Below are 57,671 nucleotides of genomic sequence, written 5' to 3' on the forward strand. Positions count from 1 at the left end.
ATCCTCGCCTGCTCAAAGTGCCGGCTCGTCCTCGACCTTCGCCGGCCTTGAACCACTGTCACCCACACCTTATCGGCGTCCGGATTTTGATCTGAATGCGCTCACGCCCGGGCAACTGGCTGAGGAGAGTAGCGGCTCGGGCCACTGGACCGCAGTTGACGGCTCGGCAATTGCCCAGCCCGGCTCGTCACGCAGATCATCGCAGATCTATGCCGGTCTTGATGACATCGTCGACTTGCAGGACGATGCCGGCTCCGCGCCGCGGTCGGACGCTGCCAGGTCGAGATCGATTGCCGGGCCATCGTCGTCATCGAGCGGCAGGCACCCGGAGCTCGGGCCACAGCTTGGCTCGCGGGAGCAGGCCGATTGGGGAGTAAGGCCCGCCGCCTCGCAGGAAAGTTACGATCAGTCGCAGCTTTGGCAGGAGGTGGACCAAGCCGCAAGGCAAAGACCTGCCCGTCGGGACCGCCCCTGGTCAGAGTGGTCGCCGCAGTCGGATCAAGACATGGGGCCAGCTGGGAGGTCCGCGTCAGCTCGCTCGTCTGATATCTACCGCAGTCTTGACTCCCTGGTCGATTTGCCGTCCACACCGGCCGAGCTGCGTGATGATGCCCATTATGCCCCGCCTTCAGGTACAGCCTCCAACGCTCAGGTTAAGGCGCTCAATCCGCGAGCCTCGTCCCACGACCGCAGCGGGCTGGCACTAGGCGCCACGGAATGGCTGAACGATGAGCATATCCAGAGAGATTACGAACTTCTGGCGCAGGAGCTGCAGAGGGAAAATCCAGATCTCGCCGCCCGAACGCGGCTCGTCGACCCGCTGATAGCCCACTACCATCTGCGCCTGGGCTCCGACAATGCCGCGCTCAGGGCTTTCCAGCGCATCGTCTATGATCGCAATGGCAACGACATTGCCGACTTCATGTTCCTGCCTGTCAACGATGCCAGCGCTACCGATCCCGAACGCCGCGGCAGCCACTGGTCGCTGCTTATGGTTGATCGACGCGAGCGGGAAAGGCCGGTTGCCTATCATTACGACTCCGCCGGGCGGCTCAACGACCAGCCCGCGGCACAGCTCGCACGACGGCTGGGAGCCCACCTGGTGCCCACCCGTATCACCCAGCAGCAGAACGGCTACGATTGCGGCGTCTTTGTGCTTGACGGCACCAGGGCGCTGGTCGGACGACTGGGGCAAAGGCGGCAGCCAGCCAGGCTGCACCTCGACTATCTTGCCGTTGATCGGCGGGCACTGCAAAACCGACTGCGGGGCTGATGTGCCAGTTGAGATCGGTGTTACGCCGGATTGTTTCTACGGCGCAGATTACCCGCAGATCTACCACAAGGCCGGCGCATGGCGGGGTAGGTCGAAAGCCCCTCAGGGCGACTGGAGACGTGCCTCGCGCCTATCGCCTTCTCAACCTCAGATGATCAGCACCGCGCCGCAAAGGCGGTCCCCGCTACAGCGCTAGTTGAAGAGCGCGCGGGCGACCGCCTTTGCTCTCTCCAGCGCTTCAGCTCGCGTCGGTTTTCGACCGTCGTCGACAACAGATGACAAACCGCTCAGCGGCAGTCAGCTGGCACCTCGAACTGTGTCCACGCCGAGGTGAAGTGGTTCAAAGCCAGCAAAGGTTTCGGCTTCGTTGCACTCGCCGACGGCGCGGACGCATATCTTCATATGCGGGTGGTGGAGGCGGCCGGATGCCGCAGTGGCGCGCATCTCAAGGTTATCCTTGAGGAAAGGCCAAAGGGCCGTCAGGTGGCGCAAAGGTAGAGGTCGTGAAAGCGTCAACTCCTCAGCGTGTAGCGGACCGATCCAGTGTTGGGGTTGTGTCCCATCAGGTGGTGTAGCTGAGGGTTATGAAGCCGCTCGCGAGCGCGCCGTTAGCAGCGCTGTAGAGTGAGCGGCGTGTCGGTGGTCATCGGCGCTTTCCGGTAGGGTTTGGTTGTTGACGCCAACCCATTTCGGAAGGACCACCGATGACCGACGACATGATGAACCTGCGCACGCTCGTGGAGAAGACCCCGGATGCCGATCTGCTGCGCGAGATGATCGGCTTTGCCGCCGAGCGGCTGATGGAACTGGAGGTGGGCGCGGCCACCGGTGCCGGCTATGGCGAGAAGAGCGCGCTGCGGCTCGCTCAACGCAACGGCTACCGCGAGCGGGATTGGGAGACGCGAGCGGGAAGCGTCGAGCTGCGCATTCCCAAGCTCAGGAAGGGCTCCTACTTCCCGAGCTTCCTCGAACCGCGCCGCATGGCCGAGAAGGCGCTCACCGCCGTCATCCAGGAAGCCTATGTGCAGGGCATCTCGACGCGCTCGGTCGACGACCTGGTCAAGGCGATGGGGATGAGCGGCATCTCCAAGAGCCAGGTCTCGCGGCTGTGCGAGGAGATCGACGGCAAGGTGAAGGCCTTCCTCGAGCGGCCGATCGAGGGCGATTGGCCCTACATCTGGATCGATGCCACCTACCTGAAGGTCCGCCGCGGCGGCCGCATTGTCTCGGTCGCCGTCATCATCGCCGTCGGCGTCAACACCGACGGCCGCCGCGAGGTTCTGGGCATGGAGGTCGGCACCTCGGAGGCCGAGCCGATCTGGACCGAGTTCCTGCGCAAGCTGACCCGTCGCGGCCTGCGCGGCGTCAAGCTGGTCGTCTCCGACGCGCATGAAGGCCTCAAGGCGGCCGTCACCAAGGTGCTCAGCGCGACATGGCAACGCTGTCGCGTCCACTTCATGAGGAACGTGCTGGCGCACGCCGGCAAGAGCGGCCGCAGGGTCGTCTCGGCCTTCATCGCCACCGCCTTCGCCCAGGAAACGCCCGAGGCCGCGAGCACCCAATGGCGCGCCGTGGCTGATCAGATCCGGCCCAAGGTGCCGAAGCTGGCGACAATCATGGATGACGCCGAGCCCGACGTGCTGGCCTACATGACCTTCCCGAAGGAACATCGCGCCAAGCTCCACTCGACGGATCCGATCGAGCGGCTCAACGGCGAGATTAAGCGGCGCACCGAGGTCGTCGGAATCTTCCCGAACGACGATGCGATCGTGCGCCTCGTCGGCGCAATCCTGCTCGAACAGAACGATGAATGGGCAGTGCAGCGGGCCAGATATATGACCCTGGAAACGATCAGCCAGATGAGCGATGATCCCCTGATCAGCCTGCCAGCCGTGGCGCGCTGATCAGCCCGGCCCATGCCGGAGAGCGCGGCGACCAATGCCGCCAGCTACACCACCCCGCGGGACATGATCCAGTGTTGGACTGGGCCCCCAGTCGGAGATCTCAGGCACCGTTAAGTTTTACAATCCTGAAAGGGGCTGCGGCTTCATTGCACTAAAAGCGGCGAGAAGGATATTTCGTTCATGCCTCTGCGCTGACCCGGTCTGGGCTCGCTGCGCTGGTTGAAGGGCAAAAAGTATTCGCCGAATGCGCGGCAGGCAAAAGAGGTCTGGAACGCATTCGGCTCGCATAGCTCATCGCTCGGGCAGCCGATTCTGGGTAAGGAGCCCGCTGCCGGAAGGCGACAGCGGGCTCGCATCGAAAACAGCGCACGAAGGGACAGCGCTGAATTCACGCCGGCATGCACTTCAGGGACGTGCAATGCCGACACCGGGACCTTACAGGCCGAAGAGCTCATCGCAATGCACAAAATCTTTTCGCATGTGCGAAATTGTCAACACCACAGTTGCGCCAGGAATAATTATTCGCTGAACAATTGAGGCTGTCGCGTAGCCATCACGGTGCCCAGTATATTGTTGTTGGTCCGATAATTGCGTCCTCAGAGGAACTGGCTTGGGAGGGGGAGAAATGGGTCCAAGATGCGGTTGCCCTATCGGCGCCCGCCACCTGTTGAGGAAATGGCTACCAACTAGGATACTGTTCAGCGCCTAAACTGCCGATGGCAAAAGCGGCGACTTTGAACATTGCGCAGGGCCCGGGCGTTCTTGGTCTGAGTTCGGTTGGGCAGGCAAATTACATGACGCGCAGATTGCTCCGCATGGCGCAGCTGCGAGGAACTTACCCCCATTCACCGAGACACAGCAGTATCGCTGGCCGGCTATCTGGAAGCACCGCCACAGCAGCTCCGGTTCGGAGGGAGCACCCGCTTGGTGGTGCTCTCGCCTTCGAGGCTTACACGCTGATTTAGTCTAGCCAGCCGATGCTGCGGAAAGGGTAGGGGGACCTATCCGCCACCGCCGGCCAGACAATGAGCGATACCGCACCAGCCATGCTGGCCCCTGGTTCGGGAGCGTGAACGGCAACGTGCCGAACCACCGCTCCCTTGCGATCGCATTGGCCAAGGCTGGGGAGTGAAACCCGACAATGTCCGACAACCGACATGGTCGGTTTGGGTGCGAACGCGTTGCCCGCAAGTCATTTCTGCCTGGCACGTTCCATGCTTACCCGATCTGTCGAACGCGTAGCGCACCAAGGAGCAAAACAGAGTCATGACGATGTTCGCTGCAAACCCCGGCGGCTGGGTTTCCAAGACCCTGCTGGTAACCATCTTAGCCTTCACCGGGATCAGGTCGCCAATGGCCGGCGAAAAGTCTCCATCCGATTTCCTGCTCCGCAATGGCATGGAAGTGGTGGTCATTCCTGACCATCGCGCTCCGATCGTCACCCACATGGTCTGGTACAAGGTCGGCAGTGCCGACGAGCCGCCCGGCAAATCCGGCATCGCGCATTTCTTCGAGCATCTGATGTTCAAGGCCACCGCCAACCACGCCGCCGGCGAGCTCGATCGTGCGGTGTCCGAGATCGGCGGCTCCAAGAATGCCTTTACCTACTACGACTTCACCGCTTTCCACGAGACCGTGCCGCCCTCGGCGCTGGGCCAGATGATGAGCTATGAGGCCGACCGCATGCGCAACCTCGTCCTCACCGACGACGTCATCAAGACTGAACGCGACGTGATTCTCGAGGAGCGCCGCTCGCGCATCGAAAATAATCCGCAGGCGGTGCTCACAGAGGAGCTTGATGCTACGCTCTGGCAAAATCAGCCTTATCGCATCTCGGTCGTCGGCTGGATGCAGGAAATCCAACAGCTCAACCGAGAGGACGCGAAGGCGTTTTACGACGCCCACTACCACCCAAATAGCGCGGTGCTGGTGGTGGTGGGCGATGTCGATCCCGACGCCGTGAAGGCAATGGCCGAAAGGACCTACGGCAAGATCGCGCGTGGACCGGATCTGCCGCCGCGCATCCGCCCCGTGGAGCCGGAGCAGAACACCAGACGCACGGTGACGCTCACCGATGCGCGCGTCTCGGTGCCGAGCTTTTCCACGCAATGGGTGGTGCCATCCTATCATACGGCCAAACCCGGCGAGGCGGAGGCGCTCGACCTGCTGGCCGAGATCCTCGGCGGCGGCAACCGCAGCCGGCTGTATCAGGAGCTCGTCGTCAAGCAGGGAATCGCCTCCTCGGCGGCCGCCTATTTCCAGGGCACGATGCTCGATGCCACCAACTTCACCGTCTATGGCGCCCCGCGCGGCGACGCCAAGCTCAGCGATGTCGAGGCGGCGGTCGATGCCCAGATCGCCCGCATCGTCAAGGACGGCGTGTGCGACGATGAGCTGGAGCGGGCCAAGACCCGCTACGTTCGTTCGATGATTTTCACCCGCGACAAACAGGACGAAATGGCCAATCTGTACGGCTGGACGCTCGCTACCGGCGGCAATGTGAAGGACGTTCAGGAATGGCCGGACCGCATCCGCAAGGTCACGGCGGAAGAGGTCAAGGCGGCCGCCGCCCGCTACCTCGTGCTCGACCACTCGACCACCGGCTATCTCTTGCCCCAGCAACAGGCGGGGAATTGATGATGAGCCTGGTCCTTGAACGGATGAGCGGCGTTCCTTCCCCCGCGAGGGGAGAAGGAACGGTGGTGCGCGCCATCGCCACTCTGTGCTTTGCCCTGTTCTTCCTGTCGCTGCCGGCGCTTGACGCGCGCGCCGCGATGAACATCCAGGAGGTCAGGTCGAAGAAGGGCGTCACCGCCTGGCTGGTGGAAGACCATTCCATACCGCTGATTGCCATCCGCTTCGTCTTCGATGGCGGCACCGCCCAGGATCCCGTCGGCAAGGAAGGGCTGGTCAATCTGATGACCGGCCTGTTCGACGAAGGCGCAGGCGACCTCGATAGCGAGGCCTTCCAGCAGAAGCTCGACGATGCCGGCGCCGAGATAAGTTTCCAGGCGGCGCGCGACGGGACCTACGGCTGGATGCGCATGCTGTCCGATCACAAGGACGAAGCTTTCGGCCTGCTGAAGCTGACGGTCAACAGCCCGCGCTTCGACCAGGCGCCGATCGACCGCATCCGCAGCCAGATCCTCTCCGGCATCCTTGCCAACGAGCGCGATCCCAATACGGTGGCGCAGCAGCGCTGGCTGCGCGCCATCTACGGCCAGCATCCCTATTCGCGGCCGGACGAAGGGACCAAGCAGAGCTTGGCCACCATCACGGCCGCAGACATCAGGGCTTTTCACAAAGCGAATTTTGCCCGCGGCGGCCTGCATGTGGCGGTGGTGGGCGATATCGACGCCGCCACGTTGAGCGGCAAGCTGGACGAGGTGTTCGGCGATCTGCCGCAGAAGCAGACGCTGGCTCCCGTGGAAGACGTCAAACTCAAGCTCGGCCAGCAGCTCGAAGTCAATTACGACCTGCCGCAGACCTCGCTGCAGCTTGCCTGGCCCGGCGTGAAACCGAACGCGCGAGATTTCTTCGCTGCCGCGCTAATGAATGAGATCCTCGGCGGTTCGACCTTCACCTCGCGCCTCTTCGAGGAGGTGCGCGAGAAGCGCGGCCTTGCCTATGGCGTCAGCTCGAAGCTAGTCGATCACGAGCATTCCAACGCGCTATTGGTGACGACTGCGACGCGCTCCGATCGGGCCGCCGAGACGCTTTCGATCGTGCGCAAGGTGGTGAAGGACATGGCCGAGAAGGGGCCGACCGAGGAGGAGCTCGCGGCGACCAAGAAATACCTGATCGGCTCGTTTGCGATTAACCACCTCAAGTCTTCGGATTCGATTGCGGCGACACTGGTCGGGCTACAGCGCGACAATTTCGCCATGGACTATATCAAAAACCGCGCTGCGCTGATCGACGCCGTATCTCTGGAGGATGTCAGGACGGAGGCTAGGAAGCTTCTGTCGGCCGATCCGACCGTCATGATCGTCGGGCCGCCGCTCAACCGATATTAAAGGATGAGCGGCAGCTTCCTTGCTGGTTAGCAAGGCAGCCAATCGCTTAAGCTTGCATCACCTGTCTCCTGGCGCTAATGCCGCCCTCTTTCTGCGGCGTATGCCTACGACAAAAAATGCGAGCGCACGCGATCCGCGCGGCCCGCAATGATAAGTCGAGCTGTGGCGTCTAAGCTGACGCCTCAACATCGTAGATCGGCCACCTCCGATTGCTAGGTACCGAGGCACAGCCGTCCCGGCGCCGGCTTGCCGCGCCAGCATTGACTGACTTTGAGGTTCTGAGCGCGCTGATTCCTCCCGGGTCAGCCGCGCCAGCTTCTACGATCCCGAGATCAATCGCAGCTACGGCATGATGGCATCCCATTATGGCGTCGGCGTTCTTCCAGCACGGCCGGATCAACGCGACCCAGGATCAGACCGAAACTGGCCGCTTTCAAATCGGAACGGCGGCCGGAATGAAATCGGAATGACTGGCCGGCTTCAAATCGGAATCGATGGCCGGCTTCGTCGGAATACGCATCCAGGCCTGCCTTCGGCCCCATTTGGTCGATGAGCTTCAGCGCCGAATTGATTGTCAATTCCGGCAGGGACGACTCCTAGGCCGCTTTTTTTGATACCCACGATCGCGCGACGCCGCAGTGAGCCGCGCGACGTCGCGGTGTGCAAGGAGAGTTGGTCGGCGGGAGTGTATGCGTTGCTCTGGAATCACCCGCTCTCGATTGTTGTGCTCTTATGAATCTCAGACATAGACGCGTGGAACGTGGTCCCGGAGCTGAGCATACAGCCCGACGATGTCAGTGCCCCACCAGGTGGCGACCTCATGCTGTGTGATGGTCTGATCTCCCTGCTGCCCGAGCAAGAGCACCTGATCGCCGAAACAAGCATCGGGGATGTCCGTGAGGTCGATACGGAGATGTTCTAAATGAACCGGCGGCAGCAGAGGCGCACGCCGGCCTCTCACCAGTGCCTCAGCGCCGGGCGGGAGCTGACGCGGCAGCCCGTCTCCCCAACCGATACCGAGCACTCCGACGACCATTCCTTGCTGGTAGCCAGGCAGGTCCGGCGCCGTCCCGAGCGAGGAGTCGGTCCGCTTGATTGAAACCAGAGAGCTCGAAATGGCTTTAAGAGCCGGCCGCAGGGTGACAGGCCGGGTGGAATGATCCGTGTCGGAGACACCAATGAACAAGGCGCCGGGATCGACGGCATCGAAATCCATCTCAGGGTATCGAAGTACACCCACCGTGCTCGCCACCATCGCAATGGGAGGTCGTGTCCCAGAAGCATTGGCCGATTGAAGAATCTGCTGCAAACGGGAGCGCTGTTCGCTTACATGGAAGGGCGTCTCCGAAGGCAGTTCGCTGAGATGCGCATAAAGCCCTTCGACATCGACATCGTCATAAGCATGGCCGGCCGCGAGCAATGCGCTGACAGCCGACGGCGCTGCCCCCGACCTGTAAAAGCCAAGATCAACCTTTACAAAGACCCGCGTGCTGTCCATTGCGGCACGCCAGCGTTCCAGTTCCTCGAGGCTGGAGATTGTGACTGTAAGCCCGAGCCGTTCGATGATGTCGGCCGATGACGGCAGAGGTCCGGGATAGAGCAGGATTGGAAGCTCGACTCCCATATGCCTTATCGCGACCGCATCTGGCAGCGCAGCGACGCCGAAGCCGTCAACCCCCTCTGCAGCCAGAGCTGAAGCCACCGGTCCGGCGCCGCACCCATAACCGTTGCGCTTCAGGCACGCGAAAATCCGTACTGCCGCGGGCAGGTGTGCGCGAAGCTGGCGATAATTGTGCCTGATCGCGTCTAGGTCGATCTCGTACCAGCTGCCGCGCAGCGGCGTGCGGTGGGGGTCAGAGGCGGCGGGTGGACCGCAATGTATCAGTGTCTGATAGTCAAGCTGCAAAGTTTTTCCGATACCGTCTAAGTGTTGGTGATAGGTGGGTTCCTAACCGCGTTCGGGAGCATTCCACCCTCAAGGAGGCAATTTAACCATCAGAGGCAAGGCCATCAGTGTTGGCAAGCGCATGCCCTCAGGGAGCTTGCGGGCCTCTCTTAGCGTGCGCCGCTTTTGCTTGTCAGGTAGCCTTGCGGCCAAGTCCCATTGACTTGGCAAGCGAAGAACGGGCGGCGGCGTAATTCGGGGCCACCATCGGATAGTCAGCCGGCAGGCCCCATTTGGCGCGGTATTCGTCCGGCGTCAGGCCATAGTGAACGGAAAGATGCCGCTTCAGCGACTTGAACTTCTTCCCGTCCTCCAAGCTGATGATGTAGTCCGGCGTGACGGACTTCCTAATGGGCACCGCTGGCGTGAGAGCTTCCGGCTTTTCCGCCGCGCCGCCGCCGGCACTCTTCAACGCTCCGTGCACTCGATCGATCAGGGCCGGGAGATCGCCGACCGGGACTGGATTGTTCGAGACATAGGCTGAGACCACCTCGGCGGTCAGCTCGATAAGGGCGCTGGTGTTGTCGTCGGTTTCTTCCATCGCGGTGCACTCCTTGCCTGAAGCAATGTCGCCGAAGCTCTCGTTTTTTAACGGTGGCGCGGCATGAACGCAACGAAGTCCGCGGGTAACGGGGTCGGGTTGAAAGTCCACGGAGGCTTTTTCCCACCGACGGCCCCGGAAGCGCGCGATTATCGCCGCCCTCCCGGGCTCTACAAGGTCATGAAGTTTATCGGACCCCTCTAGGTCCGCTTTACCATGGTGTCGGGTTGCGCGATTGTCGGCGCTATGGATACAGGCGAGCGATGCGCCAGACGAAGAAGGCATTGCCTTTCGTGCCGAGCGAATTTCACGCTTCGACAGTCGAGGATTCCAAAGGCGTGATTGGCATTCTCTCGATTCACACCACGGAAGGCCTTTTTGGATATCGCGCTCGACGCCGCACGCTGCCGATGCAATCCTGAAGGCCCATCTGTTCGATCCGGTCGAAACTGCCTGTATAAAAAAGAGCCCGGTCGTAAGCCGGGCACAGGAGTTACACGGGAACGCGGGCCAACCGGCGGGATCAGCCGTGCCTTAGCCTGCAGCCACATCATGACGGCTGAATTAAGTCTCGCTAGGCAACACTTGGCGGCCGAGCGCAAACGCCTCGAATCCTGCGGCGTGGGTGAACTGGACAGCAGCCGATCAGCTGTGACCAAATCGGGAACCGCGGGTCCCAGCGAGTCAGATAGCGTTTAGCGAGTCTGCCGATTTTCCTGGTCCGAAGGGGCCCTCCTTCCTGGTGCGGGCAGAGGTTCCCAGTGGGCTGTGCAAATGTATGGACACATCGCCGGACAGGCTCTGGATGCGGTCTCAAAGGTCTGCGAATGTGCACCAGATGGCGGGCCGACCTAGCTTGGCGGTCTCCGGCAATCGCGCAGGCGCGACAGCTGCCGCCGGGCTGAGTAGCTTCGCTTCCGCAACGCACGGGCAGGGGCGGCTCGAGCCGTCCATCCGGCGGGAGGAGATAGAGTTGGTCCGATTCGGATGGCGACGCGAGCCGCAAGCGAGCCCTATCGTGAATTGTCCGGCGATGACAAATTACGAAATGTATAGGCCTTCGTCCGAACGTGATCTGAGGGAACCGACCCCCCGGTCCTGCCCGGTGAAATTGGCCGAGCCGACCGACTTGGAATCTTCCGGCTTTGCCGCCCAATGCCCGGACTAATCCAAGATCAGTGGCAATAACAGCCGTCCATCCCCGCCGCCTCGACGGTTCAGATGGGGATTTTTGTGCTGGAATAGATCGGACTGTCGGTCGCTACGCGATAGTCGTGAAGCCGCGTTTCGCCCTGCTCGCGTCTTGGTAGCGACCATCGCACGACGTTCGGAGACCCGCCTACCATGATAGAAGAAAAAGTCGGTTTTTGTACGCTGTGTAAGTCACGGTGTGGCACCATCAACGTCGTCGAAAACAACTGGCTCAAAAAGGTGGTGCCAAATCCTGATCATCCGACCGGCAAGGCAGTTTGCCTCAAGGGCCGATCGGCGCCGGAAATCGTCCACAATTCAAGGCGTCTTAGGCGCCGCTCCGGCGCACGACGTCGAAGAGTGATCCCAGATCCGCAGTGGGTGCAGGTTTCTTGGGACGAAGCACTCGATGAGATCGCTGATCGGTTGAAGGGCCATGTTGCCCGAGGCGGTCCGAGTCAGTCGCCTTCGCGGTAACCTCGGGATCGTCATCCCCGTTGTCGGACAGCACCCTATTGGATCCTGCGATTCGGAGAGCTTATTGAACGCGCGGCGTTCGATAGGGATTTCGTGCGAGATTGGACGAATGCTCCATGTCTTGTCAGGTCGGACAACGATCGCTTGGCGCGGAGCCTGTAGGGCGAAATCCTTATCATGCCTTGCAGGCTGTGCGCCGGGATCTTCGCCTCGGGCGGAAGCAGGACTGCTGTGAAGGCGAGTTCCGCCGACAGTCGCCTCGTCGCATGACCCCCTTTGCGCTTGAAGCCAGTTTCGCCGGTCGCCTGGTAGAGCAGCTCGTCATTGACACGCAGCAGCTTTTCCCTGCCTGGCATCTGGCCGCTTCTGGAGCCTGACAGCCCGGCCATTGAGCCGGCGCTCGGGCGCAGGCATGGACGCGGGGCGCGTTGACGCCGCAAGAAATTGCCGATTGCTTCATTTGAAGCGGAAAAGGCGGATTTCGAAATCTTTAGGTAACACGCCTCCCCGATAAGCGCGTGGTGACGGCTCCCGACGGCTTATAGAGGACGTGTGACAGGCGATGTTTATTGGAGTTTGGCCTTTGGCTCGGCTCGGGCCTGATCAGGGGCTTGGCTGATGGGCAGCGCGACTCCTGTGCCAGCCCTATGACCGAGCCGGTGTTGGAGTGCCTGCCGACCGATGACGAGGTTGTCGAGGTGCAGCCTGGCTGGCTGCCGCCTTTGCCCCAGTCGTCCGACCAGCGCCCTGGTGCCGTCAAGCACAAAGACACCGCAATCATAGCCGTTCTGCTGCTGGGTTATGCGGGCCGGCTCCAGGCGGGCTCCCAGCCGTCGTGCGAGCTGTGCCGCGGGCTGGTCGTTGAGCCGCCCGGCGGAGTCGTAATGATAGGCAACCGGCCTTTCCCGCTCGCGTCGATCAACCATAAGCAGCGACCAGTGGCTGCCGCGGCGTTCGGGATCGGTAGCGCTGGCATCGTTGACAGGCAGGAACATGAAGTCGGCAATGTCGTTGCCATTGCGATCATAGACGATGCGCTGGAAAGCCCTGAGCGCGGCATTGTCGGAGCCCAGGCGCAGATGGTAGTGGGCTATCAGCGGGTCGACGAGCCGCGTTCGGGCGGCGAGATCTGGATTTTCCCTCTGCAGCTCCTGCGCCAGCAGCTCGTAGTCCCTCTGAATATGCTCATCGCTCAGCCATTGCGTGGCGTCGAGCGCCAGTCCGCTGCGGTCGTGAGACGAGGCTTGCGGATCGAGCGCCTCAACCTGAGCGTCGGAGGCTGTACCTGGAGGCGGCGGGGCATAATGGGCATCATCACGCAGCTCGGCCGGTGTGGACGGCAAATCGACCAGGGAGTCAAGACCGCGGTAGATGTCTGACGAGCGAGCTGACGTGGATTTCGGCGTTGGCCACGTAGTCGCGTCAAAATCAGACGGAATCTGCGGCGACCAATTCGAGTCGGAGCCGGCAGATTCCCGCCGCCCAGCTTGGTCCACCTCCTGCCAAAGTTGCGACTGATCGTAACTTTCCTGCGAGGCGGCAGGCCTTACCCCCAAATCGGCCTGCTCCCGCGAGCCAAGCTGTGGCCCGAGCTCCGGGTGCCTGCCATGTGCAGCGCTCGACGCCGCCGAACCTTCGCCAGGCACGCTCGATGAGGGCGATGGCCCGGCAATCGAACTCGACCTGACAGCGTGCGACCGCGGCGCGGAGCCGGCATCGTCCTGTAAGTCGACGATGTCATCAAGACCGGCATAGATCTGCGATGATCTACGTGACGAGCCGGGCTTGGCAATTGCCGAGCCATCACCTGCGGTCCAATGGCCCAAGCCGCTACCCTCCTCAGCCAGTTGCCCGGGCGTGAGCGCATTCAGATCAAAATCCGGACGCCGATAAGGTGTGGGTGACAGTGGTTCAAGGCCGGCGAAGGTCGAGGACGAGCCGGCACTTTGAGCAGGCGAGGATGGGGGCGGCACGGGGGCCAATTCTGGCGGCAGCGATGTCGTCTGATGGAACTGCGGCACATTGGTAGCCATTGGCGCGCCACGCTGTGCGGCCTCTTCTTCATGGAAGGCTCGCAACACGTCCCAGGCCGGGTCGCTCGGGGACATGGGGATGGGCGAGAAGGCGACGGCCGAGGCGCTCTGCACAGTTCCAGTGGGCGGGCCGCTTGGCTGCTCGCGCGGGGCCGCTTGCCCATGGGCTGCCAAGCCCAGCGCATTGTTGGCTGCGACCATTTGCCGGTATTTCTGCAGAAAGCCCCAGGCTGTGCCGAAACGGGGGCCTGCGTTCTTCTTGTATTCGTCAACCGCCCGGCTCAGCACCGCGGGTTCAATCTGGGCAATGCCCTTGCCGAAGTTCTGACTGAGCCACTCGTTGAAACGACACAAATGACTCCGATAGCTATTTAGCGTCTCTTTTCCGTACCTGCTTGCAGCTGACCGACATGCATCTTCGATCACCTGGTTCTCTTCGTTGACGGGGCGAGTTTTAGCTGTTGTGACAGTCTGTCCGGCAGAATGCTGCCGCAGCCTTCCCAATGCCACGTTGATGTCGCTCAGTAGTACGGCATCGTTGCCCGCGAAGTTCTTCGCCAGGCCGTCCAGCTGCTCGTCCTCAATCCGACCGTGGATTTGGCTCTGGTGGTTCTCGTCAAGCCATGTGCTGAACTTGCGCAGCGCCGCTAGATCGCCTCCCAAGGTTGGTGCTTTGAGGCGGGCCACGGCTTCTGCCCGGTATTGGGCGAAGAGTTCCTCATCGTCCTTCGTGCCGGGTCGAACAGTCGAAGCAGCCGTCACAGGCTGTCCGGCAGAATGTTGCCGGAGCCTCTTCAGCGCCGGGTTGATACGCGCGCTCTCGCGCTCCGCGAAGTCCTTCACCAGTGCGTCCAACCCCGGGTCCTCAATCCGGCCGGCGATCTGGGTCCGATGGTTCTCGTCAAGCCATGTGCTGAACTTGCGCAGCGCTGTTATATCGCCAGTGATCGATTTCTTGCTCACCTTTGTTGTAGCCTCGGCACGGTAGGCGGCAAAAAGCGCCTCGTCCGGGTGCTCGCGGCCGCGCTTGCGGCTGCGCGTTTGCTGAACGACGGAAGCCTGGTGCGGCGCCGCGGCCGGCATTGTATGGCGTGCGCCGGTCAAATCGCCCTGTTGATTGGCCGCAGGCCGATATGCGTCCGCGACGACGTGAGGGAGGCTCACGACATCGGGTGCGCTTCCAAAGCCCGTGGCGGGCAGGTTGACCCGCGGCGGCGGGATGGAACTCGAAGCTTCGTAACCGCCCCCAATCGCTGCGCGGCTCCGCGGCTGATCGACACTTTGCGCCGGTGAGTGGACCACCCGCTGCGCATCCTGCCAGAACTGCGCCGACGCGAAACTTGCAGCCGCAAACGGCCCGGCGCGATCGGCGGCGGCAAAGAGCTCGTCTTGGTCAAAACTCTGCGCAGGTGAGTGAGCTGGTGGAGCAAAGGGCAACTGCGAACCGCCTTCCGCGTCCTCCTCTTGCAGCATGCTCGGTCCAACCGCATCTGCATGTGAGCCGGTCCGCCGCCTGGCGAGACGGCTGTTTGGAACGGCTTGCCGATGCTGGCCCGGCGGCAACGCGTTCAGATGCTCCTGAAAACGCGCCTGGTCGGTCTGCTGCTGCGAGCCTGCATCGTCTGTGCGGGCGAGATCTGAGACGCGGGATGGATTGACGTTGTTAAAGGGATCCATGCTATCTTCTTTTGCCTGTTCCGAGCAGCTCAAGCCGCCCTGGCGGCTGGAAACGTTTAGTTCGCGCATAAAGCCGCGGATAGGCCGCGAGATGATCCGTGAAACGATTGCGCGACCTGAGCCGCCCGGCTGAGTCGGAGCGTAGCTTGGCTGACCTGACAACAAGCTGACGCGCTATGAGAGCTCAGCATCATCTGAGCGATGCTGAATCAGAAGTTGCGCCGGTCCGTGACATCATAATGTTTCACGATCCCCAGACGAGCTTAGTCATTCAGGCGGACTTGACGGCTACGGCTACGGAGCCGACCCCACAACGACCAGCCCGCGGCACAGCTCGCACAACGGCTGGGAGCCCGCCTGGAGCCGGCCCGCGTAACCCAGCAGCAGAACGGTTATAATTGCGGCGTCTTTGTGCTTGACGGCAACCAGGGCGCTGGTCGGACGACTGGGGCAAAGGCTGCAGCCAGCCAGGCTGCACCTCGACAACCTCGTCATCGATCGGCAGGCACTCCAACACCGACTCGGTCATAGGGCTGGTACAGGAGTCGCGCTGCCCATCAACCAAGCCTCCGATCAGGCCCGAGCCGAGCTAATGGCTTCCTTCAGAAGCAGAGAGCGATCTGACGCAGGGCGTTAATTCTCAGTGGCTACCGTCAAAGCAGATCAGTGCTAGACGTCGTGTTCCGAGGCGAAGATCGGTGGCCGCCCCGCACGTACGGAGGGCGAGCCATGGGAGAGTATAGCGAAGCATTTGTTGCGTTGGATGTAGCCATCACCGCAACCGGCTCCGACGCTGCGCTATTTGGTGGCTCCGCGTCTTCGCCGGTTGCTCAACCCACGCCACACGACGTAACAGAAACGGTCGAGGCTCTAATCGCCACGGGATGACAACTCAGTGGCAGGTCAAGTGATCGCAAGGTTGCACCGAGCGAGTGCCCAGCCTACTTCACCTCCTCAAAAGCAGAACTCTATTCTTCGCGGAATGCGCGATTGATCTGATCAGACAGGGGCTTGAGAAAATAGGAAAGCGCTGTCCGCTGGCCCGCGTGGATCATCGCTTCGGCCGGCATGCCTGGGATCAATGTCAGATCCTTGATCTTCGTCAGTTCAAAACGCGGAACTGACAGGCGCACCAGATAGTAAGAAATGCCGTTTTTTTCATTCGTCGTCAGATCGGCCGCTATCCAGCTTACATATCCGGTCAACTCCGGTGTGGTTCTCAAGTTGAAGGCCGACATCCGCAACACGGCTCGTTGACCAAGGCGTATCTGGTCGATGTCTTTCGGAGAGATCTGTACTTCCAGAAGAAGATCGTCGCCATCAGGCACAATCAGCATGATCGGATCGGCGGGTCTGATCACACCACCAACCGTATGGACAGCAAGCTGTTGGATGATTCCTGAGTGCGGCGCGACGATATCGGTTCGCCGAAGCTCATCCTCAGCAGCTACCTTGCGTTCTAGGAATTCCTCCACTTGGGCCTGGACCTGTATGAGTTCCTTGCCGACTTCCGTCTTGAGATCTTGATCAATCTGCAGGATTTGCAGACGAGTTTCGGCAATACGGGCCGCCGTCTGTGCCTGGTTCGCGACCGTTTCACCACGTTGACCGCTTAAGGTGGCAGCCTGCGACTTGAGGCTGTTTAAGCGTTGGTCCGAGACAATGCCTTGTTCGCGCAGCCTACTCAAAGCAGCAATTTCATGTCCGAGAATGTCAATACCTTTCTCAAATGCAATCTGCTGCGCTTTGAGGCCCTCGATCTCATGCTTATATTGCGCGATCCGCTCGGCCAGCTGCGACTTTTCTCCTTCGCGGGATTGCCTGCGAAATTCGAATAACTTCCGCTCACCGAGTATTGCGGAGGCCGCCGACGAAATATCTCGCCGCTTGAGCAACCATTCCGGCAAGACGATCTCTGCCAGATCGTCACGCTCGGCTTCGAGCCGTGCTAGCCGGGATGCCAACTCATCGAGTCGCTTAATGATGATGGCTAGATTGGCGCGTGGCTGAGTGGCATCAAGTCGCATGACAACGTCGCCTGTCTTGACTCTATTGCCCTCACGCACGAGGATTTCTTTCACCACCCCACCGGTCGGGTGCTGCACTTTTTTTATGTATGAATCGACGACAAAGTGTCCGGACGCGACGACCGCACCAGACAGATTCGTCACTGAAGCCCAGGCTCCCGCTCCTCCGAGAACGGTGATGCTCAAAAAAAGTGCTGTCAGTAAGTTTCGGCGAATAGAACGGGAAGCGTCGGCTTTCGTGTCAATTTCAGACATCGCAATCCTCGGGCAGCCTAGGTCTTTATGTGGACACAGCGCACTTGGATGCAGACGCAATCCCCCGAGCAGATGCCTTCCCAACATCGGTCGCAGACACATCCTTGGATTCACTTCGTGGCGGCGTCGCTGCTCTTCTCTGCAAGACAGTGGAAAGCACTTCATCGCGCGGACCGAAGGCTCTTTGGCGCCCACCTTCGAGCATCAATATGCAATCGACGGCGGCGATAGCGCTGGGGCGATGTGCGACGACAACGGCAATGCCGTTGCGCACACGAACGGAATTGATCGCCTCGACCACGGCGATCTCGCCTTCCGCATCAAGGTTGGCATTGGGTTCATCAAACACGACTAGGAAGGGATCGCGATAAAGAGCTCGGGCAAGACCGATACGCTGACGCTGCCCGGCGGAAAGTGCCGAGCCAGCTTCACCGATCTGAGTTTCATAGCCATGTTCAAATCTGAGGATCAGTTCGTGTGCACCCGCTGCTTTTGCCGCAGCCACGATAGCCTCAGAATCAGGATTGTCATCAAAACGACAGATGTTTTCGCCGATGGTTCCGTCAAACAATTCAACGCCCTGAGGCAAATAACCGAGATGGCGGCCCAGTGCTTCTCGGTTCCATTGATCGAGGCTCGCGCCGTCGATGCAAACCTTTCCGGCGGAGGGCCCCCAGGCGCCGATGAGGGCGCGCGCGAGAGTTGACTTGCCAGAACCCGATGGGCCGATAACCCCGAGTGCGCTTCCCGCTTGAACGGCAAACGCAACGCCTGCCACGGTGGGCTTCTTCTCGCCGGGCGGGACGATCATCACGCCTTCGACGCGCAGTTCGCGTTCAGGAGCGGGCAATGGCATGACCGAAGCGGTTTGAGGCATCTTGGCCATGAGGTCCTTCAGCCGTGCCCAACTCTGGTGCGCCAGAAGCAAAGTTTTCCAGCTTGAAATCGCCAAATCGACTGGAGCCAAGGCCCGGCCCATCATAATGGAGCTGGCAATCATCACCCCAGCGGTAGCTTCACGTGCGATGACGAGGTAGGCGGCAACGGCGAGGATCGCCGATTGCAGCATCATGCGTAGCGACTTTGAAATCCCGCCGAGCCCAGCTGCCACATCTCCGGCCTTACGATTGGCAGCAAGATATTTGGCATTCACCTTATGCCATCGGGCAGCGATCCGACTTCCAAGGCCCAGAGCCTCTATGACCTCGGCATTGCGGCGCGCTGCTTCCAGTAGGCCGTTGCGGACCATGTTGTGGTTGACTGCATCACGTGTGGCCCGCCGGGAGCATGCGTTAGTTAGAGCCGTTAGGGAAACCAGGAGGACCGCCCCGACAAGCGCCGTCATGCCGATCCAGAAGTGAAAAAGGAAGCAAATGCTGAGATAAAGCGGCATCCATGGCAGATCGAAGAACGCCGCGGGGCCGTTTCCGGCTAGAAACCCGCGAACGTTGTCGAGGTCGCGAAGCGGCTGCAAGCCATCGCCCGGTCTGCGTGTTAAAAGGGGCAAGCGAACAATTGCCTCATGAACGCGTCCGGAAAACTCCCCGTCGAAACGCTCGCCGATCCGCAGCAGTACGCGTGCGCGCAGAATGTCGAGCAGGGATTGGAATGCATAAAGTCCCGCAGTAAGCACGACGAGACCCAGCAACGTCGGTACGCTGCCGCTCGCCAGAACGCGGTCATACACCTGCAGCATGAACAGAGGCGAAGTCAGCGCAAGCAAGTTGATCACGCCACTGATTGAGAAAATTGCCCAAATGGTGGCCGTTAGGGCGAAAGGCCTCGAGGAGGTCTGCTCTTTGTTCGCTGAAATTTTCAAGAAGGGACCCCCTAGGAAAGGCCTTCGTTCATAAGCACCGTCGGGGCTGGGATCTGCCACTTTTTGGGCCCGCAAAACCGGCCTACGTCACCGGCGACACCAACTCCTGACACACGGCGACTGCTCAGCGCGGGAATGCTTAGTCCTGGCGTCTTGGAGGAGACCAAGGTGAAGTCAGACCCAGTCAGATGCAGCGCCTCAATGTCTGCTACACTGTTAACAGCGCTCGGTCGTCATCCTCCATGCGAAGTTCATTTCGACCGTCGCCGAAATGATAATTAAGCCCTCTCCGCCGAAGACTTTGTCGTTGTCCGCGCCGCCGAAGGCTCGGTCGATGCCCCCACCGGCCGAGATGGAGTCTTTGCCAGCACGGCCGTCGATCCGAGCATTACCTTGGAGAAATCTAAGATTAAGTCGTCACCGCTACTGCCGTACGGGGTATTGGCTGCGGGCCCAGCTTCGATAGGCGTTGCCACCGCATATACTCCTCACGATTGCTTTCAAAGCACTCTTGTGTCGCTGCTCGAATTTGTAAAATCGATTGATTGGATAGGATGCATTCAGTCTCTGGATGTCCTCCGGGTAGCGCGCCGCATCACACCCTCGAAGCTGGATTGGCTCTACGCCCCACTGCCCCGTGGGACACAAGGGAACGGCAGCTTGTGATGAGTTTTGCCCCGAAAGCAGCCGCCCGCTTTCAGCCCTGGACTACGTCACTTAGCAATGACCCACTTGTTTGCACTTTCATGATTCCTGCGCGAGGCGTCGTTTATCGATACCGCGCAAGAAATCGGCCGGGCATCCATGCGGACACCCGACCGAGTTGCCTGAGCTGATAAGCCCATTCGCAATCAAGGAAGCACAAAGCACTTTTCCCGGATCTGCTCTCCAGGGCTATTTCTTGACCGCTGCCGAGAGTTCCTGGTTTGCTCCAAGATTAAGGCAGCGACGACGACTCACTTCACGATTGGCCGCAACCAATATCGTCACTGATCCAAACAATCACGCCGCCTTGATAGCCAACACCGCATTGGTGCCCGCGAACGCAAAACTATTGGAAAGCGTCACCTTGACTTTCCGCTCCCGCGCCACGTTGGGGGTAACGTCTAGATCGCAATCTGGATCTGGTTCGTCATAGTTGGCGGTAGGCGGTACGATCCCATGCCGAATTGCCATCACGCAGGCGATCAGCTCCAGTGCACCCGAGGCCCCGAGGCAGTGGGCATGCATCGATTTGGTCGAGGATACCGACATTCGATAGGCGTGGTCGCCGAACGCTCGCTTGATTGCTGCGGTCTCGATCTGATCGTTTGGCTTAGTGCCGGTGCCGTGAGCGTTCAGGTAATCGACCTCCTCCGGGACCAGACCCGCGTCGGCTAGACAAGCGCGGATCGCCGCCTCGGGACCCTCAATGGTCTGTGCCGCGATGTCGAAAGCGTCGGCCGAAAGGCCCGCACCGGCCAATTCCGCCAATATTTCAGCGCCTCTAGCGCGGGCATGGTCGTAACTTTCCAAGACTATCATGCCTGCGCCTTCGCCGAGAACAGCGCCCTGCCTGTTCGCGGAAAAAGGCCGGCAAGTGTCGGGCGATAGCACTCGCATAGCCTCCCACGATTTCACTACTCCCCAAACCAATGGCGCATCGGCGCCACCTGCCACCATCACATCAGCGCGGCCCCACCTAATCTGGTCGACGGCGGAGGCAATGGCATGGTTAGAGGAGGAACAAGCCGAAGTGACGCCGTAGACGGGACCGCGCAGTCCAAGGTCCATGCTGACATGTCCAGCAGCGGCGCCCGGCATGACCTTGGGCGCGGTGAAGGCCCCGGTCCTCTTTCTGCCGTGGAGCAGCATAGCCCGGTAATCTTGCTCAATCGCCTCCCATCCGCAGACGCCCACACCGACCGTCGCACCCAGGCGATAGCGGTTTTTGTCAGACGCGGTCAGCCCTGCTTGCTGGACTGCTTCGCGAGCGGCAAGCACTGCAAGCACGCTGAACCGATCCATCGAAAGAGCTTGCTTACGCTCGATCTCATGCTGAGGAAGATTGCGGATGGCGCATCCCGTGCGCGCGGTGATGTCGTGCAGCGAGGGACCGCTCAACACGCCGATTGCTGAACGGCCGTCGCACATGGCGGCCCAAATATCGGCAGCACAGCTGCCGAGCCCACAAATCCCGCCTATGCCGGTGATAACAACGCGCTTGTTCATTGTCAGTGCTCATTAAGCGCACGGACGGCTTCGACCACGCTGCCCACGTTCCGCAAATCGCTCCAGGCCTCAGTAATGTCCGTTTCGATCTGGATCCCGTATTTCGTCTCAAGATCAAACAGGATGCCCGCCATTTCCAGCGGATGGATGCCCAAATCAGTCAGCTTCGTCTCAAGAGTAATCGGATTCCCATCCGGTTCAGCGTGCTTGCAGATCTCCGCCAGGATTTCGGCCGTAAGCTGGTTAGTCATGCCTTTCACCTCCCGTCTGGCGGCCGACCATGAATCTCGGTGACGCGAAAGATTCACCGATCAGCATTGTTGTGATGCAAAATTTCGCGCTATTGGGGAAATTGATATTTTGGATAAGAATCATTCAAGCAATGGATGGTGTGCCTAATAGCCCAGAGGCGGACTCCGAACTATTTGTTTGCGACCGGCGTCGGGTTGGAATAGCCGCCCAGCATCACCGGAATACTCATTTTGAAGGGCGTCGTTCACAAATCGCATTTTTCCTGTACATAGTGATGTGCTAGAATTTCAGGACGCCGGAAATAGTATCGCTAGTCGATCCGGGTACACGCAGTCATATTGCGCTTTCGCTTGAGCCGCCTTTGCACCCGGCTCAACGTACCCTTATCGGTTCGCGGTCGACCCGAATGCACAGCGACCAACCAGCTCGATCTCGATTCCGGCCATCCCGCGCCGGCAGGCGTGCCGACGGCAGTTCCCCGATCTGCTCGTCGCTGGCCTCACAGGCAGCAACGGCAGCAGGACTGGCTTTTCGGCGGGAGGGCTCTTACGCCAGCGAAACGGCTGGCTCGTATTGATCTGCGGCCCGCGCCGGGCAGGGAACCGGAGTGTCCAGTTGCGCCTCCTGGCGGAGATGACAGGCGGCCACTCGCCGCAAAGCACACCGCCGAAACGCTGAGCAGATCCAAAGTTGTGCAAATCATACCGTAGCCTTCGGCTATGGCACCAGGCGAGATGCCTCCTCCAACAAAATCTTCCGCATCCAGATGCTTGCCGGATCGCCATTCTGAAGCGCAGGCCACTGCATCGCCAGAGTGAACACCGGCAACGAGAGCGGAAGTTCGACGACGCGCAGCGGTAGTGTTTTTGCGAAATGCTCAACCAGCCTCAAGGGCATGGTCCCAATGCGACTGGTGCCCGGTAGCATCAGAGGGATCATGCTGAACCCCTGCACGACCACCTCGGCCCGCCTCTTGAGGCCATGCTCGATCAAAAACCACTCGTCAATGGATGGCTTGAGCGAACGTCCAAATCTGGCCATTACGTGACCCATTGACATATATTTTTCGAACGTGAGCTTTCTCGACAGTTCCTTGTTTGTCCGACAGCCCACACAGGCGAGTGTATCGTCGAAAAGCTTCGCTTTTGGATGCCCGCTTAACAGGAACATTTCAGGGAGTATCAGAAAATCGGCGTCACCGCGCCGGAAAATTTCTTCCATATCGTCAGCGAGAGGCAGGAGTTCGAAGCTGACGAAAGGGGCTTCTCGCGCAACACGGTCAATGACCCCCTGAAAGAAAACGATCGTCATGTAATCGGAAAGGATGACCCTAAAACAGCGATCGGATTTCCGCGGATTAAATTCCTCCCAGGAAATAACCGAGAGCTGTATATGCAGCAGCGCCTCGCGGACCGGCGAGGCGAGCGCCTCGGCTCGCGGTGTCGGGATGAGTTCACGGCCTTTCATTGTAAAAAGCTCATCACCAAAATAGCCGCGCAGCCGGGCGACAGCCGCGCTCATGGCTGGTTGGCTAAGGTGGATACTGCGAGCCGCCGCTGTGAGGTTACGCTCAATCATCAAAGCGTCGAGCGCGACGAGGAGATTCAGATCAAGGCCTTTAAACCGCATTTCAATTCCAATCTAGCGCATGGATGGATGTCATCCAAGCAATAGATTTCACCAATGTCACGAGACGCCACATTTGAAAAGTGTCTTTAAATGCAAATCGGGGAGGCAAAACGAAGCAGCCGACCGCCCGGGAGCTCATTAGCTCTGGCCCGAGATGTGCTGCAAGGGTCCTGCGCCCCAGCGGCCGCGTCAGGATCGGGACGGCACGTCTTTGAGCAAAGGGTTTTGAATCCAGGTTAACGAGCGAGTTCTCCGATATTGAGGCGAGATAGTCGGGTTCCATCCGGCGACTTTTCGTCGGCGCTTGATGGATCGCTTGTCGGAGAGGGCTCTGACCAGATTGAGGGCGAAGTGGCGACCCACGGCCCTGTTGTGTGCGCCATGGCCTTTCGGAGCCGCGATTGATCGTCGTTGAAGACGACGTCGAGGGTCCAGTGTAGGGCGTTCTCGATCATCCAGTGACCACGCACCGCCGAGGCGGCCTGCTCGGCGCCGAGCCGTGCTGAAGACATGAAGTATCTGGTCGTGGCGGCAGCGATCCTTAAGTTCGGTGCGGTTTTTCACGCGGATGATGGTTTTGGCCTCGGGCAAGCGCAGTTCGTCGGGAAAGCGGCGCGAGCCCGCCAGCCAGTCGGCCTCGCAAGAGACGGTGACGCGCCGTTCCTCGATGTCGGTGACGCGGTCGAGTTCAGCGGCAGGTGCATCGGCAAAGCAGGCTTCGACCTCAGCGCACAAGGTGGGCTGGTTAGCATTGATGGCGAGCAGATAGTCGGCGCCGACATTGCGGATTGCCGTGGCGATCGTTGCGTTGGTAGCGACGGCATCGATGGAGACGATCGCTCCCTTGAGGCCGTCATTTGCGCCCAGACGCTCCAGATGTACCGCAAGTGCGGTGGTCTCGCCGCTCTTGTCGGGCACCGCCCCCTGGCCGGGCACAAGGCGAGACGTCGCGGCGAAGGCGGAGACTAGATGCAGCGGCACCTTGTCGCACTGCGGTCATGGCTGCGGCGCGAGGTGGCCACGAAGTCGGGCTTGTCCGGCGATGTCTAGCGCACCCAAGCGGTGAACGCATCGGCAAACAGCGCAGGATTGATGCGGTTCATGAGGATGGTCGGCCATCCGCCGCAAATGCCCTCGTAGATAGCAGCGGTCAAAGCGCGGAGTTAGCCAGCAGTGCGTTTCAATCAAAATGAGGAAGCGAGCGGATTTGAAATCCGCGCTCAAGTAAAGCTGGGATTAGACGGGATACCGCCGTGACGGTCTGATCGCGCAGACCTGCACCAGATACGGCTAGCAACTCGTCGGGAGGAAACCCGTCGTGCAAGCGGACGATTGCGCCGGGCTTGGCCGATTCCAGGACCGCATCGACGATCGTGTCAACCCCGGGGCGAGACCAGTCGCGCGGATCAACCGACCATTTGATAGCTGCCAGTTCAGCGATGGCGGACGCGGCAAAGACCTCTTCGGTCCAGATCCCGTATGGCGCGCGCAAGTGCCGAACTGACGCTTGAGGGCAAGCCATCATAATAGCCGCATTTGCGTCAAATATTTCACGCTGCACCTCGTCGAACCCGCATCTTGACAGGTCCGGATGAGTCATCGTGTGGTTGCCTACCTCGTGCCCTTCCGCGACCATTCTTTGAATTAGCTCCGGCTGGCCCAAGGCATAGGCGCCAATGACGAAGAACGTCGCCGGGACCCGATGTTCCGCGAGCAGATTCAAGATCTGCGGTGTACAAAGCGGGTGAGGACCGTCGTCAAAAGTCAAATATATACTGCGGTGGCCGATGCAGTCGTCGCACTCACTGCGCACGTCCCATAACCAGTCGGAATGTATCATTGGCTCTGGTCCGTTCCGGTCGATTGTCGCTCCGGCCGGCCAATCGGACGTTGAACATTCAACCGGTGTAACAGCGACAGCTGCGTTTTCCGTGGGCTTTGGGGCAAATCGGGTAGCGCATTGTGAAGGGTTGACCCGACGTCGAATTGAGCGCCAGCTTGTTCCAAGCATGCCTGCATGGGGGTGCGATTATACTTCGGTCACAAGTGGATCGAAGGCGCCAAACTTAGTGAAATGGCAAAGCAATCTGGTACATGTCAGTTGTTGATGTGATTGGGCAAGAACTCTTTAAGAGCCCTTTTTACCGGCCCCGGTTTGTACCTCGCTCAATTTGCATTGATGTCAGATCATGAATGCAGGATTCAAAGAAATCAGTCAAATTGATTGGTTGGATAAATCCCATCCGCGCTGTGGATTGATACCTCGCCCTGAGGTCCAGTAAACCTCGCCTCGCACGGCGGTCGGCAGTTCTCCGAGACGTATTCCGGCGCTAGCCTAAACATCGGCGGCTCACTATTCTTGCGCGCTCCTGGGCTTGCGCGATAGCGGGTCGACCCGTGCCTTTCACGGCAGAGACGCGGATCGGTTGAGAAGTCTTAGTCTAGCTTCCACGCATAACCGCTCAGTGCTCGACCACCCCGGCAAAACCCAGGTCACGGAGAGCAGGAACTCGTGTTCCGCCTCCTCATGGGACCACAACGGGCGCTCCTGCGGCCCCGCACTGGAAGCCTCCTGTCGCATTTTCGGCGGGCGAGGCATGGATTCGCGAGCACAACGCACAGTGCCATCGGCATCGTGGCCATGCCCTCGGTGGCGGGGCTGAGCGTGTCGATTTCCACCCCCGGTTCAACGCGGTCTCGATCAAATCTGCTCTTCGCGCGCAGTCCTATTGGCTGCAGGGGAACCTGACCGCGACGGCGCACAGCACCAACTTCGGCCAGCCGATCATGAGCGGTCAGGACCCTTGGAACGCATAGACGCTGACTTCCACCGAATGAATATCAGTCATCCAAACAATCGATTTTACCAATCGATGGCGGTGCTGCATTAGGAACCCGAAATAAAGTTTGGCTCAGGAAGGACGGCAAGTTTGAGAGAGCCCATCAGCGCTGGAACCCCGTCGTACGAGGTTCTGCCAGTTCAATTGGCTAGTATCGCGATCTCCGACGGCAGCGTCTGAACTCGCACCAGATCACGCGGCGTCGAACGCGTGATGCGTGCCCTCGGGAAGTATCAAAAAAGGAGTCTTTGTATGCGCTCTCAGGTGCGGTGGAAGCTGTGCTGGGAAAACGAGTTGCAACTTTCCGACCATATCGAACTCGCCGAATTCTTTCGAAGGACCTACGGACCGACCGGCGCCTTCAATGCCAAGCCGTTCGAAGGCAGCCGAAGTTGGGCCGGAGCTAGACCTGAGTTCCGTGCGATCGCGTATGACTCGAGCGGTATTGCGGCACACATGGGCATACTGCGTCGATTCATCAAAATCGATGGGGCTGATCTGCTAGTGGCTGAACTCGGATTGTACGGGATTCGTCGGGATCTCGAGGGGCTCGGAATCAGCAGTTCATTCCGCGTCGTGCTTCCCGTGTTGCAGGAACTCGCGGTTCCATTCGGCTTCGGCACGGTTCGGCCAGCGTTGCATAAACACGTTGCAAGATTGGGGCGAGGCGGTCTGCTGGTCGTCAAGTCGGGCGTTCGCGTGCGCTCCACCCTTAGAGACGCGCTTCTCGACAAACCGCCCACGCGCATAGACGACGCACTCGTCGTTGTCTTGCCAGTTGGGCGTCCGATAACCGATTGGCCCGCCGGCGAGATGATTGATCGGAACGGAGCAGAGCTTTGAGCCACCTCGACTGCTTGTCCGAAGTGTACAGCGAGTGCGCTAACGGTGCCGGCCAACCTAGCGTTTATTTGACGTTTGACGACGGCCCTCATCCGTTTTGCACACCGAAGGTGCTCGACGTGCTGGCGCAACACCGTGTTTCAGCGACTTTCTTCGTCATTGGCGCGTACGCGGCAGACCAGCCAGCACTAATCCAACGAATGATCACGGAAGGGCACGAGGTTGCTAACCATACGATGACCCACCCTGATCTGTCCGAATGCGAACCCGGCGTAGTGCAGCGTGAGATCTTCGAGGCGAACAGAGCCATCAATGCGGCCTGCCCTGGAGCCTCGGTGCGGTACATGCGCGCTCCTTATGGCATCTGGACCGAACAAGTGATCGCCTCTGCGGCCAGTATTGGGCTGTCGGCTGTCCACTGGTCGGCAGATCCGCAAGACTGGTCTAGTCCCGGTGTCAATGCAATCGTCGATGCAGTGCTGGCCTCCGTCCGGCCGGGCGCAATCGTGCTCTTGCACGACGGGTGCCCTCCTAGCGAGATGAAGCCGGGCAGTGACGCCGGCTTGCGAAGCCAAACCATCCTGGCCCTCTCGCGCATAATTCCAGCATTGCACGACCGCGGCTTTGTAATGCGCTCGCTTCCCCAACAACACTAAACGAACCAAAGATCTCATGGACCTTCTTGGCACAGTCAGCACTGTCACCATCTCGTGTTATGCGCTGCTCTCGACCACATATAAGAGCATGCAAGCCGCTTATGCCGGCACGGCAAGCGTTTCATTGGTCTCGGACAACCTAGCCAGTCCCGATCTTTGGCCGAGCGTGGACGTCATCATTCCTTGCTACAACGAGGACCCCCGCACACTCTTCGAGTGCCTCACGTCGATTGCAAACCAGGACTACGCCGGAAGGCTGCAAGTCTATGTAGTTGATGACGGTTCTGGAAACCGGGACGCCGTTGCGCCCGTTCACCAGAGCTTCGCGGGCCACCCGAACTTCAACTTCATTCTGCTCCCCAAAAATGCCGGAAAGCGCAAGGCACAGATCGCCGCGATACGCCGATCATCTGGAGATTTGGTGCTCAATGTCGACTCGGACACGATGCTAGCGTCCGATGTCGTCACAAAGCTTGCGCTGAAGATGCAAGATCCCGGGATCGGCGCAGCCATGGGTCAGTTGACAGCCAGCAACCGGAGCGACACTTGGCTGACTCGGTTGATCGATATGGAATACTGGCTGGCTTGCAACGAGGAACGCGCAGCGCAGGCTCGCTTCGGCGCCGTAATGTGCTGCTGCGGCCCGTGTGCCATGTACCGTCGATCCGCACTCCTTTTGCTGCTGGATCAGTATGAGACCCAAACATTTCGGGGAAAGCCAAGCGACTTCGGTGAAGATCGCCATCTTACGATCCTAATGCTGAAAGCAGGCCTTCGAACTGAGTACATCCCGGACGCCATCGCGGCAACAGTCGTTCCAGATAGCCTAGGGCCTTATCTGCGCCAACAACTCCGGTGGGCACGCAGCACTTTCCGGGACACCTGGCTTGCACTGAATCTGCTACCGGGCCTCAACCGCTTTCTAACATTGGACGTGGTGGGACAGAATCTCGGGCCGCTACTACTCGCCGTATCGGTGCTAACAGGCCTCGTGCAGTTCGCACTGATGGGCACCGTGCCATGGTGGACAATCCTGATGATTGTATTCATGACCATCGTTCGCTGCAGCGTGGTGGCCCTTCGTGCTCGCCAACTTCGATTTATAGGCTTCGCTGTCCACACATTCATCAACGTCTTTCTCTTGCTCCCCCTGAAAGCCTATGCGTTGTGTACGTTGAGCAACAGCGATTGGCTGTCGCGCAGCTTCGCTGCCACCGTGGCAGTCAATGATGGGAAACAGGCTCCCGTCCAGAACCTGACCACTGAATCAAGCACTACAAAATTGTCGGAAGATGCGGTGCCGAATCGTATGCGCCATCTTGCGCGGGACTGTTCGGTGCTGGTGACTTCCGATGAGTGATGGTTGCGTAATCGAGGTAGACGAATTTTGAAGTTGGACAATAATCATCGATTGTTGGATCGGGAATTGGCCGCCGACGATCCGTGGCTGCTCGATGCCAATTCGTTCGAGCGGGAGCGACACACGCAAATGCTGCGGCTGTCGCTTTTGCATGGATCCATCACAAATGCACTTGAAGTCGGGTGTGCGGCGGGCGCGTTCACGGAAAGGCTAGCGCCCCATTGCCAACGGCTTACAGTAATCGATGTCGTGCCGCGCGCGATTGATCGAACGCGCAGACGGATGAAGGACCTACCGCACATCACCTGGGTAGTCTCCGATGTTCAACAGTTCTCGACTGAGGAGCCGTTCGATCTGATCGTCGTGGCGGAGGTTCTTTATTACCTCAACGGCATAGCCGAGATGCGCGCTGCCATCCGCAACCTTGCGCGGATGCTTGCGCCAGGGGGGCACCTGGTATTCGGATCGGCGCGTGATGCCACTTGCCGGCGCTGGGGTCACGCCGCTGGCGCCGAGACTGTCATGGCAATGCTGAACGAGACGTTGATCGCTGTCGATCATCTGCAGTGCCAGGGTGACACCCCTAGCCAAGACTGCTTGCTCGCCCGTTTTCGGAGTCCGGTTCGGCCTCCGGATCTATCGAATTGCCTGCGTTAGACGAGGAAAGTATTATGCGCATTTGTGGTATCAAGCTGACGCATGACGGGGCGGTCGCGCTTGTCGAGGACGGACAACTCGTCTTTTGCCTTGAACAGGAGAAGCGGGACAATAACCGACGATATCAAGCCATCGACCATCTGGAGTCAGTTGTCTCCGCCTTGGCGGAGCACGGTCTGGATCCGCGGGACGTAGATCAGTTCGTTATCGATGGCTGGGACGGCGATTTGGAGTCGCAGTTCCAGGTCCTTAGCGGGGCGGGTCCGATCACTCTCAAAGGGGCGCCCTACGTCGAACGCCATGCCGAGGGCCTCCTCACTTCGCTCGACGGCTCCGGCCTGATGCTCGGTGGCCGGCTTTTCTCTTATAGAAGCTACCCGCATGTTACCGGCCATGTGACCTCGGCGTACTGCACCAGCCCTTTCGCCAAAACCGAACAGCCCGCATTCTGCTTGGTCTGGGACGGGTGCATCTTTCCACGCCTCTATTATGTAGAACGCCGCGGCGCCCGGTTCCTAGAATGCCTATTCCCAGTGATAGGCCATGTTTACGCAGCTGCGGGCCATCACTTCGGGCCTTATAAGCGGGCGGGTCGCGGCGACTGGGATCTAGGTGTTGCCGGCAAGCTGATGGCCTACATCGCACTCGGGTCGGTCGATGAAGACATCGTGGCAGTGTTTCAGGAACTCTACCAGGAGCGCTTTGCGGGCGACACAGAGCTAGCCAGCCATTACCGTGCGGATATCAACAGCGCGGAGCCCTTGCTTGCGCGCGTACATGACTTCTTCGAAGCCAGTGCGCTCCGATTGAGGGATCAGGCACCCGAAGATGTGCTTGCATCCTTTCATCTTTTTCTCGAGCGTCTCCTTGTCAGCGAAATGGCGACCGCTGTGGAGCGGCACGCACATCTTTCCGGGGCGAGAAATTTGTGCATCGCCGGCGGCTGCGGTCTCAATATTAAATGGAACAGTGCCTTACGCGAGGCTGGTCTCTTCGATGCTGTCTGGGTGCCGCCATTTCCGAATGACAGCGGCTCGGCAATCGGTGCCGCTTGCAGCGCAATGGTTGTGCAAGATGGCTTCGTTCCTCTGGATTGGTCGGTTTACAGCGGCCCGGCCCTGCTAGATGGCCAACTGCCTTCGGGATGGAACTCCGAACCGTGCAGCATGCGAGAACTCGCTTCCATTCTCGCCAGCAATAAGCCCGTCATTTTCCTTACAGGGCGCGCCGAGCTCGGACCACGGGCACTGGGTGGCAGAAGCATTCTCGCGGCCGCGACTTCGCCCGAAATGAAGGATTATCTCAACGACGTCAAACTTCGCGAACACTTCCGCCCCGTGGCGCCGATCTGCCTTGAGGACCGCGCGCCGGAAATATTCAGCCCCGGAACGCCGGATCCTTACATGTTGTTCGACCATCAGACACGGACGGAATGGCGGGACAAAGTCCCCGCTGTCGTGCATCTCGACGGTTCTGCGCGACTGCAGACCATTTCCAGAACCTCTGAGCACAAGGTGGCCGAGCTACTCATCGAATATGAAAAACTCACGGGCATTCCGCTGCTTTGCAATACGAGTGCCAACCACCATGGACGTGGGTTCTTCCCGGGTGCCGCCGCAGCCTGCCGCTGGGGACAAATTGAACACATATGGTCCGATGGTGTGCTGTTGACCAAAATTCCCGAAACTGAACTATCGCCGGGCGACCGCGCCCTTACGCTGGTTTGAGTGCGCGACCATGGTGGCAATCGACTTTGTCGGCGTGACGAAATCATATGGCAAAAGGGTCGTTGTCGACGGCATGTCATTCACCGTTGCACCGGGAGAGTGCTTAGGGCTGCTGGGGCCGAACGGCGCGGGCAAAAGCACGATTGCACGGCTGCTCCTCGGTATGGCAACGCCCAACGCAGGCAAGATCACGGTGTTCGGCGTGCCAGTGCCGGCACGTGCCCGTTTGGCACGTGGACGCATCGGCGTGGTCCCGCAGTTCGACAACCTTGATCATAGGTTCACGGTACGTGAAAACTTGCTGGTGTTCGGGCGATACTTTGGCATGAGCAAACGCGAGGTCGAAGCGGTCAGCCCATCGCTGCTCGAGTTCGCCCGCCTCGAGAACAAGGCGGATGCGCGCGTCGCCGAACTGTCCGGCGGCATGAAGCGACGCCTGACGCTGGCCCGTGCGCTGATTAATGACCCGCAACTCTTGGTCATGGACGAGCCGACCACTGGCCTCGATCCACAGGCGCGCCACCTGATCTGGGAACGCCTGCGTTCCTTGTTGGCGCGGGGCAAGACGATACTTTTGACCACTCACTTCATGGAGGAGGCCGAGCGGTTGTGCGACCGGCTGTGTGTGCTCGAGCAGGGGCGCAAGATCGCCGAAGGGCGACCACACGCGCTGATCGACGAGCAGATCGGCTGCCAGGTGGTCGAAGTCTATGGCGGCAATCCACAAGAACTGAGATCGCTGGTCAAGCCGTACGCGCAACGCATCGAGCTGAGCGGCGAAACCCTCTTTTGCTATGCGCCCGATCCCGAGCAGGTGCTCACGCAGCTGCGTGGGGTTGCTGGTCTGCGCCTTTTGCAGCGTCCGCCGAATCTCGAGGATGTCTTCTTGCGGCTGACCGGGCGCGAGATGAAGGACTGAACAATGATCGAAGGTTATATGGCCGTTATGCCCGCCAATGCTTGGAATTGGGTTGCAGTGTGGCGCCGCAATTATTTGGCTTGGAAGAAAATTGCCCTTGCGGCGGTTCTCGGGAACCTCGCTGAGCCGATGATCTCGTTGTTCGCTCTCGGCTTTGGCCTCGGGATAATGATAGGTCGTGTTGAAGGCACTTCGTACGTAGCTTTTCTGGCGGCTGGCATGGCTGCGGTAAGCGCGATGACCTCGGCGACCTACGAAACGATCTACTCGACTTTTGCTCGCATGGGAGGCGAGCGCACCTGGGAAGCGATGCTGTGCACTCAGCTTACGCTCGGCGATATCGTACTTGGTGAACTAGCCTGGGCCGGCACCAAGTCTCTTCTGGCCGGTACGGCGATTACGCTAGTTGCTGCCACGCTCGGCTATGCCGCGTGGCCATCCCTTCTCTACGCGCTGCCAATCATCGCCCTAACTGGGCTTGCTTTCGCAAGTCTAGCCATGATCGTCACGGCGCTTGCGCCCAACTACGACTGTCTCGTATTTTATCAAACGCTTGTTCTCACGCCTATGCTGTTCCTGTCCGGGGCCGTCTTTCCGGTCAGCCAAATGCCAGGCGCTTTTCAGCAGGTATCGTCCCTCTTGCCTCTGGCTCACTCGGTCGACCTGATCCGCTCAGTCATGCTTGGCCGCCCGGCTGAAAGCCTCGGCCTGCATATTGCGACACTTTGCGTCTACGCAGTCTTGCCGTTCTTCTTGTCGGCGGCGCTATTGCGTCGGCGCCTGATGCGCTGACGCTGCTACGTCGGTGCCGAGGCTTGGCACTCGCCCTGTCGGCGCAGACCGTGGTGCTATCCCTTCGATTGTACGGTTTGCTTGAGTGCGAGCTTAATCCGACCGGTTGCGAACATCCTTGAGCGGGGCAGTGTCGAAGATAGCAATCAGGCTTCTCGTCCGAAGCGCCACCCGAACTGCCGCGACTAATGCTGGTTAGGAACACACGCAATGACTGATAGCCACATACCGCCGCCTGCGCCCTTCGTGATCCTGGCGATGCCAAGAACTGGCACGCACTACCTGGAAGAACTGCTGAACGCGCATCCGAATGTGTTGAGCAACGGTGAGCTGCTCAATCCATATGCCACGACTTGGCCCGATAAGCATCGTCTGCTTCGCAGCGATCGAGAGCTGCTTGAGCTTGCCTACTCGTGCTGTCCCGCGCAGAGCGACAAAAAGGCGACTCATGTCGGCTGCAAGGTCAACGAACCTCAATTTCATGATCGTCCGGGTTTTTTTGCCGAGCTGACACGCTGGCCGGGCCTCAGAGTCATCCTCGTGGTTCGCGAAAATACCTTGGAATCGCTGCGGTCACTGGTACAGGCGAGACAAACGCGCCAATGGCTGAAGTTCAGGTCGGACAATGATGCTCCGCCGCCGCAAGTTAGATTATCGACCGCCGACTGTGAGGCATACTTCAAGGCTGCCGACGATTTCCACGCTCGGGTCGCGCGATCCTTCACGAAGAGCAATATGCTTGAGATCGAGTACGAGTGCCTCCTGCGCGAATCTGCTACATGCTTGGCAGCGATTTGGGAGTTCCTAGGCGTTCCGGCGCTTCGATTTTCCAGTACGGCGACACTTCAGCGCCAGGAAACGCGACCGCTAGAGCAAACGATCGAGAATTTTCATGAGTTGCGCCGCCACTTCTCGCACGGACCTTACGCGAGATTCTTTGACGTCGGCGAGAGGGGAAGGGCAGTGGCGATCGACTGACAGTCAAGGTTATCGAAAGATAAAGAAACTTAAGCGAACACCGAAGGCCACCCATGCAGGGGAACGGATGGAGCGTATGGCCCGACCGGCATCGGCGTCCACATCAGACATGTCGCCGACGTTTCCTGGCGCGCCTTCCCCGGCGTCCGCTCCTCGATGTGCGGCTCCGCGTAAGTCCGAAATCATTTTACCGGCTATTCACCGCCTCTGGCGCCTATGCTTTCAGGCAGACGCACTGACTCGGCCATCCAGTCGCGGTCTAACCAGCTGAGCTTGGGGACCCCCAGCCCAAGACTCCCTGCGATGCGGACGGCGAAATCAGGTATGAGTGGGTAGGCCGCGACACAGAGTCCGACAAGCGCGAAGGTCACTGCGCGGGCCGCGGTCCTGTCAAGCGCCTCGTTCTCCTTCGCTGCAGCTGGAACGTGCAGCACTGAACATGAATAGCGGTCGATTGCGTCGACGAACGCCTCGATTGCATGTGTCAGCTGACGTACGTCCGGGTAATCCGCTTCGAAACGCGCTCGCACTTCTGCGTTGAAGCGTCTGCACTCCGCCAAGAACGCAATGTCGGTGGCTGACCACTGGCCAGGACAAGGGAGCTCGTCAGTTGCGACCCGCTCGATGACCTGGTTAGCCTTCCCGGTCGATCTTAACAGCCGTCCGTCCCAGAAATTCCGTTTCCAGCTTTCATAAGAACTCAGGGAGAAGTCCTCAACAGAACCGTCCGGCCGCCGGCGACACAAGTAGAAGCGAAGCGGCTCGCCGGTTTCTTTTGCAGCGATATCGTTCACCCAGATTGCGTGATTTCGTGATGTTGAGAACTTCTTCCCATCGAGAGTTAGCATCTGATTTACGAAGATCCGTCGAGGGAGCATCTCATGCAGATCGAGCGCCGAAAGTACGCCGGGAATGACCAACAAGCGTCCGAAGGCGTTGTCCGCCCCGAAAAGAATGTTCAGCTCCGGCATCTCGTCCCGCGGAATTTGGTACCACAAGGCAGGGCGTCCGCTCTTTTCCCTTATCATTTCTAAGGCAAGCAAGTGCCGAGGCACGTGTTCGATGGTGATGTTGAACCGCTGACACTCAAATCCTGGGATTGGAATCCGGATTCCCTCTCGGTTTGGGTTAGAGATGCAGACTTCCGGAAGCCCCCGGCTCAGCCAGGATTCGATGTAGTGGTTGGCGTAAATGGGCAGGAAGGACCGCGAGGCGAAGGATTCGAGCGCGTCATGCATTGGAGCGAGGTTCAGGAAAAGGCGCTTCAGGGGGCGACGTTCCAGGGAATGCCCCTCGAGATCAACCGGATCCTGAAGTTCGGCATCGACGACCAGCGCGCCGCAATCCTCGCATTCATGGCCGGAAGCATAGCCGCCGCAATAGGGACATTTGCCGTGGACGAAGGCGTCGACCCTGAAGCGCCCGCTTTCGACGTCATATGGGACCAAATACTCCCTCTCAGCGATCAGGCCCTTGCTACAAAGTCGCTTGAAGACCTCGAGAACGACCGCCTTGCCGCGGCGGTCTGGCTCTGTCCCAAGGAAAATATCCGGGACTGCGTTGAGCCGATCCAGAGCCTCTTGGAAACAAGCCGTATTTTTCTCCGCGAGCTGGTAGTATTCCAGTCCTGCAGCGTCGGCCGCAATTGCAATGTGCTCAAGATGACCGTGCGTGCCCTGCAGCACGAAGACCTCTCGGTCGCGTGTCTCAGCAATTCGGCGCAACACATCCGCGTGGAGGAACGGTCCTGAGGCATGACCTATGTGCATTTGCCCATTCGGGGTAAGCATGGCGGGGACCAGCAACAACGGTCTGTCTTTTGCCGTCGCTTCCTTCGTGGAAATCGCCTCGTCGAACGCTGCGCGGCTGTGCCACCACACCGTCTGCATGACTGCACCGCTGTCCAAAGCCTCAATCCTGTGCCTGCGCAGCGGGTCGATCCTGATGCTCTCTCCACCAAGCAGCAGGAAGGTCTTTTCATCCAGGTGAATTCGAACGCCGCCAGAGATCACTGTCCAAAATTCGACTTCCCCGTGGTTGTGACGGCAAGTGGTCGCGCCTGAACTGAACTTCAACAGACGTACCGAAACGCTACCCCCTTCTGGGAAGGGATCATGCCTGACGATGCCGCCATCGATCGAGATAGGGACCGCACGTGCTTCATTTTTGAGATCTATTATTTGCGGATAGATCATTTCGTTTCCACTCTTGAATTTCGGGTTGGCCATGCCGCTGGCAAGGTCTCGGGGCGACCTTGAGCAGGTTGAAGCACCTGCCAGTCTTGCAGCGCCTTCGCCACGACCGCCGCCCGCTCGGCCAGACCGCCGAGCGTGTGCTCCGTTGGGCCCCGAAGGCCAAAAGAGTGGTTCATGAGGAAAACGCGAGGTCGCGGACCGGAGCGGCGCAATGCCGTCTGACCGAGATCCACTTCAAAGGACTCGTCGATAACGAGGGCGGCGTCTTCGATAAGCGGTTGCAGCGGTTGGAGGAAGGATAAATGGCGACGGTTTGAAAAGCCCGTCGCGCAAACCAGAAGGTCGATTTCAAGCGTTGTCAGGTCTTGCCTGCTTCCGATTCCGCGAAGGTGAAGACGAAAGCTATCCTCAACACGCTTCGCCGCCGTGATTTCCGTATATGGGAACAGTCTGAGCCTATCGCGTCCACACACTTGGTCTTCGAAGCGAAGATCGTAGATGCTTTTGAGGACGTCCTTGGTGACGGTGGAGAAGTTCGTGTTCCTCGTGTCGGTAAGAAACCTATTGCGATCTTCGCGTGGCAGCTTCGCGAACTTTAGCGAGTGTGGATAGGTGTAGAAGTCATTTACAAACGGGTTGTCGTCCGTCTGTTCAAAGAGGTGGCGCCGGCCAACGACGATAACTTCCGACACTTCCCGATGCTGAAGAAGGAATCTGACTATCTCGCCGGCGCTTTGCCCGGACCCGACGACTGCAACGCGAGCGTTCGCGTTGATCATTCCCTCGTTCGCATGGGACAGGAAGAAGTTTGAATGCACCACACGGCCGGGATCGACGGCCAGTTCTTGGGGAAGGTATGGCTCATGCCCAAGGCTCACGACCACGTCGTCAGCTTCGGTTTCCGAAACGTCCCCGCTCGACACATCCCGGACCGTGACGACAAGGGTTGGGGTTCCCGATGGCTTCTCGCGGAACCTGACTTCCACCGCCTCCTTGCCGAAACAAATCTTATTCGCAAAAAACCCGCTTACCCAGACCAGATAGTCGGAGAACAGTTTCCTTGAAGGATATAGTGCGTTCGTATGAATAAAGTGATAGAGAAGCTCCCTGTCGTGCAAGAACGAGAAAAAAGTGAATGGGCTTGCCGGATTCCTCAGGAACGCCAGATCCTTGAACAAGGAGACTTGGAGCCTTGAATCCTCGAAAGCAATGCCTGGGTGCCATTCTGCACTGTCGCGGCGCTCAAGGACTTCCAGCGAATCCAGAACTGAGGAACCCCATTCTTTCAGGCACGTCAGCAGTGCAAGGTTTGCTGGTCCGCTGCCCACGAGCAGTGTTTTCCGCTTTTGCATGACCGGCTCCAAAAATCGTGCTTGTTTCCAACAGCCCAGTTGCGCGCTCGGCTAAGACAGCCATCCGGCTTCCCCTCATTTTTCCTAGGGCCATCGAGGCGACTTCGGCGAGAGTGGCTTCACCGGGGTGTATGGCACCCCGCAACTGTTTGCGCGTGACGCATTCCACGGCTGCGGCCACTGGAACGGCGGTCGCGATAGCCATGCTTGAGAAGCCTCGTTCCTGAAGTGCAGAGCGAAGGATGCACGTCCAGCGGCCAGGTTTGCGATGGTGATCCTCAATGGCCACATCAAGGATGACCTGGTCGCCATGTTCCTTTGGGCTCCGGCGAGTTAAAAGCGCTTCCGTGACGTGCTTGACCCGCAGCCGGGCGCTCCCGATCTCAATCTCCTCGTCGGACAGCAGCCCGAGGCGATGCAACATCCGAACGCCATCCGCAAAGCCCGGCCATCGCACAGTCAATTGTCGGATGGTCGGGATGCTGAGATGAGTGCTTGCGGCAGTCGACGGAACCATTGCGTCATCGTATGCCTCAAGAAGTCCGACACCCTCCACGAACACCGAAGACACGCTTTCGAATCGATTTCGTGTTACGGCTCGGCCATTGACTCGAGCCAACGCGGGCCTCTGCTCTATGGGCAGCCGACGTCCAAAGGCGAGAGCATAGTTCAGTGGAGGTTCCGGAATTTTGGGAATCCCTCCGCAATGAGTTACGATGCTCTCTAAGCCGTCTAGTTCAGCTGCAGCCAGTGAGATTAACGATTCAACCAGTCCTGGTTCGAGACCCGCTCCCAAGACTACCGGCGGACCGTGAGGCGGCATCCGGGCGATGTCAGGATCCTCGGGGTCCGGCCTTCCGACGCAAATAATAGGGGTGTGTAGACCTGCCTCGTGCATTTGGTGCGCGAGTTTGCCGACCAGATTTCGGCAGTCATTCCAAGACGTAGCCATGATCAGCGATCGTGCTTGGATTGAGAGAGCGCAAGGACCTGACGACCCGTCGAAGCTGACGTTTTTGAGGTCGCCCAGAAGCCCTTGCGCCGCAGCAAGCACAGAATGGCTCCTGTCAATCAGGACAACCAACGTGTCCGGCTGGCCCGCAAGTTGCAGGGCCACCGCCCGGCCGACTGGCCCGGCTCCGATGACGACGTGGGACCTCCCGCACATCGTGCTTTAGCCTTTGTTGCCGGCCACGGTCGAGGCCGGCTTGCGCCGGGGCGTGCGATAGCCAAGAAGAGCAATAGCCGTTTGCAGCAGAGCCAAGCCGGCAATTAATAACGTTAGTGTATCGTACCCCAGGTGAACTGAGACGATGCCGGCAGCGAAAGGAAAGAAATACAAGCCAAGGAAATAGGAAAGACTGAAGATGATCTGCACCAAGGTTCGGGACTGCGGCGCAGTCACGCGGACAGCTTCTGCCTGCATCAGGGGATACGATAGCCCATAGGTTATGCCGGTCGCCAGTGATCCCACCGCATAAATAACAGGATGACCCGGAGAGTAGTGGAAACCGAGAAGCGAAATAACCATTCCGCCCAGGAGTAGCGGCAAGATCCGATCGGCCGCACCGCGGCTCACGCGCGGACCAATTGCAAACCTAGAGCCGACTACTGCTATCGCCCAAGAGCCAAAAAATATTTCATATCGAAGACCGGAATTGCTCGCAAATGGAGCTTGGAAGTTTATCAACGTGGTGTAAATGCTTGCCGACAGCAGTACGAGTACAAAAAACATTGCAGAATTGCTAAAGAGGAGAGTGAAAAGGTCGCGTGCAAGCGAGGCGTTGTTGGGAATATCGGCGTTGCGGATGTTCGCCGCACGCTGCGCTGCCCACGATGACAATGCGGAACCTGCCGTCGCCGCAAGCATTGCCAGAATGAACATGTCCAGCGTGCCCAAGCCGGTGAACCGGGTAAGGAGGCTGCTTAGCAGAGGTCCGCAGGTTACCCCTAAGGTTGAGAATGCAGAGTAGGCCATGAAGCTCGATGACCGGTCTGCATCGCTTGAGAGGGCGGCAATGCAGATCGAGCCCACGGTGAAATGCAGCGCCCATCCACCCGATTGCAGCATGTAGCTCAGGAAGTAGGGGAGTGTCGCGCGCACCCCCGAAAACTCGTTTACGAGGATAGTCGCGCAGCCTGCTGCATAGAGAAGCCCGCCGATAGGTGCAAGCCTTCGCACGCCAAACCACCGGGTGAGCGAAGGACTGATCAAGACTATTAAGATGGCGGTTGCCATGCCTGCTGCTGAGATCGAGCCAAAAAAGATCTCGTCTCGCCCAATCGACAATAGGTAAACTGGAAGCAGCGCAAAGATGCCCATCGCGAAGGAAATCAGGCATCTTTCAGCGATGAACATACGCCTATACCACAGAATACGAGTGCGGACTGAAGTAGTGGTGGCGTTCATTTCTCATTCCATGAAGTTGTTAGAGGCTTCCGCGCGGATAGGTGTTGTATTTCGAGGCTAATCGGCTGTTCTGTGCGCACCTGTCTTACCGTGCTAAGAGCAACGCGTGCGCAACCGTGGAGTATCGCTTTGCTCCAACCCTCCATCGTTGCTAGCCGTGACGCTAACCACGACAGTCAGCTGTCGCCCGCCTGACAACGGAGATGCTCAAGATTCATGCCAGTTTGATCGATTGAGCCGAAGAAGGAATTTTGTGGTTTCTTTTCAGTCGATTAGCCTGATGAAAAGCTAGGGCTCGGCTAAAGAAGGCCCCTATCGTGAACTCGACAAACCCGACAGAAGATGTCGGGCGGCGCCGTTGAGACGGCTATGCCTGACTTCGGTGAGTCACAACTATCCTACAGGAGTTGAGAGGCGGCTAGGGCCTCAGGATGGCCGCCGCGAGGTGCGCTACGACACGAGGCCGATGCTGCGGCGCGGAACGTACCACGCCTTTATGCCGGTGGGCGCAACGGCGATCGAACTTCCGAGGCTAAAAGCGGTCGGACGATACGTACGCCTCGACTACCGATCCAGAAGCGGGCCTCCACCGAAAAGCCAACGGCGCCGAGACTAGGCGCTGCCGCATCTGGGATGTGTGGTGGAGATCCGTAGCGGTTGCTCGATGCCGACCCGGTTTTTAGCCGGGGCTCTCATCGCGGAGTGGCGGTGCCTTAAATAGAGCCTCGCCCTGTCTATCGGCAGGCGATCATGCCCGGAGCCGGAAGTCTGCGGCCCGAAAACTTTTATGGACGAAATGCGCTCGGTGCCGATGAAACATCGCTGGCGCATTAACGAAGCCGGCCTGCATTGCGGTTATCTCGGCCGCAATGATCCGGCTGCTTTCATCTTCATCGGATGGGCAACAAAGGCGGTCGCCTTTCGCGTTCTGCGGCCGCCTCCTCTGGCGGTCAACGTTCTTTACTGCCGCATTCTAAGGCCTCAGTTGAAGTCGAGGATGAAGCGCCGATTAGGTGAACGGATAGGCCGTGCGTTCTGGGGATAGAGCGAGGTAAATCGAGCAATATCCGCAGCGTCGACCTCTACCGGTTCTTTTGCCAACATCCATTCAACGTTCTCGGTGCAGGGCGGCGTCGTCAATGATCCCTCATAGGTCCAGTAGCTGAGCGAGGCCGGGAGAAGCCCGCTGGGATCGATATCGGCGGCCATTGACGCGCCTGGCCACGCAGGGAAGACTGCTGCCAGGCTTTCAAAGCTGGCATTTGTCGCGCCTGGTATCAGAAAGACTCCCAGGACACCAAAGCTGTCGCTCTTTGTGTCCTTGTGGACGAAATGCACTTCCATCGGGAAACTCTTGCCAGCTATGCGATGCTCGCTTGGCGCATGAAAATGGAATTGGATCAATTCGAAAGTGCGATCGCCGCGGGTCAGCGTGCTGCCTTCCGGCATATTGATTTGAATGGTATGGCCGTTATTCACCATCTTGCGGCGGCCCTTGTGCCAATCTACTGCGATAGGCGGCATGTCGGCCTTGACGGCGTCGGTAATATCAACGGGTGATTGCTGCGTACCCGCCGAACAGACGAAATTCTTCCTGTCCAGATCGGCCCAGTGTTCGGGCCCCACCTGACCAGTGTATCCCCAATGGGTCCCATCCGCACGCGCGGCCGCGGCACAGATGAGGCAAGCGCCCTGTGCAACGAACCCTTTGATCAGGTGACGACGGTGCATCTTGCTTTCCCTTCCTTACGCGAATTGATGCTCTTCCAATTGCAAAAAGGGGCCGTTGCGAGGACAGACGCATTCGATCCAGCGAGTTGATCGGGTCCCGACATTGGCCCTAGCTTAGCTAACCAAGCTTCACCCTCCAGCTTTCGAACCATGGGACGAATCTGGCTGCTTCAAACCATCTCATCAGCTCTAACGAGCAGCCGCAATCAGCCTCTCGGCAAGTCTTGTCCGGCGAGCGATTATCTCTGATCCTTCATAGGAAAGGTGGCCGCTGTCCCGGTAAAGGAATTTGCCATCGATCTCCGTCTTGCATGCTGTGCCGTCGCACAGAAAGTCGTGATAAGAAATGACCTCTACGCCAGCCTTCAAGGCCACCTGATTCAAGAGCTCGAGAGTGTCGGAATGGCTTCGACGGTATTGCGCGACGTATATTTTACAGTCACTGTAAAGCCCGACAATAACAATTCCACGTGCCTTCCTCTCAAGACATTCACCGATGTCGATGTTCCCAACTGGTGGAGGAGCAAGAACGACCACTCGCTTGCCCAAGGCGCGGACGGCTTCGACGAGAGCCTTGATGCCATCAACGGCCTCATCAATAGAAAGATTGACCTCGGTGAAAGTATCTTTGGTCCTCTTAAGCAGCATGAATTCACCCGGCGCCGCGACGCCAAACGGGCTTGAAATGACAACGGTCTTTATTTCGGGTCGAGCTTTCAAGATACGCAAAACGCTGTCATTGAAGCGAATACAGCTCTCGCCGAAGGCGCGGGAATAGGGAGACGCTGTCGGCGACTTCGAGAAACCAGCTATTCCGACAGCAGGGAGGCACGCGCTCATCGTGAGCTGAGCCAGTCCCGTTTCTCCGATTGTCTTGGCCAAGCCGGGAACCACCGCCATGGCAAATGAATCACCCCAGACCAGCAACTCGGGCTTGTTTGTCGTTTGGCAGTTCCGAGGGATTTCCTGAGGGGGCGATCCGGGCCTGAAATCACACGCTGGTCCCAAACCCTCGTTGATCCGTCGGATATAGGCAAAGTCAATGTTGCTCTGGGTCGCCGCAATGGCGAGCGAGGGCGACAAGCCGAGCAGAACCGATACAGCAAGGAGACCCGAAGCCAGCCGTACACGGGACGTCGCATATCCCCGCCGGAACGGCTCTTCCACGAAACGGTGAAGAACCCAGCTCGCGACAAATGAGAAAGCAACTGCCGCGTAGATCGCAAGGGCAGGTGTATCTGCAAGCCAAGCGGCCCGCACAAAGACGAGCACCGGCCAATGGATCAGATAGAGCGAGTACGAGACGTCTCCTATCCTCGCCATGCCTCGAACCGCCACATTATCTCTACTGGGCGCAAGCAGGAAGACCAGCGTTGCGAGACAAACCACAGCCGCATCGACCGGATGAGGGGACCCAGTGGGGACAACGGCAACAAAGAGAAGCAGTGTGAGCGCCGGGAGGCGCAGCTTCGGAAGCCTGGCAGCCACGCTGGGGCTGATGGGAAGCAAGGCCCCGAATGACCCCAGGGCCATTTCCCAAAATCGGGTCGGCAAAAGAAAAAATGCGGCGGATGGATCGCGGGAGGTTAAATAAAGACATAGCGAGAAGCTGGCAACGAGGAGCACGCCTACTCCTGTCAGCCACCATCTCCTCGGAGCCAACGCCAAGAAGGCAGGGAGCAGCAAATAAAACTGCTCCTCGATAGCGAGCGACCAGAAATGCAGGAGGGGCTTCGTTTCGGCGGCGCCACCGAAGTAGTCGGACTGAAACCAGAGAACGATATTGCTGGTGAATGTGAGGGCCCCGAGAACCTGGTTTTGGAACCCTTTCAGCTCCACCTCCGACAGGAAGAAAGGCGCAGCGATCGTCGTGAGCGCAATGACGACATAGGCAGCCGGCAACAGGCGTTTAGCACGCCGGTAGTAGAACTCCCAAAAGCTGAACCGTGATTGTTCAACATGCGTCCTGACGAGGCCTGTGATCAGGAACCCCGAAATGACGAAAAAAATGTCAACGCCAAGATAACCTGCGGCGCCCGGCCCAAGACGGGCGTGATAAAGAACAACCAGAAAAACGGCCAAGCCTCGCAAGGCCTGAATATCGGTTCGCAAATATCGCGGCATAGACTACCTGATATAGAGGTGATTTTACTAAAGTGAGAGTGCCACAACAGTGACGAAGACGACCGTGGTGTTATCCTACCGCTTGAGTTCCTCGCGTCACCGAGTTCCCAAGTCTGGACCTCACTTCCATGCTTACGAGCGCCATTTGCATACGTGTGCTCGACGTGCTTTGAAACCAGTCAGATCGAGATTTGCATCATTTCAAAAAATTCGAAAAATCATTTGTTTCGATGGCACTCATCCATACCATGGATAGTAGGGCGGCTGCATAACGATTGAACGGCGACTTTTTCTCTCACCCATTGCAGAAGCGATTGCCTGGGCAGTTCGTCGAGACCGGAACGAGAAGAATACGGAAGCAGAGTCGATGAACGTTTTCCGGTGATGAGATAAATGGAATTCTGTCGTTATTCTCTGTCGTAGCGAACCGCTCAAAGAGAGCGAATCTCGCCTCAAATGTTTTCCGGCAGATAAATCTCAAACGGCAAAAACGTCTGCCATGGCGCCTCCGCGGTGCCTGTCTCGATTGCCCTGGCCATCAGCGTCATCAACTCTTGGCAAAGCGGGCGCAGGGGCGTGGCAACCGCCATCGTAATGAGGTCGTCCGCGAGTGCTGCCCGCGACTCTGGCGTGATCTCGTTGACGATCGCGAGGAGATTCCGACCATCGCCCTCTTCCCGGAGCGCAGCGATGGCGCCCTCCGTGCCTCCGCCGGCGACATACAAGCCGACAAGTTCGGATTCGCGTTGTATGACATCGAGCGTGGCCTCGTAGGTGGTTTGCCGCGTATCGAGATTCACGCGCGTGTCCAGCACCTCGAACATCGGCGCTTTCTCACGAAAGTATGAGCGAAAGCCGGTTTCTCGCAATTCGGGACCCTGAAAACGGTGGCTGACGACCAAGACCGCCACCTTGCCCGGCCTTTTTGCAACCTTGGAAAACATCCAGGCGGCCGTCCGTCCAACCTTGCGGTTGTTGAGGCCCAGATAGCCCTCGCGCACGCCGGCGGCAAAATCGGAAAGCAGCGAAAAAACCGGGGTTCCGTTCGATTTGAGTTCTTCGACAGCTGCCGTGACGGTTGGATGATCCGGTGCCATCATCGCTATCGCGTGGCAGCGTGCACCCATGTCCTCGAGCAGCTCGACCAGGTCGCCAGGCCTATGCGACGGCGCGAATTCAACGACTGGAATGCCCCGGAAGGACTGTGCCGCGCTGACAGCAGCTTTGATCTCTCGCGCGAAATCCTGATAGAAATGCTCGGCCGGCATTCCGAGAATAAAGCCTAATCGGTACTCCGGCAAAATCCGCTGCGCGCGCTGCTGCATCAGACCAGCTGCGTTGTAGCCGATGACGCGGGCCGCCTCGCAGACCCGTCGTGCGGTCTGTTCCCTCACCAGTCGACGGCCGTTCAAAACCCGATCGACGGTCGCTACGCTAACCCCGGCTTCGCGGGCGAGATCTGCAATTGTGGGGCGCTTAGTCATGATTCGAGTCTAACAGGAAGTCATGGGGAACATACAGGACGGGGTCACGGAATTTGACAGAATATGTCAGCCTGCGGTTGATGCCGCGATGTCGCAGTAGATCCCTTCTTCGCCGGATTCGGCGATTACGGTGCGTGCTCGTTGGCAGTTCGACGCAACTGCATCGACACGCATCGACCGAAAGAACACATATGCAGCACGAGGTCTTTCAGGTCTCGGAGCCAAAAAGGACTGATCCCAAACGGCCCGATCATCAGGCGCCCCCTCTCACGAGACGATCCGCACACCGCCAGAGCGCGCCCCTGACGTATCCGCACCGGAGAAGTGTATTGTTGGGCGCAAGCAGCTTTCATTTTCCCGGTGCCCACAAGCCCATAGCAGCCATTCGGCGACGGGCGAGTTCAAGAAGATTTCGAACAATCGCGGCTGCTTCGATACGCGCCCGGAATTATTCCATAGCGTTTCAGCTTGTCGTAGAAGGTTTTGCGGGGCACCTGCAGAAACTCGGTCGTCCTCCTCACGTCGCCATCGCATTCCCGCAATGCGTTGCGGATAACGGTCGCCTCATAAAGACTAACCTTTTCGGAAAGAGAGAGACTTAATTCAGCGTCTCTTTTTCCAGGGGGCGAATTCGGCGCCCCTTCAAGTCCCAATGCAACCCGATCCGCGAAATGCGCAAGTTCGCGGACATTGCCGGGCCAATCATGGCCCATGAGATGATTACGCACGGCCGCGGTTATCTCCCACACTGGCTTGCCGAAGCGTTTGCACGCGCGTTCCAAGAAATGCGCAAAGAGGATCGGGATGTCCTCGCGCCGCTCGCGAAGAGGCGGAATATTGACCGTCACGACGTTCAGACGGAAATATAGATCTTCCCTGAAGTCACCGCGGGCGGCCGGATCGCTCAGATCGACCTTCGTCGCAGCCACGACACGAACATTGATGCTGCGGGTTTCGTTGGTTCCGAGTGGCGTGACCTGGCGGGTCTCGAGTACCCTTAGGAGTTTAATCTGGAGTGCAGGCGGCATGGACTCAATTTCGTCGAGGAATAGCGTGCCGCCATTCGCGTATTCGAGGCGACCGATCCTACGCCTGTGCGCACCGGTAAACGCGCCTGCTTCGTGGCCGAAAAGTTCGCTTTCGATGACACTTTCGGGCAGCGCCCCACAGTTCAAGGCCACGAACGGCTTGCTACTTCGTCTGCTCCAGCGGTGAAGCAGATCCGCGACCACCTCCTTACCCGTGCCGGTTTCACCCTCCACAAGGACGTCCACATCCGTATCGGCGATCTGGCGAATCGTTTCTCGCAGCCATGTCATACTCGGCGCGTTCCCTAGGAGAGGCATATCGCCCGCGGATCGGACGACCGCATCCCTGAGGCGCCTGTTTTCCAGGACTAGGTGCCGGTTTTCGGAAGCGCGATTCAGCGTCACCAAAAGTCGGTCGGTCTCATATGGCTTGGAGATGAAATCGTAAGCGCCGTCCTTGATGGCGGCAACGGCGAGTTCGACGTCGCCGTGCCCAGTGATAAGGACAAAAGGGATGTCCGTATCGATTGCTTTCACCCGGTCAAAGAGCTGAAGCCCGTTCATTCTGGGCATGCGGATGTCGCTGACGACGGGACCATTGAAGTTCTCGTCGATTCTGGCGAGTGCGGCCTCGGCGGAATTGACGACGATAGGGCTAAAGCCGGCAAGTTCCAGCATCTGCCCTGCAGCGGGCAGCAGATCCTCGTCGTCGTCAACGAAGATGACAGGCCCTTTTTCGCCACTCATTCGGCACGCCTCAATTCGATGGTGAAGGAAGTCCCCCTCTCGTGGCTGGTATCGAGCCGCAACGAGCCGCCGAGTTCGCGGGCGATTTCCTCTGAAATAAGCAGGCCAAGGCCGAGCCCCTTTTCCTTGCTTGTGGTGAACGGCATGAAGAGGCTCTTGCGAATTTCAGGGGCGAGGCCGGCACCGTTGTCTCGAACCGAAATGGTGACTGTTTCCTTATTCTGGGCAAGTGCTATCTCGATCCGCGGCCCCGGCAGGCCCTTCAGGGCATCGAGCGAATTCTGCAAGAGATTGACCAGGATTTGCTCCAGCCGAACGCAACTTGCCATCACCGTCGGAGACGGATCTGTCCGTTGCCGTTCGATCGTCACGCCGCATTCGCGGATGCGGCCCGAAAGGAGCGAAAGCGCCTCGTCGATCGCCTCCTCCGCCGATATTGGCCCCACGGAACCGGTTGCGCGGCGAGAGAACGACCGCAGCGTTTCGGTGATCGCCCCGATACGTCCCGTTATAGCGATGATCGATTTCAAATTCCCGGCGGTTTCTCGCGGCCTGTCGCCTTGGAGAAGACGTGAAGCATTTTCGGCATAGGTGCGAATTGCGTTCACCGGCTGGTTAATCTCGTGAGCAACTCCGGCTGCGATCTGTCCAAGAATTGAGAGGCGATTCGCCTGAGAGAGTTCTTCACATAACCGGCGCACCCTTGCCTCGGCATTCTCGCGCTCGGCTATCTGAGCTGCGAGCGCTTCGTTCGAGCGGCGGAGCTCTGCCGTACGCAAGTTGACGCGATGTTCCAGTTCCGCGTTCATGTGCGCAAGCGCGTCCTGCCGTTGTCGGATCGCCCGGCGCCGTCGAACAATAACGGAAACGGCAAATGCCACGAGCACGAGGCCAAGCAGTGCTGTCGCGCGGGCTGTCATCATCGCCGCGGAAATCTCTGCATCGGCAGGAATGAGCAGTGACAGCCGCCAACCTGGGACCACTTTGCCGAGATCCTGCGAAACCGTGACAAAGCCGGCTGCCTTGTCGGCGGTACTTGCGGTGACCAGGTTGCCGCCGCGGTGCGAAAGCGGAACGGGCTCGAAGGCCGCGCCAGGCAGCTGCAGACGATCGCGGGCGATTTTTGCCTCTTTTTTGGAAAGCGGAGAGAGAGCGCCAAAGCGCCATTGAGGCACGCTGGTCGAAAGGACGACGCCGCGCTCGTCGCTCGTGAAGACCACGAAACCGCTCTCGCGCCAGCTCGACTCCACAACGTCGAGCTCGACCTTCACCACGACGACACCGAGTGGCCCCTCCGGTCCATCGATCCGGCTCGACAAGAAGAGGCCGGGGCGCTTGCTAACGGTACCGAGTGCGTATTGCGTGGCCATGCCGCTCGCCATCGCTTCAACGAAGTAGTGACGGAAACGGTAATCGCGGCCGACAAAACTGGTGGGCTCGCCGGCATTGCTCGCAGCAACCGTCATTCCCTCACTGTTGATGACGTAGATGACTGAAGAGGCGGCGTCGCGCGCGATGGCTCGAAGCTTTTCATCCAGCGCAGCTTTCCCACCGGTGCCCGGACTGCGAAGCATCTCCTGGACCGCACCATCACGAGCCAAGACGCGCGGAATCAATCGCTGCTTCTCGACGTCTCCTTTCAAAGTGTCGGCTGCAAGTGGGCGCGCGGCAAGAGCACGGTCGCGTAGGTCTGACTCAGCTTTGGTGCCGGCAATACGGCCGGCTGCAAAAACAAAAAAACCGAGCCCCGGACCAAGAAGTGCAAACAAAACCACAAGCCAGAGAAACCTGCCGGTGCCCAATCTGCCAGGGAAGTTGAAAAGGGCCTTATGCAAGCCACCCTCGCTGATGCCGTCGTTTGCTACCGCGTTCTCCAGACTCAACCTTAGTGCCGGATTTCGCCAAATGGAACCACGGAGTGCGGAAATTCACACACATGCGTGGCGCAACCTCCCTGAAAACATCCGAAATTGCGCGATCCGCTCGGCCTCTCCGGTTGGCATATGTCTTGCGACGAACAGCGCAGCAGCGTTCGACCGGAACGCAGCGATCGGGAATAACCCGGGAGGAGAGGCACTGCCGAGATCCGGTCTGGGAGAGAGATTTATGTTGACCGCAAAGGGCCCCCACGCAAATGTCGCGCCTCGCAAGCCTTTCTATGCACGGCTTTACGTGCAGGTGATTGCCGCCATCGCCTTGGGTGTCGCGCTCGGCCATTTCAACCCCGAAATCGGCGAAAACATGAAGCCGCTTGGTGACGCCTTCATCAAGCTCGTCAAGATGATCATCGCACCGGTGATCTTTTTGACCGTCGCGACCGGCATCGCCGGCATGCACAGCCTTCAAAAGGTCGGCCGGGTAGCCAGCAAGGCGATGGTCTATTTCCTCACCTTCTCGACGCTGGCACTGATCGTCGGCCTCATCGTGTCCAATCTCGTTCAACCGGGCGCCGGCCTCAACATTGATCCGGCCTCGCTCGATATCCAAGCCGTCAATCCATATGCCGCAAAGGCCCACGAGCAGTCCGTGACGGGCTTTCTGATGAACATCATTCCGACCACGATTGTGGCCGCCTTTGCAGACGGCGACATCCTTCAGGTCCTTTTCTTCTCGGTCCTGTTTGGCATTGCGCTTGCGATGGTTGGAGAGATGGGCAAGCCGATCAGTTCCTTCCTCCAGGCGCTCACCGTGCCGATCTTTGCGCTCGTTGGCATCCTGATGAAGGCTGCCCCGATCGGCGCGTTCGGCGCCATGGCCTTCACAATCGGCAAGTACGGCATCGGCTCCGTCGTCAATCTCGCAATGCTGGTCGGGACGTTCTACCTCACGGCTTTTCTCTTCGTGTTTATCGTTCTCGGCGCGGTCTGCCGTTTCAATGGCTTCTCGATCGTTTCTCTCATCCGGTACATCAAGGAAGAGCTGCTATTGGTTCTTGGAACGTCCTCTTCGGAGGCCGCGCTGCCCACTCTCATGGAGAAGATGGAGAAGGCTGGCGCCAAGCGTTCAGTCGTGGGCCTGGTCATTCCGACGGGATATTCCTTCAATCTGGACGGCACCAACATCTATATGACGCTCGCGGCCCTCTTTATCGCCCAGGCGACGAATACGGATCTCTCGATCGGCGATCAGATCCTATTGCTACTCGTTGCTATGCTTTCCTCTAAGGGGGCGGCGGGGGTCACCGGCGCCGGATTCGTCACGCTGGCCGCTACTCTTTCTGCGGTGCCGTCCGTTCCGGTGGCTGGCATGGCATTGATCCTCGGTATCGACCGTTTCATGTCCGAGTGCCGGGCCCTTACGAACATCATCGGCAATGCCGTGGCAACGCTCGTGATCGCCCGTTGGGAAGGCGAACTGGATCAGGCGCAGTTGGAAGCCGCGTTTGCAGGGCATCATCTTGCCGAGACATTGGCCGGCCAGCCACCCGTCCCGCAGCCGCCAAGTGAGGCCGCCTCGTTGCGACCCGTCCCTTCGCCGGATCGGTCACCACCACAGCACGGGCGAGCCGCAGACACCAAGCGAGGACTCGCGGATTGATGAAAACAAACGCGGCGACAGCAGCCCAATCGCGCTTGCGCAAACAACGTTCATCACTATGCGGGTTTTTGCCTGGAGCGCTGTTCACCGGCGCCGTGTCGACCATAGAGATTCAAACGAATCGACCCCGGGAAATCCAGCACGAGGATCGGGCGGTCCTGGCCGGCTATTGACGCGAGCGGTAGAAATACTGTGGCGCCTCACTAGCCGTGGTCGAAAAGCAATCTGGCGAAGATCAACGCCGCTTCGCAACCAGCCTCCAATATGTCGATGAACAAACGGCGAGGCATGCATAAGCGAAGCATAGCCTTTGAAATAGACGTTTCGTCATGCCCCCTTAAAACCATCGCGTGGAGGCAGATGAAGCCGATGAGCTAATGTTGGTAGCAATAGAAACAATAATTTGACTTACAAGTAAGCTAATATGAGTTGAAATAACCTAAGAGAAGAAAGGATATTCGCACTTATACATTGGGTGCGCGAAATTGGCGGGGAGCTAAACATGAGCAAGTTGAGGGTGGACAATTGAGCCCTCATGTCGACTGGAGAGGATATGTCGGGAACAAAACTAAAAAGCGTGCTTTCGTCGTTTTCGCAGGTGCCTAGGGAACTAAAGCCTTTGCCCTCCGATCGCCATTCGCTGGACGATAGCTGCGTCCGGTTGAATACGAACGAGAATCCATTTCCGATGCCGGAAGTCGTAATGCAAAGTGCAATTGCCGCCCTTGAGCAGCAGTATCTATATCCAGAACACGACAACATCGGCTTGAGGGAAGCGGCGGCTGATGCCTACGGCCTCACCAAGGATCAAGTGATTGCCGGAAACGGATCCTCCGAGCTGCTGGGACTCATCTACAGGGCCTTCCTCGCCCCTGGCGACAGCGTGGCGATGCTATCGCCAGGCTTTTCGTTCAACCGCAAACTCGCCATGTTGCAGGGGGCTCAATTTCTTGAAATCGAATGCGGTCAATCTGATGTCCTGCCGCTAAAGGAATTGCTCTCTGGTCCCGCAGAAGGCGCCAAATTCATTCTTCTAGCTAATCCGAACAATCCAACTGGAACATTCGTTTCGGTGGCCGAGATCGAATGCCTCGCGGCGCAGTCGGATCGCCTGATTGTTCTGGATGAGGCCTATGTCGACTTCGCCCCGGATAATGGCCTGCGCCTTATCGATCATTATCCCAATATTCTGCTGCTACGGACATTTTCAAAAAGCTACGCCGCCGCCGGTATCCGTATCGGTTTTGGATTGGGGCACCCCGAAATCATTGGAAGGCTGCGCAACATCCAAAATGTTTTCAACATGAACGTGATCGGCCATGCGGTTGGCGTCAGCATCCTTGCGCATCGCGACGCCTATGAAGAGAACCACAGATACATCAAGCAGGAACGGGAGCGCGTGTCCTTCGCGCTCTCGCAAATGGGATTTTCCGTAACGCCTTCGCATGCAAATTTCTTGCTAGCCCGCGTGCCGCCAGGACAAGACGGTAGGTGGTGGCAGAAAACGTTGAAGCGGCGGAAAGTACTGGTCGCTGCTTTTTCCGAGTCATTTTTGAAAGAACACATAAGAGTAAGCATAGGCGCAAGAGAACAAATGGACATACTGCTGTCTGAGACGTCTGATATACTAAGAATACTAAAGCAGCAAGTATAACACATCTGCCTATAGAAATCATATTTATATCCCTGCGGACAGGGGTTGCTTCGCAAAAATATGTCGTTGCTCTGAGCGTTTCGAGCGTCGTTCGAAGCAAGGACCTTCCGCGTCAAAACTCCGGAGACAATAGAGTGAAAAACGTCTTGCCTTCGAAGCCGATCTTCGGAATCTTCGATCACTTGGATGAGGACGGTCGCGACATCGGCCTACAATACGCCGATCGTCTCAAGCTGGCGGAGGCCTGCGATCACCTCGGCTTTTATGCATATCATCTCGCAGAGCACCACTGCACCCCCCATGGGAGAGGTGCGTCGCCAAATCTCTTCTTATCGAGCGTCGCACAGCGCACCCGCCAACTGCGTGTGGGTCCGCTGGTGATGCTCCTTACCCTTTACCATCCGCTTCGGGCGTTCGAAGAGATCTGTATGCTCGACCAGTTGAGCGGTGGTAGGGTGGAGCTCGGTATAGGGCGAGGCTCTCTCTCAGCCGAATTGGGTTATTTTGGGATTGGCGCGGACGCAGTGCCAGGCCGCTATTCGGAAGCCAGCGAAATCGTAATCGCCGCCATGAAAGGCGGGAAGTTATCCTATCGGGGCCGCCACTTTGAGCTGAATAGCGTTCCCTTGACGCTTAGACCCCATCAGCGCCCGCGTCCTCCGACATGGGTCGCCGCCAATCGACCCGAATCGGCAGGTTGGGCTGCCGCGAATGGCGCAAATCTCGCGTGCGTGGGGCATAGCTCCTCCGTGCGCAAAGTTACCGACGCCTTCCGCGCCAAGCGGGAGGAAACCACTGACAAAGGTAATCCGTCGCCGTTGCTGGGATTGCTGCGCATGATCGTGATTGGGCGTTCTGACACGCATGCATATTCGATCGCGGCACCTGCTTATGAAACATGGCTCAAGAGCTTCAAGTTTCTTTACGACCTCAATGGCATTCCAACTCCACCAAACCTGCCGCTGACCTTCGAAGCGGCGATTGAAAGTGAACTGTGCATAACGGGAACGGCAGCGTTTGTGCGGGACGCTCTTCTTGGTCAGTTGGAAGTGGCTGGGGCCAACTATCTTCTTTGCCAGCTCGCGTTTGGGGATTTGCCATTGGAAGCGTCTCTGTACACTGCAGTGACGATTCATTCTGAAATCATGACCCGAATTGGCTGACCATGAATACGTGGCGTAGGGCGGCTCGAAGGAGTCGCCCGCGGCGTCTACCAGCAACCAGCCCGCTGCCAGACCATAGCCTTGCAGCGCGTGGCCGACGTGGGATTCCATCGCTATGCCTGCCTAGGTCGGACGCCGTTTCCGGACGATGGTTAGAACTGGTTTTCTGGGACGCGACACTTCACGGGACCACATTGCCCCACGTTCCCAGCCCCCTCGCTCAACGTCGCTGTTCACACGGACCGTTTGCCACTGCCCGTCTTGCAGGCGGCAATCCACTGCATCGCCGAGGTTGAATCTTCCAATATGGCGGCCCGTTTCGCAAAGCCGTAAAAGGCAGCGCGGGCTGCGCTTAAGGGCTTGTTCCCCTCATAAGCGTCAAAACATGCTTTAAAGGCAGTCTCGTGAATCAGGTCCCTGCGATCTTCGGGCCACTCATCGAGAAAATCGATGGCGTCCTCGAGGTCCGCAATCTCTTGCACGACATAGGCGGCACGCTTCACGAAAATCGGACTGCCGAAGGCCTGCGCCTTCATTTCGTTTCCTCCCGACCTGCTGAACAGCCGACTTGCCAAGCGGCGTCATCGAAACCCGCCGACCATTGCAGAATGTGTTGTCAGCCCGATGACGCTTCAAGAGAAAAGTCGGCAATTCATCCTCGGAAGGAAATGGATCGATCACCAGTCTACTGCCGCAAAATTGGCCACGTCGACAATGTCGATCGTTCTGGCCGCCGCCGATGAACGGTGAACCCAGTCACCCAACCCGGTCGTTCACCGCAACGCAGCGAAAGACAGCACGACATCGCCTGGCAGCGCGCCGATATGGGAAGCCGCAAGCTCAGGCTGAATTAATCCAGCCCAAGCCTTTTCTTCAGTTCCGTATTTTCCTTGCGCAGACGATCCGCAAGCAGGCTCTTCAGCCGCTTGTTTTCTTCCTCGAGCGCGACGAGATCCTTCAGCTCGTCGCTGTCCGCTGCAGGCGTCGCCGCTTTCTTCCAAAGATAATATGTCTGTTCCGAGATGCCGGCCTGCTTCACCGCGCTCTTGAGAGTGGCGCCGCCGCCGATCAACGTCTCGATCTGAGCGAGCTTCTGGCCGCGCTCCTTTACGGAGTAGACCTTGCGGCCTGTCCGTGCCGATGGCGGTGCTTCAGTGGTCGCGGATGTCGGCTTGGCGCCGTTCTTGCGGCCAGGCGCGCTCGGCTCAGCCTTTGGCTTCCTCGACCGCGGTGTTCTCGCCCTCGATTTTGACGTCTCCGCTTCGGCTGCCGGTTCGGTAGGAATTACTGCTGTTTCGGTTTCCAGGCGATTTGCCATGAAATTCTCCATTTGCGGTTTGTGCAAAGGTTCAGCATCAATGGCCACGACAGTAGAGTCAATAAGCTGACGATTTGGCAGTTGACTCTTCTGGAGTTCCTCTGAAGTTTCGCCCATCGCCGCGGCGATGTCGAAATCGCCCCAGATGGAACGGGCGGTCTTTTGATAACGGCGCTTCTGTTTGACTTCCACGGTGAATGGTCGCGTTTGCCGCCTCATAGTTCCTTCCTGATGAGAAACGAATAAAAGAATGAAGTCGCCGCTCGGAACTCCTGGCGCTTCATGGTTCGCGCGGAGCTTTATCCCAAAAGTCCCTCGACGAGCAAGTGACACCGGTCGCGCCAGTGTTTCGCAAGCGGGCCGAGCGCAGGCCTCCGCGCGAGGAGAAATGGCTGCAACGCTACGGGAGTGGATGCATTCGGCTCGGAAACGCTTGAGCGTCCGAAGCTGCAGGGCGGTGCAGTATCGGATCAAATGTCGCATCTTGCCTTCGGGGAACTCGGGAACTCTTCTTGAAATTGAAAAACTGCTGCATCTCGATTGTGTTCAGCGCGCATGAAGAACTCGCCAGCAGATGATAACGCCGGACCTCGCCAGCGGTTGAGCGTCTGCCCACAATTATCTGCCTGGGTTAGCAGGCGCGCTCACTGTGGCAGCTTGGCTTGGGCCGCGAGGCCGTGGTTGAGTGAGCTGAAGAGATCCAGCCTCGCGGTCGATTCCGAAGCTTCCCACAATGGCGAAGAGAACATCTCCACTCGTACCCTTTCAGCACAAGACATTCCGTTCTCTGTGGTCGGCGGCCCTTGTTTCGAATCTTGGGACGCTAGTTGAAGGTGTGGCGGCTGCGTGGCTGATGACGAGTATTGCCAGCTCCCATGGAATGGTGGCGCTCGTACAGGCATCGACCACCTTGCCCTACATGATCTTCTCGCTCGCAGCCGGAGCGCTTGCGGATAACTTTGACCGTCGCCGGATCATGCTAATGGCGCAACTGCTGATGGTTTGCGTATCAGCGTCCCTGGCGCTCTTGACCTACGCCGGGGAAATCACACCCTGGACCCTTTTGGGTCTCACGTTCCTGATCGGCTGTGGTTGGGCATTGCACGATCCGTCGTGGCAAGCCTCGATGGGAGATATCCTGCCTCGCGAAGACCTCCCAAGCGCAGTTGCGCTCAACGGCATGAGCTACAACCTCATGCGCAGCATCGGACCGGCGATTGGCGGCATAATCGTGGCGACCGCCGGGGCGGCCTTCGCGTTTCTCTTCAATGTATTTTGCTACGTCGCCCTGATCGCCGCGCTGTTACGCTGGAAAACTGTACCGGCGCGACGAGCGCTGCCGCGGGAGGCTTTCGGAAGCGCGATAGCGGCAGGATTCCGCTATGTGCTTCTGTCGCCAAACCTTCTCAAACTGATGTGCCGGAGTTTCATTTTCGGCCTCACCGCAGTCGTCATTTTGGCTCTCCTGCCGTTGGTTGTTCGCGAACAGGTTAAGGGCACTGCGGTCACCTACGGGGTCATGCTTGGCTTTTTCGGTTTGGGAGCGATCTGTGGCGCGCTCCTCATCGGACGCGCCCGCGAAATTCTCTCCAACGAATGGGTCGTTCGCGGTGCGTTTTTTACACTGGCGATCAGCTGCTTGCTTCTGTCGTGGAGCGAGCACGTTTGGCTTAGCTGCCTCCTCGTCATGCCAGCCGGTGCGGCATGGATCCAGTCATTCTCGCTGTTTAACGTCACAGTTCAGCTTTCGGCGCCTCGGTGGGTGGTGGGACGAGCCCTCTCTCTCTATCAGACGGCCGCATATGGCGGCATGGCAGCGGGAAGCTGGCTCTGGGGCCAGTTAGCGGATCTGCAAGGCGTTTCGGGAGCCTTGCTCATCGCAAGCTTGGTTCTTGTATTTGGCGGACTGCTCGGCGTTATTTTGCGTCTTCCGGATCTTGAAACGCTCAAACTCGATCCGACCAACACGTTCTGCGAGCCAACCCTGCGGCTTGACCTGCGACCACGAAGCGGTCCGATCATGATAATGGTCGATTATCGTATTCACCAGAAAGACGTTCCAGAATTTCTCAATGTGATGGCATCATGGCGGAAAGCCCGACTGCGAGATGGAGCCAGGCAATGGGCGCTGCTGCGTGACCTCGAAAAGCCCGAACTGTGGACCGAGTGTTATCATGTGCCAACTTGGGTCGAGTATGTTCGCCACAACAAGAGGCAGACCCAAGATGACGCCGAAATCGTTGCGCGCCTTGAGGCCCTGCACTGTGGCGACTGCCCGCCCAAAATTCACCACAAGATCGAACGGCAAACCGTGAGCGTACATGACGATATGCCGCTCCGGCCTCATTTGGACAGGACTTGAACGAAACCGCAAACCAATAACTTGGCTCAAGAGAAGGCGGCGTCGTCCGGAAGCCCGTTTGCTCAAAACTTGGGGCAGATCTTGGGCCAGCTGTGCGCCAAGCGCGTAGCGTTTGCATCTTCGCCCATGAGGCTAACGCCACGTCAGATTTCGGCGATCTATGCTACGACAATGAATAACCGATCCTCGTCGGGCTTCAGCCAGTCCATGACGCGTGCTTTTCTGAGACGCCGCGAGGCTTGGACAAAAGTCACGGGACCTATCGCGAGCCTTTTCGTGAAAATCAAAATGCTCGTCATGGGTGGTGGCGATCTCGGCATCGCACAGGCGCTCGATCTGCTTGTGCAAAGCCGGCGACGCGTCGGCTATCACCGCTCGGCAAAGCGCTTGCACGAATGCGCTGGCTCCTCGGAGCTTCGCGCCTCAGATCGGTAGTCCGCTGCTTCGGAGGTGTCGAGTTGCTCATCGGGCGTGTCGTCGAACGAGGCGTGGTTGAGCCTGTAGAGTTTGGAATAGAGACCGCCTCTGGCGATCAACTGGTCGT

43 protein-coding genes and 1 pseudogene (1 of these 44 running past the window's edge) are annotated in these 57,671 nt (G+C 58.7%); 20 read left to right on the forward strand and 24 right to left on the reverse strand.

Features of this window, described 5'->3' with window-relative positions:
* The 5 genes from RFM68_RS30830 to RFM68_RS30850 all read left to right on the forward strand — a co-directional run.
* Nucleotides 1-1,273, forward strand: a 1,273-nt coding sequence (locus RFM68_RS30830) for a Ulp1 family isopeptidase (RefSeq protein ID WP_320236754.1), incomplete at its 5' end; no start/stop codon positions are given.
* A 330-nt stretch (nucleotides 1,274-1,603) separates the two neighbouring features.
* On the forward strand, nucleotides 1,604-1,771 hold the full coding sequence (locus RFM68_RS30835) for a cold-shock protein (RefSeq protein WP_320236755.1): 168 nt from the start codon (nucleotides 1,604-1,606) through the stop codon (nucleotides 1,769-1,771).
* Between the two features lie 206 nt (nucleotides 1,772-1,977).
* Nucleotides 1,978-3,177 carry an IS256 family transposase gene (locus RFM68_RS30840; protein ID WP_320236756.1) on the forward strand — a complete coding sequence of 400 codons (1,200 nt, stop codon included), beginning with the start codon at nucleotides 1,978-1,980 and terminating at the stop codon, nucleotides 3,175-3,177.
* Between the two features lie 1,266 nt (nucleotides 3,178-4,443).
* Nucleotides 4,444-5,814, forward strand: coding sequence for a M16 family metallopeptidase (locus tag RFM68_RS30845; RefSeq protein WP_430694983.1), 1,371 nt, complete (start codon nucleotides 4,444-4,446; stop codon nucleotides 5,812-5,814).
* Nucleotides 5,814-7,193 (forward strand): M16 family metallopeptidase, encoded by a 1,380-nt coding sequence (locus tag RFM68_RS30850; protein ID WP_430694984.1) that lies wholly within the window; start codon nucleotides 5,814-5,816, stop codon nucleotides 7,191-7,193. The genes RFM68_RS30845 and RFM68_RS30850 overlap by 1 nt, the downstream gene beginning before the upstream one ends.
* Nucleotides 7,194-7,932: 739 nt before the next feature.
* Here RFM68_RS30850 and alr read toward each other — a convergent pair.
* Together alr and RFM68_RS30860 are read right to left on the reverse strand one after the other, a co-directional pair.
* On the reverse strand, nucleotides 7,933-9,099 hold the full coding sequence (alr, locus tag RFM68_RS30855; RefSeq protein WP_320217784.1) for an alanine racemase: 1,167 nt from the start codon (nucleotides 9,097-9,099) through the stop codon (nucleotides 7,933-7,935).
* A gap of 172 nt (nucleotides 9,100-9,271) precedes the next feature.
* Nucleotides 9,272-9,679 (reverse strand): Ros/MucR family transcriptional regulator, encoded by a 408-nt coding sequence (locus tag RFM68_RS30860; protein WP_320217783.1) that lies wholly within the window; start codon nucleotides 9,677-9,679, stop codon nucleotides 9,272-9,274.
* 263 nt (nucleotides 9,680-9,942) lie between these two features.
* On the opposite strand from RFM68_RS30860, the gene RFM68_RS30865 reads away from it, so the two are divergent.
* Nucleotides 9,943-10,101 carry a hypothetical protein gene (locus tag RFM68_RS30865; protein WP_320236758.1) on the forward strand — a complete coding sequence of 53 codons (159 nt, stop codon included), beginning with the start codon at nucleotides 9,943-9,945 and terminating at the stop codon, nucleotides 10,099-10,101.
* Nucleotides 10,102-11,023: 922 nt separating this feature from the next.
* A complete protein-coding gene (locus RFM68_RS30870; RefSeq protein WP_320236759.1) occupies nucleotides 11,024-11,347 on the forward strand; it encodes a hypothetical protein in 324 nt (107 codons plus the stop codon).
* A 566-nt stretch (nucleotides 11,348-11,913) separates the two neighbouring features.
* Here the strand turns inward: RFM68_RS30870 and RFM68_RS30875 are convergent.
* The 6 genes from RFM68_RS30875 to RFM68_RS30900 all read right to left on the reverse strand — a co-directional run bounded on the left by RFM68_RS30875 (nucleotide 11,914) and on the right by RFM68_RS30900 (nucleotide 21,620).
* A complete protein-coding gene (locus RFM68_RS30875; protein WP_320236760.1) occupies nucleotides 11,914-15,057 on the reverse strand; it encodes a Ulp1 family isopeptidase in 3,144 nt (1,047 codons plus the stop codon).
* 968 nt (nucleotides 15,058-16,025) lie between these two features.
* The gene (locus RFM68_RS30880; RefSeq protein ID WP_320236761.1) at nucleotides 16,026-17,339 is read right to left on the reverse strand and encodes an HlyD family type I secretion periplasmic adaptor subunit; all 1,314 of its coding nucleotides are present in this window, start codon (nucleotides 17,337-17,339) and stop codon (nucleotides 16,026-16,028) included.
* Between the two features lie 25 nt (nucleotides 17,340-17,364).
* On the reverse strand, nucleotides 17,365-19,098 hold the full coding sequence (locus RFM68_RS30885) for a type I secretion system permease/ATPase (protein ID WP_320236792.1): 1,734 nt from the start codon (nucleotides 19,096-19,098) through the stop codon (nucleotides 17,365-17,367).
* Nucleotides 19,099-19,374: 276 nt separating this feature from the next.
* A complete protein-coding gene (locus tag RFM68_RS30890; RefSeq protein ID WP_320236793.1) occupies nucleotides 19,375-19,539 on the reverse strand; it encodes a hypothetical protein in 165 nt (54 codons plus the stop codon).
* 621 nt (nucleotides 19,540-20,160) lie between these two features.
* Nucleotides 20,161-21,369 (reverse strand): beta-ketoacyl-[acyl-carrier-protein] synthase family protein, encoded by a 1,209-nt coding sequence (locus tag RFM68_RS30895; protein ID WP_320236762.1) that lies wholly within the window; start codon nucleotides 21,367-21,369, stop codon nucleotides 20,161-20,163.
* A 2-nt stretch (nucleotides 21,370-21,371) separates the two neighbouring features.
* A complete protein-coding gene (locus tag RFM68_RS30900; protein ID WP_320236763.1) occupies nucleotides 21,372-21,620 on the reverse strand; it encodes an acyl carrier protein in 249 nt (82 codons plus the stop codon).
* 29 nt (nucleotides 21,621-21,649) lie between these two features.
* On the opposite strand from RFM68_RS30900, the gene RFM68_RS30905 reads away from it, so the two are divergent.
* Nucleotides 21,650-21,904 carry a hypothetical protein gene (locus RFM68_RS30905; RefSeq protein ID WP_320236764.1) on the forward strand — a complete coding sequence of 85 codons (255 nt, stop codon included), beginning with the start codon at nucleotides 21,650-21,652 and terminating at the stop codon, nucleotides 21,902-21,904.
* Nucleotides 21,905-22,338: 434 nt separating this feature from the next.
* On the opposite strand, the gene RFM68_RS30910 is transcribed toward RFM68_RS30905, so the two are convergent.
* The 4 genes and pseudogenes from RFM68_RS30910 to RFM68_RS33710 form a co-directional block, all read right to left on the reverse strand.
* Nucleotides 22,339-23,250, reverse strand: a complete 912-nt coding sequence (locus RFM68_RS30910; protein ID WP_320229389.1) for a LysR family transcriptional regulator — start codon at nucleotides 23,248-23,250, stop codon at nucleotides 22,339-22,341.
* 189 nt (nucleotides 23,251-23,439) lie between these two features.
* Nucleotides 23,440-24,231, reverse strand: coding sequence for an ISAs1 family transposase (locus tag RFM68_RS30920; RefSeq protein ID WP_430694985.1), 792 nt, complete (start codon nucleotides 24,229-24,231; stop codon nucleotides 23,440-23,442).
* Between the two features lie 199 nt (nucleotides 24,232-24,430).
* Entirely contained in the window at nucleotides 24,431-25,090 is a 660-nt protein-coding gene (gene nodB, locus RFM68_RS30925) for a chitooligosaccharide deacetylase NodB (RefSeq protein ID WP_320236765.1), read from the reverse strand.
* A 15-nt stretch (nucleotides 25,091-25,105) separates the two neighbouring features.
* A pseudogene (locus tag RFM68_RS33710) lies at nucleotides 25,106-25,261 on the reverse strand (hypothetical protein); the annotation flags it as partial.
* Between the two features lie 1,081 nt (nucleotides 25,262-26,342).
* Here RFM68_RS33710 and RFM68_RS30930 point away from each other — a divergent pair.
* From RFM68_RS30930 to RFM68_RS30965, 8 genes are all read left to right on the forward strand, one after another.
* Nucleotides 26,343-26,933: a NodA family N-acyltransferase gene (locus RFM68_RS30930; RefSeq protein WP_320216521.1), complete on the forward strand. Its 591-nt coding sequence runs from the start codon at nucleotides 26,343-26,345 to the stop codon at nucleotides 26,931-26,933.
* Nucleotides 26,930-27,589, forward strand: a complete 660-nt coding sequence (nodB, locus tag RFM68_RS30935) for a chitooligosaccharide deacetylase NodB (RefSeq protein ID WP_320236766.1) — start codon at nucleotides 26,930-26,932, stop codon at nucleotides 27,587-27,589. Before RFM68_RS30930 ends, nodB (RFM68_RS30935) begins: the two co-directional genes overlap by 4 nt.
* A gap of 16 nt (nucleotides 27,590-27,605) precedes the next feature.
* A complete protein-coding gene (gene nodC / locus RFM68_RS30940; protein ID WP_320229385.1) occupies nucleotides 27,606-28,949 on the forward strand; it encodes a chitooligosaccharide synthase NodC in 1,344 nt (447 codons plus the stop codon).
* A gap of 3 nt (nucleotides 28,950-28,952) precedes the next feature.
* Nucleotides 28,953-29,606, forward strand: a complete 654-nt coding sequence (gene nodS / locus RFM68_RS30945; protein ID WP_320236767.1) for a nodulation methyltransferase NodS — start codon at nucleotides 28,953-28,955, stop codon at nucleotides 29,604-29,606.
* 14 nt (nucleotides 29,607-29,620) lie between these two features.
* On the forward strand, nucleotides 29,621-31,333 hold the full coding sequence (nodU, locus tag RFM68_RS30950) for a nodulation protein NodU (protein WP_320236768.1): 1,713 nt from the start codon (nucleotides 29,621-29,623) through the stop codon (nucleotides 31,331-31,333).
* A 10-nt stretch (nucleotides 31,334-31,343) separates the two neighbouring features.
* Nucleotides 31,344-32,252: a nodulation factor ABC transporter ATP-binding protein NodI gene (gene nodI / locus RFM68_RS30955; protein ID WP_320236769.1), complete on the forward strand. Its 909-nt coding sequence runs from the start codon at nucleotides 31,344-31,346 to the stop codon at nucleotides 32,250-32,252.
* Between the two features lie 3 nt (nucleotides 32,253-32,255).
* Nucleotides 32,256-33,044: an ABC transporter permease gene (locus RFM68_RS30960; protein WP_320236770.1), complete on the forward strand. Its 789-nt coding sequence runs from the start codon at nucleotides 32,256-32,258 to the stop codon at nucleotides 33,042-33,044.
* Between the two features lie 210 nt (nucleotides 33,045-33,254).
* Nucleotides 33,255-34,022 carry a sulfotransferase gene (locus RFM68_RS30965; protein ID WP_320236771.1) on the forward strand — a complete coding sequence of 256 codons (768 nt, stop codon included), beginning with the start codon at nucleotides 33,255-33,257 and terminating at the stop codon, nucleotides 34,020-34,022.
* Nucleotides 34,023-34,216: 194 nt separating this feature from the next.
* Here the strand turns inward: RFM68_RS30965 and RFM68_RS30970 are convergent, their stop codons facing one another.
* The 9 genes from RFM68_RS30970 to RFM68_RS31010 all read right to left on the reverse strand — a co-directional run bounded on the left by RFM68_RS30970 (nucleotide 34,217) and on the right by RFM68_RS31010 (nucleotide 48,970).
* Nucleotides 34,217-36,250, reverse strand: a complete 2,034-nt coding sequence (locus RFM68_RS30970; protein WP_320236772.1) for a class I tRNA ligase family protein — start codon at nucleotides 36,248-36,250, stop codon at nucleotides 34,217-34,219.
* Entirely contained in the window at nucleotides 36,214-37,569 is a 1,356-nt protein-coding gene (locus tag RFM68_RS30975) for a SidA/IucD/PvdA family monooxygenase (protein WP_320236773.1), read from the reverse strand. The genes RFM68_RS30970 and RFM68_RS30975 overlap by 37 nt, the downstream gene beginning before the upstream one ends.
* Nucleotides 37,460-38,737 (reverse strand): saccharopine dehydrogenase family protein, encoded by a 1,278-nt coding sequence (locus RFM68_RS33715; protein WP_430694987.1) that lies wholly within the window; start codon nucleotides 38,735-38,737, stop codon nucleotides 37,460-37,462. The genes RFM68_RS30975 and RFM68_RS33715 overlap by 110 nt, the downstream gene beginning before the upstream one ends.
* Before the next feature lie 6 nt (nucleotides 38,738-38,743).
* A complete protein-coding gene (locus RFM68_RS30980) occupies nucleotides 38,744-39,979 on the reverse strand; it encodes an MFS transporter (protein WP_320236774.1) in 1,236 nt (411 codons plus the stop codon).
* A 981-nt stretch (nucleotides 39,980-40,960) separates the two neighbouring features.
* The gene (locus RFM68_RS30990) at nucleotides 40,961-41,710 is read right to left on the reverse strand and encodes a carbonic anhydrase (RefSeq protein WP_320236775.1); all 750 of its coding nucleotides are present in this window, start codon (nucleotides 41,708-41,710) and stop codon (nucleotides 40,961-40,963) included.
* A gap of 189 nt (nucleotides 41,711-41,899) precedes the next feature.
* Nucleotides 41,900-43,834: an acyltransferase family protein gene (locus tag RFM68_RS30995; RefSeq protein ID WP_320236776.1), complete on the reverse strand. Its 1,935-nt coding sequence runs from the start codon at nucleotides 43,832-43,834 to the stop codon at nucleotides 41,900-41,902.
* Nucleotides 43,835-44,286: 452 nt separating this feature from the next.
* Nucleotides 44,287-45,318, reverse strand: coding sequence for a LacI family DNA-binding transcriptional regulator (locus tag RFM68_RS31000; protein WP_320216508.1), 1,032 nt, complete (start codon nucleotides 45,316-45,318; stop codon nucleotides 44,287-44,289).
* A gap of 401 nt (nucleotides 45,319-45,719) precedes the next feature.
* A complete protein-coding gene (locus tag RFM68_RS31005) occupies nucleotides 45,720-47,093 on the reverse strand; it encodes a sigma-54-dependent transcriptional regulator (protein WP_320236777.1) in 1,374 nt (457 codons plus the stop codon).
* Nucleotides 47,090-48,970, reverse strand: a complete 1,881-nt coding sequence (locus RFM68_RS31010) for a sensor histidine kinase (protein ID WP_430694989.1) — start codon at nucleotides 48,968-48,970, stop codon at nucleotides 47,090-47,092. The genes RFM68_RS31005 and RFM68_RS31010 overlap by 4 nt, the downstream gene beginning before the upstream one ends.
* Nucleotides 48,971-49,199: 229 nt before the next feature.
* Between RFM68_RS31010 and RFM68_RS31015 the strand changes: the two genes are divergently transcribed.
* The 3 genes from RFM68_RS31015 to RFM68_RS31025 all read left to right on the forward strand — a co-directional run bounded on the left by RFM68_RS31015 (nucleotide 49,200) and on the right by RFM68_RS31025 (nucleotide 53,447).
* Nucleotides 49,200-50,630 (forward strand): dicarboxylate/amino acid:cation symporter, encoded by a 1,431-nt coding sequence (locus RFM68_RS31015; RefSeq protein WP_320236778.1) that lies wholly within the window; start codon nucleotides 49,200-49,202, stop codon nucleotides 50,628-50,630.
* Nucleotides 50,631-51,183: 553 nt separating this feature from the next.
* Nucleotides 51,184-52,284, forward strand: coding sequence for a histidinol-phosphate transaminase (gene hisC, locus RFM68_RS31020; RefSeq protein WP_320236779.1), 1,101 nt, complete (start codon nucleotides 51,184-51,186; stop codon nucleotides 52,282-52,284).
* Between the two features lie 134 nt (nucleotides 52,285-52,418).
* On the forward strand, nucleotides 52,419-53,447 hold the full coding sequence (locus RFM68_RS31025) for an LLM class flavin-dependent oxidoreductase (RefSeq protein WP_320236780.1): 1,029 nt from the start codon (nucleotides 52,419-52,421) through the stop codon (nucleotides 53,445-53,447).
* Nucleotides 53,448-53,680: 233 nt separating this feature from the next.
* Here RFM68_RS31025 and RFM68_RS31030 read toward each other — a convergent pair whose 3' ends face one another.
* Nucleotides 53,681-53,983, reverse strand: a complete 303-nt coding sequence (locus RFM68_RS31030; RefSeq protein ID WP_320236781.1) for a DUF982 domain-containing protein — start codon at nucleotides 53,981-53,983, stop codon at nucleotides 53,681-53,683.
* Between the two features lie 314 nt (nucleotides 53,984-54,297).
* Nucleotides 54,298-54,984, reverse strand: a complete 687-nt coding sequence (locus RFM68_RS31035) for a transposase (protein ID WP_320236782.1) — start codon at nucleotides 54,982-54,984, stop codon at nucleotides 54,298-54,300.
* A 514-nt stretch (nucleotides 54,985-55,498) separates the two neighbouring features.
* Between RFM68_RS31035 and RFM68_RS31040 the strand changes: the two genes are divergently transcribed.
* The gene (locus RFM68_RS31040; RefSeq protein ID WP_320236783.1) at nucleotides 55,499-57,127 is read left to right on the forward strand and encodes an MFS transporter; all 1,629 of its coding nucleotides are present in this window, start codon (nucleotides 55,499-55,501) and stop codon (nucleotides 57,125-57,127) included.
* Nucleotides 57,128-57,495: 368 nt separating this feature from the next.
* Here the strand turns inward: RFM68_RS31040 and RFM68_RS31045 are convergent, their stop codons facing one another.
* A protein-coding gene (locus tag RFM68_RS31045; RefSeq protein ID WP_320236784.1) for an ABC transporter ATP-binding protein crosses the window boundary here: on the reverse strand, nucleotides 57,496-57,671 show its end. The gene runs 1,786 nt beyond the window's last position; only the last 176 of its 1,962 coding nucleotides appear in the window; the start codon falls outside the window, past its right edge — the gene reads right to left on this strand; it ends in the stop codon at nucleotides 57,496-57,498.

It is taken from the genome of Mesorhizobium montanum (genome assembly GCF_033977145.1).
GTDB classification, from domain to species: Bacteria; Pseudomonadota; Alphaproteobacteria; order Rhizobiales; family Rhizobiaceae; genus Mesorhizobium; species Mesorhizobium montanum.

Coding starts and splice junctions, on each gene's coding strand:
- RFM68_RS30840 (WP_320236756.1), top strand. CDS start 1,978: ATGACCGACGACATGATGAACCTGCGCACGCTCGTGGAGAAGACCCCG.
- RFM68_RS30845 (WP_430694983.1), top strand. CDS start 4,444: ATGACGATGTTCGCTGCAAACCCCGGCGGCTGGGTTTCCAAGACCCTG.
- RFM68_RS30850 (WP_430694984.1), top strand. CDS start 5,814: ATGATGAGCCTGGTCCTTGAACGGATGAGCGGCGTTCCTTCCCCCGCG.
- RFM68_RS30860 (WP_320217783.1), bottom strand. CDS start 9,679: ATGGAAGAAACCGACGACAACACCAGCGCCCTTATCGAGCTGACCGCC.
- RFM68_RS30865 (WP_320236758.1), top strand. CDS start 9,943: ATGCGCCAGACGAAGAAGGCATTGCCTTTCGTGCCGAGCGAATTTCAC.
- RFM68_RS30870 (WP_320236759.1), top strand. CDS start 11,024: ATGATAGAAGAAAAAGTCGGTTTTTGTACGCTGTGTAAGTCACGGTGT.
- RFM68_RS30875 (WP_320236760.1), bottom strand. CDS start 15,057: ATGGATCCCTTTAACAACGTCAATCCATCCCGCGTCTCAGATCTCGCC.
- RFM68_RS30880 (WP_320236761.1), bottom strand. CDS start 17,339: ATGTCTGAAATTGACACGAAAGCCGACGCTTCCCGTTCTATTCGCCGA.
- RFM68_RS30895 (WP_320236762.1), bottom strand. CDS start 21,369: ATGAACAAGCGCGTTGTTATCACCGGCATAGGCGGGATTTGTGGGCTC.
- RFM68_RS30900 (WP_320236763.1), bottom strand. CDS start 21,620: ATGACTAACCAGCTTACGGCCGAAATCCTGGCGGAGATCTGCAAGCAC.
- RFM68_RS30905 (WP_320236764.1), top strand. CDS start 21,650: ATGAATCTCGGTGACGCGAAAGATTCACCGATCAGCATTGTTGTGATG.
- RFM68_RS30910 (WP_320229389.1), bottom strand. CDS start 23,250: ATGCGGTTTAAAGGCCTTGATCTGAATCTCCTCGTCGCGCTCGACGCT.
- nodB (WP_320236765.1), bottom strand. CDS start 25,090: ATGATACATTCCGACTGGTTATGGGACGTGCGCAGTGAGTGCGACGAC.
- RFM68_RS30930 (WP_320216521.1), top strand. CDS start 26,343: ATGCGCTCTCAGGTGCGGTGGAAGCTGTGCTGGGAAAACGAGTTGCAA.
- nodC (WP_320229385.1), top strand. CDS start 27,606: ATGGACCTTCTTGGCACAGTCAGCACTGTCACCATCTCGTGTTATGCG.
- nodU (WP_320236768.1), top strand. CDS start 29,621: ATGCGCATTTGTGGTATCAAGCTGACGCATGACGGGGCGGTCGCGCTT.
- nodI (WP_320236769.1), top strand. CDS start 31,344: ATGGTGGCAATCGACTTTGTCGGCGTGACGAAATCATATGGCAAAAGG.
- RFM68_RS30960 (WP_320236770.1), top strand. CDS start 32,256: ATGATCGAAGGTTATATGGCCGTTATGCCCGCCAATGCTTGGAATTGG.
- RFM68_RS30965 (WP_320236771.1), top strand. CDS start 33,255: ATGACTGATAGCCACATACCGCCGCCTGCGCCCTTCGTGATCCTGGCG.
- RFM68_RS30970 (WP_320236772.1), bottom strand. CDS start 36,250: ATGGCCAACCCGAAATTCAAGAGTGGAAACGAAATGATCTATCCGCAA.
- RFM68_RS30975 (WP_320236773.1), bottom strand. CDS start 37,569: ATGCAAAAGCGGAAAACACTGCTCGTGGGCAGCGGACCAGCAAACCTT.
- RFM68_RS33715 (WP_430694987.1), bottom strand. CDS start 38,737: ATGTGCGGGAGGTCCCACGTCGTCATCGGAGCCGGGCCAGTCGGCCGG.
- RFM68_RS30980 (WP_320236774.1), bottom strand. CDS start 39,979: ATGAACGCCACCACTACTTCAGTCCGCACTCGTATTCTGTGGTATAGG.
- RFM68_RS30990 (WP_320236775.1), bottom strand. CDS start 41,710: ATGCACCGTCGTCACCTGATCAAAGGGTTCGTTGCACAGGGCGCTTGC.
- RFM68_RS30995 (WP_320236776.1), bottom strand. CDS start 43,834: ATGCCGCGATATTTGCGAACCGATATTCAGGCCTTGCGAGGCTTGGCC.
- RFM68_RS31000 (WP_320216508.1), bottom strand. CDS start 45,318: ATGACTAAGCGCCCCACAATTGCAGATCTCGCCCGCGAAGCCGGGGTT.
- RFM68_RS31005 (WP_320236777.1), bottom strand. CDS start 47,093: ATGAGTGGCGAAAAAGGGCCTGTCATCTTCGTTGACGACGACGAGGAT.
- RFM68_RS31015 (WP_320236778.1), top strand. CDS start 49,200: ATGTTGACCGCAAAGGGCCCCCACGCAAATGTCGCGCCTCGCAAGCCT.
- hisC (WP_320236779.1), top strand. CDS start 51,184: ATGTCGGGAACAAAACTAAAAAGCGTGCTTTCGTCGTTTTCGCAGGTG.
- RFM68_RS31030 (WP_320236781.1), bottom strand. CDS start 53,983: ATGAAGGCGCAGGCCTTCGGCAGTCCGATTTTCGTGAAGCGTGCCGCC.
- RFM68_RS31035 (WP_320236782.1), bottom strand. CDS start 54,984: ATGAGGCGGCAAACGCGACCATTCACCGTGGAAGTCAAACAGAAGCGC.
- RFM68_RS31040 (WP_320236783.1), top strand. CDS start 55,499: ATGGCGAAGAGAACATCTCCACTCGTACCCTTTCAGCACAAGACATTC.